Source organism: Vibrio sp. Isolate22 (genome assembly GCF_022398115.1).
In the GTDB taxonomy this organism is placed as follows: Bacteria; Pseudomonadota; Gammaproteobacteria; order Enterobacterales; family Vibrionaceae; genus Vibrio.
The window spans coordinates 1-44,913 of record NZ_JAKEUW010000043.1 but is presented as its reverse complement, the minus strand read 5'-3'; the positions used below and the strand labels follow the sequence as shown (position 1 = coordinate 44,913).

At 39.9% G+C, this 44,913-nt stretch carries 44 protein-coding genes and 1 pseudogene; 18 read left to right on the top strand and 27 right to left on the bottom strand.

All coding sequences use genetic code 11. From position 1 onward, the window contains the following. The coding region (locus L1D55_RS19750) for an ATP-binding protein (protein WP_239918564.1) at window positions 1-163 on the top strand (163 nt) is incomplete at its 5' end. A 288-nt stretch (window positions 164-451) separates the two neighbouring features. Here the strand turns inward: L1D55_RS19750 and L1D55_RS19745 are convergent. Continuing rightward, the gene (locus L1D55_RS19745) at window positions 452-1,555 is read right to left on the bottom strand and encodes a Wzz/FepE/Etk N-terminal domain-containing protein (protein WP_239918561.1); all 1,104 of its coding nucleotides are present in this window, start codon (window positions 1,553-1,555) and stop codon (window positions 452-454) included. Between the two features lie 258 nt (window positions 1,556-1,813). Between L1D55_RS19745 and wecA the strand changes: the two genes are divergently transcribed. Then, entirely contained in the window at window positions 1,814-2,878 is a 1,065-nt protein-coding gene (wecA, locus tag L1D55_RS19740) for a UDP-N-acetylglucosamine--undecaprenyl-phosphate N-acetylglucosaminephosphotransferase (RefSeq protein WP_239918560.1), read from the top strand. A 156-nt stretch (window positions 2,879-3,034) separates the two neighbouring features. Here the strand turns inward: wecA and L1D55_RS19735 are convergent, their stop codons facing one another. The 3 genes from L1D55_RS19735 to L1D55_RS19725 are packed head-to-tail and all read right to left on the bottom strand — an operon-like array spanning window position 3,035 to window position 6,968. After that, window positions 3,035-4,162: a glycosyltransferase family 4 protein gene (locus L1D55_RS19735; protein ID WP_239918559.1), complete on the bottom strand. Its 1,128-nt coding sequence runs from the start codon at window positions 4,160-4,162 to the stop codon at window positions 3,035-3,037. Between the two features lie 50 nt (window positions 4,163-4,212). After that, window positions 4,213-6,093, bottom strand: coding sequence for an asparagine synthase (glutamine-hydrolyzing) (asnB, locus tag L1D55_RS19730; protein WP_239918558.1), 1,881 nt, complete (start codon window positions 6,091-6,093; stop codon window positions 4,213-4,215). A gap of 8 nt (window positions 6,094-6,101) precedes the next feature. After that, window positions 6,102-6,968 carry a hypothetical protein gene (locus tag L1D55_RS19725; protein WP_239918557.1) on the bottom strand — a complete coding sequence of 289 codons (867 nt, stop codon included), beginning with the start codon at window positions 6,966-6,968 and terminating at the stop codon, window positions 6,102-6,104. A 393-nt stretch (window positions 6,969-7,361) separates the two neighbouring features. On the opposite strand from L1D55_RS19725, the gene L1D55_RS19720 reads away from it, so the two are divergent. After that, window positions 7,362-7,559 (top strand): hypothetical protein, encoded by a 198-nt coding sequence (locus L1D55_RS19720; protein WP_239918556.1) that lies wholly within the window; start codon window positions 7,362-7,364, stop codon window positions 7,557-7,559. 418 nt (window positions 7,560-7,977) lie between these two features. Here L1D55_RS19720 and L1D55_RS19715 read toward each other — a convergent pair whose 3' ends face one another. From L1D55_RS19715 to rfbB, 11 genes are read right to left on the bottom strand one after another with little or no spacing between them, the layout of a single operon-like run. Next, window positions 7,978-8,919 carry a glycosyltransferase gene (locus L1D55_RS19715; protein WP_239918555.1) on the bottom strand — a complete coding sequence of 314 codons (942 nt, stop codon included), beginning with the start codon at window positions 8,917-8,919 and terminating at the stop codon, window positions 7,978-7,980. Further along, on the bottom strand, window positions 8,888-10,225 hold the full coding sequence (locus L1D55_RS19710; RefSeq protein WP_239918554.1) for a hypothetical protein: 1,338 nt from the start codon (window positions 10,223-10,225) through the stop codon (window positions 8,888-8,890). The genes L1D55_RS19715 and L1D55_RS19710 overlap by 32 nt, the downstream gene beginning before the upstream one ends. Next, window positions 10,215-11,051 carry an NAD(P)-dependent oxidoreductase gene (locus tag L1D55_RS19705; RefSeq protein WP_239918553.1) on the bottom strand — a complete coding sequence of 279 codons (837 nt, stop codon included), beginning with the start codon at window positions 11,049-11,051 and terminating at the stop codon, window positions 10,215-10,217. The genes L1D55_RS19710 and L1D55_RS19705 overlap by 11 nt, the downstream gene beginning before the upstream one ends. Window positions 11,052-11,074: 23 nt before the next feature. Continuing rightward, window positions 11,075-12,388: a lipopolysaccharide biosynthesis protein RfbH gene (rfbH, locus tag L1D55_RS19700; protein ID WP_239918552.1), complete on the bottom strand. Its 1,314-nt coding sequence runs from the start codon at window positions 12,386-12,388 to the stop codon at window positions 11,075-11,077. A 1-nt stretch (window position 12,389) separates the two neighbouring features. Further along, a complete protein-coding gene (gene rfbG, locus L1D55_RS19695; RefSeq protein WP_239918551.1) occupies window positions 12,390-13,469 on the bottom strand; it encodes a CDP-glucose 4,6-dehydratase in 1,080 nt (359 codons plus the stop codon). 3 nt (window positions 13,470-13,472) lie between these two features. Then, complete coding sequence (gene rfbF, locus L1D55_RS19690) at window positions 13,473-14,246, bottom strand: glucose-1-phosphate cytidylyltransferase (RefSeq protein ID WP_239918550.1); 774 nt, start codon at window positions 14,244-14,246, stop codon at window positions 13,473-13,475. 24 nt (window positions 14,247-14,270) lie between these two features. Further along, entirely contained in the window at window positions 14,271-15,242 is a 972-nt protein-coding gene (locus L1D55_RS19685; protein ID WP_239918549.1) for an FAD-binding oxidoreductase, read from the bottom strand. Beyond that, window positions 15,239-15,796 carry a dTDP-4-dehydrorhamnose 3,5-epimerase gene (gene rfbC / locus L1D55_RS19680; protein ID WP_239918548.1) on the bottom strand — a complete coding sequence of 186 codons (558 nt, stop codon included), beginning with the start codon at window positions 15,794-15,796 and terminating at the stop codon, window positions 15,239-15,241. Before rfbC ends, L1D55_RS19685 begins: the two co-directional genes overlap by 4 nt. 4 nt (window positions 15,797-15,800) lie before the next feature. Then, window positions 15,801-16,682, bottom strand: a complete 882-nt coding sequence (gene rfbD / locus L1D55_RS19675; protein ID WP_239918547.1) for a dTDP-4-dehydrorhamnose reductase — start codon at window positions 16,680-16,682, stop codon at window positions 15,801-15,803. Next, window positions 16,682-17,566, bottom strand: a complete 885-nt coding sequence (gene rfbA / locus L1D55_RS19670) for a glucose-1-phosphate thymidylyltransferase RfbA (protein ID WP_239918546.1) — start codon at window positions 17,564-17,566, stop codon at window positions 16,682-16,684. Before rfbA ends, rfbD begins: the two co-directional genes overlap by 1 nt. Continuing rightward, window positions 17,566-18,651, bottom strand: a complete 1,086-nt coding sequence (gene rfbB, locus L1D55_RS19665) for a dTDP-glucose 4,6-dehydratase (protein WP_239918545.1) — start codon at window positions 18,649-18,651, stop codon at window positions 17,566-17,568. The genes rfbA and rfbB overlap by 1 nt, the downstream gene beginning before the upstream one ends. A gap of 276 nt (window positions 18,652-18,927) precedes the next feature. On the opposite strand from rfbB, the gene L1D55_RS19660 reads away from it, so the two are divergent. The 5 genes from L1D55_RS19660 (at window position 18,928) to L1D55_RS19640 (ending at window position 23,446) form a co-directional block, all read left to right on the top strand. Then, the gene (locus L1D55_RS19660; protein ID WP_137406325.1) at window positions 18,928-19,362 is read left to right on the top strand and encodes a rhodanese-like domain-containing protein; all 435 of its coding nucleotides are present in this window, start codon (window positions 18,928-18,930) and stop codon (window positions 19,360-19,362) included. 82 nt (window positions 19,363-19,444) lie between these two features. Next, window positions 19,445-19,912, top strand: coding sequence for a protein-export chaperone SecB (secB, locus tag L1D55_RS19655; RefSeq protein WP_004741403.1), 468 nt, complete (start codon window positions 19,445-19,447; stop codon window positions 19,910-19,912). Between the two features lie 175 nt (window positions 19,913-20,087). Next, complete coding sequence (gene gpsA / locus L1D55_RS19650) at window positions 20,088-21,134, top strand: NAD(P)H-dependent glycerol-3-phosphate dehydrogenase (protein ID WP_239918544.1); 1,047 nt, start codon at window positions 20,088-20,090, stop codon at window positions 21,132-21,134. Window positions 21,135-21,291: 157 nt separating this feature from the next. Beyond that, on the top strand, window positions 21,292-22,113 hold the full coding sequence (gene cysE, locus L1D55_RS19645; RefSeq protein ID WP_102424919.1) for a serine O-acetyltransferase: 822 nt from the start codon (window positions 21,292-21,294) through the stop codon (window positions 22,111-22,113). 181 nt (window positions 22,114-22,294) lie between these two features. Next, window positions 22,295-23,446, top strand: a complete 1,152-nt coding sequence (locus tag L1D55_RS19640) for a peptidoglycan DD-metalloendopeptidase family protein (protein WP_239918543.1) — start codon at window positions 22,295-22,297, stop codon at window positions 23,444-23,446. 310 nt (window positions 23,447-23,756) lie between these two features. On the opposite strand, the gene L1D55_RS19635 is transcribed toward L1D55_RS19640, so the two are convergent. Beyond that, window positions 23,757-24,395 (bottom strand): TetR/AcrR family transcriptional regulator, encoded by a 639-nt coding sequence (locus L1D55_RS19635; protein WP_004741409.1) that lies wholly within the window; start codon window positions 24,393-24,395, stop codon window positions 23,757-23,759. A gap of 108 nt (window positions 24,396-24,503) precedes the next feature. Continuing rightward, a complete protein-coding gene (locus tag L1D55_RS19630; RefSeq protein ID WP_239918542.1) occupies window positions 24,504-25,667 on the bottom strand; it encodes a nucleotide sugar dehydrogenase in 1,164 nt (387 codons plus the stop codon). 152 nt (window positions 25,668-25,819) lie between these two features. On the opposite strand from L1D55_RS19630, the gene rfaD reads away from it, so the two are divergent. The 5 genes from rfaD to L1D55_RS19605 all read left to right on the top strand — a co-directional run bounded on the left by rfaD (window position 25,820) and on the right by L1D55_RS19605 (window position 30,905). Further along, entirely contained in the window at window positions 25,820-26,761 is a 942-nt protein-coding gene (gene rfaD / locus L1D55_RS19625; protein WP_239918541.1) for an ADP-glyceromanno-heptose 6-epimerase, read from the top strand. 128 nt (window positions 26,762-26,889) lie between these two features. After that, window positions 26,890-27,846 (top strand): lauroyl-Kdo(2)-lipid IV(A) myristoyltransferase, encoded by a 957-nt coding sequence (lpxM, locus tag L1D55_RS19620; protein WP_239918540.1) that lies wholly within the window; start codon window positions 26,890-26,892, stop codon window positions 27,844-27,846. An 11-nt stretch (window positions 27,847-27,857) separates the two neighbouring features. Continuing rightward, a complete protein-coding gene (locus L1D55_RS19615) occupies window positions 27,858-29,057 on the top strand; it encodes an O-antigen ligase family protein (protein ID WP_239918539.1) in 1,200 nt (399 codons plus the stop codon). Further along, entirely contained in the window at window positions 29,050-29,802 is a 753-nt protein-coding gene (locus tag L1D55_RS19610) for a glycosyltransferase family 25 protein (RefSeq protein WP_239918538.1), read from the top strand. Before L1D55_RS19615 ends, L1D55_RS19610 begins: the two co-directional genes overlap by 8 nt. Beyond that, window positions 29,799-30,905, top strand: a complete 1,107-nt coding sequence (locus L1D55_RS19605; protein WP_239918537.1) for a glycosyltransferase family 52 protein — start codon at window positions 29,799-29,801, stop codon at window positions 30,903-30,905. Before L1D55_RS19610 ends, L1D55_RS19605 begins: the two co-directional genes overlap by 4 nt. Before the next feature lie 4 nt (window positions 30,906-30,909). On the opposite strand, the gene pseI is transcribed toward L1D55_RS19605, so the two are convergent. The 8 genes from pseI to L1D55_RS19565 form a co-directional block, all read right to left on the bottom strand. Beyond that, a complete protein-coding gene (gene pseI, locus L1D55_RS19600) occupies window positions 30,910-31,959 on the bottom strand; it encodes a pseudaminic acid synthase (protein WP_239918536.1) in 1,050 nt (349 codons plus the stop codon). A gap of 7 nt (window positions 31,960-31,966) precedes the next feature. Beyond that, window positions 31,967-33,466, bottom strand: a complete 1,500-nt coding sequence (gene pseG / locus L1D55_RS19595) for a UDP-2,4-diacetamido-2,4,6-trideoxy-beta-L-altropyranose hydrolase (protein ID WP_239918535.1) — start codon at window positions 33,464-33,466, stop codon at window positions 31,967-31,969. Between the two features lie 13 nt (window positions 33,467-33,479). Beyond that, a complete protein-coding gene (gene pseF, locus L1D55_RS19590; RefSeq protein ID WP_239918534.1) occupies window positions 33,480-34,175 on the bottom strand; it encodes a pseudaminic acid cytidylyltransferase in 696 nt (231 codons plus the stop codon). Further along, on the bottom strand, window positions 34,175-35,338 hold the full coding sequence (gene pseC / locus L1D55_RS19585) for a UDP-4-amino-4,6-dideoxy-N-acetyl-beta-L-altrosamine transaminase (RefSeq protein WP_239918533.1): 1,164 nt from the start codon (window positions 35,336-35,338) through the stop codon (window positions 34,175-34,177). The genes pseF and pseC overlap by 1 nt, the downstream gene beginning before the upstream one ends. Before the next feature lie 8 nt (window positions 35,339-35,346). Next, window positions 35,347-36,360 (bottom strand): UDP-N-acetylglucosamine 4,6-dehydratase (inverting), encoded by a 1,014-nt coding sequence (gene pseB, locus L1D55_RS19580; protein WP_239918532.1) that lies wholly within the window; start codon window positions 36,358-36,360, stop codon window positions 35,347-35,349. Window positions 36,361-36,441: 81 nt separating this feature from the next. After that, window positions 36,442-37,521, bottom strand: coding sequence for a glycosyltransferase family 4 protein (locus L1D55_RS19575; protein WP_239918531.1), 1,080 nt, complete (start codon window positions 37,519-37,521; stop codon window positions 36,442-36,444). 10 nt (window positions 37,522-37,531) lie between these two features. Further along, window positions 37,532-38,311 carry a glycosyltransferase family 2 protein gene (locus tag L1D55_RS19570; protein ID WP_239918530.1) on the bottom strand — a complete coding sequence of 260 codons (780 nt, stop codon included), beginning with the start codon at window positions 38,309-38,311 and terminating at the stop codon, window positions 37,532-37,534. A gap of 9 nt (window positions 38,312-38,320) precedes the next feature. Next, on the bottom strand, window positions 38,321-39,352 hold the full coding sequence (locus tag L1D55_RS19565) for a UDP-N-acetylglucosamine 2-epimerase (RefSeq protein WP_239918563.1): 1,032 nt from the start codon (window positions 39,350-39,352) through the stop codon (window positions 38,321-38,323). A gap of 132 nt (window positions 39,353-39,484) precedes the next feature. Between L1D55_RS19565 and waaA the strand changes: the two genes are divergently transcribed. Beyond that, window positions 39,485-40,750, top strand: coding sequence for a lipid IV(A) 3-deoxy-D-manno-octulosonic acid transferase (gene waaA, locus L1D55_RS19560; RefSeq protein WP_239918529.1), 1,266 nt, complete (start codon window positions 39,485-39,487; stop codon window positions 40,748-40,750). Here waaA and L1D55_RS19555 read toward each other — a convergent pair. Together L1D55_RS19555 and L1D55_RS19550 are read right to left on the bottom strand one after the other, a co-directional pair. Next, on the bottom strand, window positions 40,747-41,856 hold the full coding sequence (locus L1D55_RS19555; protein WP_239918528.1) for a hypothetical protein: 1,110 nt from the start codon (window positions 41,854-41,856) through the stop codon (window positions 40,747-40,749). The genes waaA and L1D55_RS19555 overlap by 4 nt on opposite strands. Further along, a complete protein-coding gene (locus tag L1D55_RS19550) occupies window positions 41,857-42,579 on the bottom strand; it encodes a 3-deoxy-D-manno-octulosonic acid kinase (RefSeq protein WP_239918527.1) in 723 nt (240 codons plus the stop codon). A 96-nt stretch (window positions 42,580-42,675) separates the two neighbouring features. Between L1D55_RS19550 and L1D55_RS19545 the strand changes: the two genes are divergently transcribed. From L1D55_RS19545 to L1D55_RS19535, 4 genes and pseudogenes are all read left to right on the top strand, one after another. Beyond that, window positions 42,676-43,740 carry a glycosyltransferase family 9 protein gene (locus tag L1D55_RS19545; protein WP_239918526.1) on the top strand — a complete coding sequence of 355 codons (1,065 nt, stop codon included), beginning with the start codon at window positions 42,676-42,678 and terminating at the stop codon, window positions 43,738-43,740. A gap of 1 nt (window position 43,741) precedes the next feature. Further along, window positions 43,742-44,224: a pantetheine-phosphate adenylyltransferase gene (gene coaD, locus L1D55_RS19540; protein ID WP_239918525.1), complete on the top strand. Its 483-nt coding sequence runs from the start codon at window positions 43,742-43,744 to the stop codon at window positions 44,222-44,224. 252 nt (window positions 44,225-44,476) lie between these two features. Then, a pseudogene (locus L1D55_RS27710) lies at window positions 44,477-44,653 on the top strand (glycosyltransferase); the annotation flags it as partial. Between the two features lie 84 nt (window positions 44,654-44,737). Then, window positions 44,738-44,913, top strand: a 176-nt coding sequence (locus L1D55_RS19535) for a transposase (protein WP_239918562.1), incomplete at its 3' end; no start/stop codon positions are given.

The window sequence follows — 44,913 nt, the reverse complement described above, 5'->3', positions numbered from 1 at the left end:
CACAATCGTCATCAGCCAGTTACCAGTAAAAGAGTGGTACAACATGATCGGCAACGCTACTGTCGCTGACGCTCTAATGGATCGTCTAGTTCACAATAGTCATCGAATAGAACTGGGAGGTGAATCAATGAGAAAACTGGCGCAATCCGAACACTTAGAGTAAAAATAGGGAAAGAGAAAAAGTGCTGGTTCAGGTGTTCGGAATAAACCGAAACAAGCGTTCGCAATCACCGAAATACGCAGTAAGGCTTTTTGAATGAGGTACAGAAATCGGTCTAGCATTCTATGGAACTAAGAGAAAGCCTCCTGGCTCTACAAAAATTAAGCCTCGTATTCAGCCATTCACTGTACAGCTCTCGGAGCAGGGATAGTATGTAAGGGGCATAAAAATAGCCAGTGTATACACACTGGCCATTTAGAGGTATGAGCACTGACTATAAATGATTAGAGATCACTCTTCTTTTCTTAGTGCAAATCTCATGAGCACGAATGCGACGCCAATAACTCCACCAAACAATGTTGAAAATAATATAATCAATACGCGCTTGGGCTTATCTCTGGATATTGGTTTCTTGACGTTTTCAAGAAAACGAAAAGTTTGAAAATCAATGTTGCGGTTAATTTTAAGGTTGTCGAGCATGTCTAACTTTGCATTTATTTGTTGTAAACGAGGTTCAATAACACTCAAGTTTTTAACAGTTTCCAAAGCTTGAACCTTTGCTTCTAAACCTTTCGAACCAAGATCAATAGTGAATATTTCGCTATCATTTGAAACTTTACTCGGCTTATCTACACCAGCTGATTGTGCAATCTTCAAAGCATACTTAGCTGTCTCGGTTTCAACCGCTAGCTTATTTTTAGCTTGAGTTTTAGTAACGACTTTTTGTTGAATCAATTCGTTTTTCTTGATGTTAATCACCGCCTGCAGATTGTTTAATGCATCTTGGCGAACTTTAGATTCCGTTGCTAAAATGTAGGATTTTAGCAATTCATAACTACTTTCTTTTGTAGTCGATTGGAACACTATAAAGTATGGCGACGTAGAATCCTTACTATCCTCAAGCGAAGCTTTAATTCGCTTGAACCAAGCGTTTATATAAGCTTCATCGCTTAAATCTCGTTCAGGTTCTATATTTTTAAATTCAAGGTTGTTATCCAGAAAATCACGCTTATTGTTGGTAGAATTGAAAGCATCAATAAAACGCTTGAAAAGAACATTCGGCTTAGCTAAACCATCCAAATCTCGACCGACCAAGACTGTGCCATCATCTTGGTAAACATTAAATATTGGTTGAAATTGACTGACTTGCTGTTGGTATGCTGCTAGATCTTGCAGCTGAGGTTTGGTAATTTTAGCCTGAGAAGACCACCATTCTTGAGCAATCAACACAAAACAAATACTAGCTATTGCGAATGTAAAGCTAGTTAATATGATTAAAAGCTTCCCATTCCATAAAACTTTAAACAACTCTCGAAGGTCTATCTCGCTATTCGAGTTTCCAGTCACTGGATGACTTAGTTGTGTGGACGAATGTGGCTGACTTTGCTGATTCACTGTAAATCTCTCAAACATGTAAATAAATTGATAACTGGGAGATGCTACCACACCATGTGCTAATAGTATTGTCAGAACCAACAAGTTATCGTTCGCCGTGTCTGAAAATAGCAAATTTCTTAGTTTGAAACAAACCAATGACGCAACATCAGCTTGCAAAAAACGCTTACGTAATAGCCCCTCAACCAAATATACTTTTGTACCTTTTTAGCGTATGATTCGCATCATCAAAAATTAATAAATTGGCTAGAATTCGTCATGTTGTTAGAGTTGTCTTTCGTTGGTTTTTTTTCCTGTTCTTCGCTATTTTTAATGCGTAAATTTGCTAAGAGCATAGGTTTGGTTGATAAGCCAAACGCTAGGAAACTCCACAACGGAGCAGTTCCGTTAGTTGGTGGGATATCCATATGCTTGTCTATAGGGCAGTTTATAGCTTCCAACCCAGACGTAATAGCCCATAGTTATTTATTTTTGAGTTGTATAACGACTCTAGTAATTATTGGAGCTCTAGATGACAAATTTGATCTAAGTTTTAAATTACGCTTAATAATTCAAGCGTTACTTTCCATCATCATGATGTACTTTGCAGATCTAAGATTAGAAAACATTGGGGATATCTTGGGTATCGGAGCCATAAACTTAGGTGCACTTAGCCCAGTGATAACTATCTTAGCTGTAATCGGCGCTATCAATGCATTTAACATGGTAGATGGTATCGATGGACTTTTGGGGGGGTTGTCTATAGTGACATTTGCGGGGATCGCAGTATTGCTACAAGTTGAGAGCCAGCATGGGCTTGCTTATTTGTGCGTCGTGTTTATAGCAGCAATCATACCTTACATACTGATGAACTTAGGTATTCTGGGAAGAAAACGTAAAGTATTTATGGGTGATGCTGGCAGTATGATGATTGGCTTTACCGTGATTTGGTTACTACTTGGAGCCAGCCAAGAAGAGAATGCATTTTTGATGCGCCCAATTACAGCTTTATGGTTAATTGCCATACCTTTAATGGATATGGCTGCAATCATGTTTAGGCGTATAAGACGAGGAGACTCTCCCTTCAAGCCGGATAGAGAGCATTTACACCACATATTTCAACGTCTGGGATTCACTTCGCGTCAAACTCTAGCCATAATTTGTATCGTTGCAAGTTGTTTTGCAGGATTTGGTATTTATGGCGAATTAACCAAAATAAAAGAGTCGACAATGTTTGTCCTCTTTATTATTAGCTTTATAGGGTACTCAGTGGCAATGTGCTACGTATGGAAGCTCACTAGTTGGGTGAGAAATTTACGTGGATTACCTATAAAAAAATATTAATTACAATTCAATATATTAAAATCATATCTTGATGTGTAGGGTGGATTTAATACCGATAATAGATTTTTGATTATCGATATTAAATCACTATACATTGTCAGCTAGCCAGAAAAGTTCAACAACAGTCTATAATTGTGACTAACATAAAACTTATTCCTAACTGTTAAGAGCAGACTTTACTGTATGTAAGTACTTATCGATAACGATTTTTTCATCAAACTCACGTTCAACTTTTCTTCGACTCTTAGTACCCATTAACAAACGCTCATCATGACTCAGAGAAATCATTTTATCTAACTGTTCCACTAAACTTGAAGTGCTCCTAGGTTGGCACAAATAACCATTGATACCATCATCAACTGTTTCTCTGCACCCAACATTATCTGTAGTTACAATTGGTTTACCCATTGCACATGCCTCAAGTAGTGACTTCGGAACACCTTCACGATAGAACGAAGGTAAGACCAAGCAATCAACCTTAGCAATCTCTTCCTCAACATTGTCTGAGATACCTAAATAAGTAACAACCCCCTCCTCAATCCAGGAATCCATTTCAGCTTTCGATACTGATGAAGAATTGGCTACGTCTAAAAAACCAAGTAAACGAAACTCAACTTGATTACCGTATTTCTCCCTTAATTCCCTAGCTGCCTCAACATAATGCCCAACTCCTTTGTCATAGAGCATTCTAGCTATGAGCAAAAAACGTACGGTTGAATCATTTGGGCTTGGGGACACCTTAAAACGAGATAAATCAACACCAGACCCCGGAACTCTATCAATGATACGAGTTGGAACTAGGTTATTTTGGATAAAGAGTTCCTTGTCATCATCATTTTGAAAAAAAACTTTGAATGCAGATGGTTGACTAATTTTATATAAAAATCGAGCTAACTTTGCAGTCAAATTATCCTCAATGAATATTTGCCCAAGTCCAGCAATATTATTTATTGACTTAGCACCAGATACTCGAGCAGCTAAAGTACTGTAAATATTATTCTTAGGTGTAAAATTTAGTATCACTTCAGGGTGATGTTTTTTATATAGCTGGAAAAAGCTATATAAGGTTCTCAGATCATTGAAAGGGTTTTTTCCACCTTGATCGATATCAATATGAAAATGCTCTGCTCCCATATCTTGTAACTTTACTGAATATGGGTCTTTAGGAGAAATGACACCAACTACGTAACCTTCATCTAACAAAGCCTGTACTGTATTTCTTCTAAAGTTATATATATACCAACTTGTATTTGATGTTATAAAAACTTTCTTATTACCATTCATGCTTTAGGCCTTAAATATAAAATTTATCACTAATAATATTATAAAATTTATCAACTAGTTAATTCATTAGATTGAAGATTTACATTATGGAGCCATCTATACAAAAAGAATATGTTCCATATTAATTTATAATCTTTAAATGAGCCTTTATAGTACAATTCAATACAATTATTGAGCTTGTTGAAAATATTTTCATCAAAAAAGTCCAAACCTGATAATGAATCCATATATTTTTTAAAGTCAGACTTCATTTTAGTATCTAAAAGCTCTTGGTAAGGCACAGAAAAACCTGACTTAGGCATATTGAGAATATCACTTGGTAATATACCTCTGACTAGCTTTCTTAATGCTACTTTTTGTTCACCATTAGATATGTGCTCTTCATCTTTATCCGACAAAGCAAAGTTAAAAACATTAGAATTAAGTAAAGGAGCCCTAGCTTCCATAGAACAAGCCATTGTCGTGCGATCTACTTTAACCAGAACATTTTCATGCAAGTAACTATGTCTATCATAAGTTGATAAAGTTCTCGGGCTTAAGTCTTGTACATCAGGTTTAAAAGGTTCTGGGATATCGAGTACTTTAGAGTAATCTCGCCCGGATAATATCTTAAAAAGTAGATCATTTTTATCTCGAAAAGTGATGACCTCGGACAACTTGTCTACTTTTTCAAAAAAGGCTGTTGGAAGTTCTTTTCCGTATAGGCACTTATAAAAGAGAGGCAAAAGTTTATTTCTTACAGCATCACTGCTACAAAGTAATGTTGAGACAGAGCATCTAATAAACCTAGGTACTGGCTTTAATTTTCTATAAATTTTATCCGCCAAAACGTGTCGATTATAGCCTGTGTACAACTCATCACCACCATCCCCACTAAGGCATACCGTTACTTTATCTTTCGCGTATTGGCTTAGTTTGTATAAAGCTAAATAAGAAGCGTCTGCAAAAGGCTCATCAAAGATGGTGCTTGTTTCATTAAGTGCAGAGTACAAATCATCTTTGGACAAGATCAACTTATTAATTTTCAACCCTAGAAATCGCGCAACTTCTTCTGCTACTTGTGATTCATCATAACCTTTGTTCTCAAAGCCAATGGTAAATGCTTCGATGTTTCTATCAACCTCAGAAACATAACTAGCGATTAATGATGAATCAACACCGCCAGATAAGAATATGCCAACAGGAACATCTGATTTCAAACAAGAGTTAACGCTTTCTCTGATTATATTATTAATACTACATGAATCCTCGTTGAAAATAGGAGTATTATTATAACCACTAATACTTAAAACTCTTTGCTCGTCAATCGAATAATGCAAAAATGTTCCTGGTTCAATTTTCTTATAGTTTTCAAGTATCGAATCTTTTCCTTTGGTGTAACCATAATGAAGATATGTTGACAGCGCTGAAGTATCAATATCACAAGTTCCATATAGATCAACCAAGCTATAAAGAGAAGATGAAACTGTAATATTATTATTATTTAGACAGTAATAAAGCGGCTTTTCTCCAAAGGGGTCACGGCATACAAAAACCTCCCCTTTAATGTGGTCACAAAACGCAAACGCAAACATTCCATGAGCATGGCTTAAAGTAGCCTTTACACCAAATTCAATTAAATACCTTAACAATACTTCCGTATCGGATTGCGTCGCAATCTCGTTAGGATTATGCAATCTTTCCTTAAGTAAGTCGTAATTGTATATCTCACCATTAAATATTAGTGAATACCTACCATCTAAACTGAACATTGGTTGATTAGCTGAAGCAGACAAGTCCTGTATTGAAAGTCGAGCGTGACCTAAAAAACTATCATTCAAAGGGATCGCGCTAATATTGTCCGGCCCTCGATTATATTGTAGTTTCAAGGCGTGCAAAAAACCTTCTTCGCTTATCTTATACTCCCCATAAATACCTAATATTCCGCACATAATTCTTCCTAACTTCTATATTTACCCATATTTTTTGTTATTGCGTCTTTTATTCCCTTCAAATTATAGAAAAGACGCTCTCTTTTATCACCAACAAAAATCAGATTAATGCTAATGTTAACCAACCTTCTAGAGAACATATAAATTTTGTAAGGTAAAGGGCTATCAGAGTTAATAAGTAAGTAGAGATTATTTCTTGTTTGATAATAGTTTCGGATCGGAGCCGATATAGGAAGCTTCCGACCACAGAAATTAAATGCGTTCTCACCAACCTGATGCTGCATGATGACCTTCTTGTCAACAATGACGTTATATCCTTTAGCTCTAGCACGCCAACAGATCTCAAAATCAACCATATCTAAAAACAGGTTCTCGTCGAAGCCTCCAATTTGATTTGAGATTTCAAGAGAATATAGCATCCCTGAAGTAATTAATTCCTTTGCGTTATATATATCAGTGGCTCCATCTACCTTACCAGAGTATCTTACATAATAATCTTCATGGTCATAAGTTACAGGTTTTGGACCAATACAAAACAAATTTTCCCTGTAATCAGAAAATGACTGGCTTAAACCCGTGATCAGTTGACTATCTATCTTAGAGTCTTGATCAAAATATATTGCGTGGGTAAAACCTTTTTCAATCGCAACTTTATTAAGATAATTCAGAGCGTAAGCTAAACCTAAGTTATCACTAAAAGAGTAATAATATACGGCATCATCGGCTCGCTCTAATATTTCTTTTTCATCATCAGATAGAGGTATTTCCGAGTTGTCAAATATGAAGTAAGAATACCCCGTTGAAAATTTTGAAAAATTTTCTAAAATATCGTCTAAACTAAATTTATATCTACATATAAAAACACATGTATTCATTAAAATCATTACCATTTTAATTGTTCAAAAAATTCCACTCACAATATAAATAGTGGTTTATAAATAATAAAACCATAAACTCGATAAAGCACAACTAGAGCGAAGAAAAATAAAACTAAAATATATTTATAGCTTCTACTATATGGAAAAGAGGCAAAGCAATAAATGATAAAAACAGCAGCTATATCATTCACTCTAATTGCCAACTCTGGAGAAAATGATAGAACGATGGAGCTAAATACAAGAAAAATAACTGATAAAAGCCAAGTAGTATTGACATGTACTTTCTGTTCTTTAACATATAGCCAGGAAAAAAAGCAAAAGCCGTAAGATAGAGAATGGCTCAACGAAAAGTATTCAACTTTGTACGCGTGCCAATTTTCAAGGTAACCTTTGGCTGAAGGTCGTATTATATATACTAACTCAGTAAGCATACCAGAAAAGCTTAAAAGGGCTATACATCCAGTTGCCATTAGAAGAATAACTTTACTTAAGCCATATCGTGCTTCTAACTTATATAGAATAAAGATTGGAAAAAGAACAATAAGACTCAAATGGAACAAACAAGATATTAAGAGTAAAAATAAATAAAATGTATAATTTCCCTTTGACAACTGATATATAGCAGCTAAGGCAAAAGTAAGACCGATAGCAAGCCTGATCTGAGTAAGCTCATGTAATAAAAAGAAAGATCCAACGTAAGATATAATAAATATAAGTCTTATAATTTCATTACTTGATACTTTATATACAATGTAAAACTTAGAGGACAAGCAAATTATAGCCGTAAAAAACCAAACTAATAATAAGTTAATGCCCGATTGATAGCTCATTGAAAAGTAAAGTTTAAATAACGGTTCAAATCGTGTTAAATCGATATTTTCAAAAGCCCAGGAATATTCAAAAAAGTCACGCCCAAATGGAGCTAGAAGAAATGAAGAAAATGGAATTACATATAGTAGAACTAGATATATAGAAAAGTAAAAGTACTGATTTTTCGACGAGGATTTCATAACTTAGATTCACGATTAAAAAGTATTTTTAATTTTCTTAAAAACGAATATGTCTTTCTAGGAATAAAACAAGAAAGAAATAGGATAGCTAGCGTTTTCTTATCTGTAGTTTGACGTAAAACCTCCAAGTTTCCAAAAAACTTCTTGCATCCTATCCCATTAGCTGCTCTTATCCTTAAAAGGCTAGTAATCCCAAACACGCCAGATTTGTTATTATGTTGTCTAATTGTATGTAATAGAATCTTGCCGACCTGCTCGTCATCCACGGATTTAAGCATACTCAAAAATCTAACACACCAAATATCAATCGCATGCTCATACCAATAACTATGCTTCCTGACGTCAGTATTCTGCATCGCGGAGTAAGGTAACCAAAAATGTTGTCCGCTACCTTGTTTTAGAATTTCTAAATGTGATGCCAATTGAATTAAATTACATCCATTATATTTATCAAGGTCTAACAGATTAAATATCTTGGTTGGCCAAATTGTTGTATCAATCAATGTCAAATGCCAGCCAACACCTGATAAATATTCGCGAGTGCTAATTTCGGGTGGTACAACTTTCCCTTTAACGCGAGAAAAATTATTGAATGATAAGACAAGACCATTACTTTTATTTAAAATATCTAATGCTATTTTCAGTGCTTGCTGATCAATATAGCTAGCATCGCCTATTACCCAAGTATATTCAGTTTCTGAAGACTTCATTGCTCGTAAATAATTACGATCATATCCAAGATCATCAATATGATTAATAACATCTAAATTAGAGTATTCACCCTGCATTGTTTGGAGCGAATGACTAGTCATATCTGTCGAAGCATTGTTATGTACTTGTACACGTAAACCTAATCTATTTGCTACTTTTAAATTATGCGATAAAACATCGCATAATATTCTTTCCCTATTTTTTGTGATAATTGCAATTGACAGCATGGTTTCTCTTTCTAATTTTTACTTTTCCTACAATATAGAAAAATGGGACGATAAAAAGCCAATAGACTAAAGCTATATAATAGAATGCACCTTCTATATTGTTCGACTTTATCAAACTAAATGCAATTGCAGCAATAATTATAGCTGATATTAAGGATATATAATGGAACGGCTCTACTTTATGTGCTCTGACATAAATCGCATAACAAGACATAATGTATACCCCAACTTCTATACCAAGTATAGAAGAAAATATTTCTAGAGATACTACTCTATCATTATATAAACTATAATAATTAGATGCATAATATAGTAAAGCGATAGCTACCATACCAAAAATAAATGTTGCGCCAGATAACTGAAATTTCTTTTTAAATTCATCTCTGAATTTTATTAACTCTCCCTTAGAAATTAAAATGTTAAAATAAGGAAGTTTTGACTCTAACCAGGCGTATGAAAAGGTAGAAATTGTTCTTACTACTGTTAATGTCAAGCCAAGCTGCCCCGCTAATTGCGAGCCTTGATATTTATAGACTAAAGGAACAAATATGTTAAACATGAAGTAACCTGAAAAAAAGCTGACAGCATATTTAATTTGAAGGTTTTTAAGCTCTTGACTGTTAAATTTTACAGGCCTATTTCTATCTCTGTATAGTTGAACCCAAAATTTAGTGTCTACATAATACAGCATTACACATATTAACAGCACCATCAGTATCATGATTACAGGTAAAGAAGAAAGTCCAAAGCCTAAACTCAAGAATATTGGTAGTGTTGTGATATAAAGAATATTACTAAATGCTCGAATTTTATGGACTATTGCGACTTTATCCATTCCTCGATATATATATATCAATAATACGCTAAGTAGATTAATCCCAGAAGAAATAGAATATGCAACCCACACGAAAATTATCCAAGAACTCTCATTATCGAAAAAATTATAACCAACTATAATTAATCCAATAACTGCTACAGGTATAATTATGAAATATAGTTTTAAAGCGTAAGATATAATAGCAAACAACTCTCGATTGTTTCTATTAAATATAACAAAACCATTTCTTAGGCGTACTTTAGCATATTCGTGGCTTATATATTGGCTAACTACAGTTGTAAACCCCATCTCTGCTAAACCAACTAATGCCGATAAACTTATAAATGTATACCATAACCCTTGCTGGTTGGGATCCAAAAAAAATAATACACAAATAACACTTAACGGTCCCTTAATTGACGCAATTATTTTGTCAAAGAAAACCATAATTGTGTCAATATCTAAATGTTTGATGAGTTTACTTAACATTTTTATTTTCCAGTTGACTATCAATATAAGAAACAATTTTGTCTTTAACAATTATTTCTTTGTATCGATTACAACTAGAAATTTTCATCAGTTCCACTTCTCTATATGGTATAGCACCATAATTAACATGAAAATCACCATAGTTATTGATAATGTCGACTATGGTTTTTAAGCTGTAGTTTTCATCAGACTTCAATTGATATTTGGAACACTCACTAAGTTTAGATAATTTGATAAGATTTATCACAATATCTTCCACATCAACTAAGTTTAGCTCTTGATCACCTTCCGTGGTATCAATACATTTTCCACTTTTAAATGCGTCTAATAGTTTATCTAGTATTTTTCCTCGGTTGTCATCAACTCCAAAGGTGCCATAAAATACCACCTCAATACACGACATTCCTTTGTAGGTATTATAGTAATCAAAGAAAGACTCCATCGCTTTTTTAGATGAAGAGTATAAGTCAATCGGTACGCCAGCATTATCAGCATCTCCAAATTGCCAGTAAGTTCCAGCATAAATAAACTTAGTATTTTTGCTATGACTACTTAAATACTCAAGTATATTGATAGGTGCTGTAATATTTACATTTACAATATCTTCAATACTGCTTTTGCTATAGCTCGCAGAAAGATAATATATTACATCAGGTTGAAATTCATTTATTATATATTCTGCACTATCGCTAAAATCATAATATTTCACCATCTGGTCTTGCTTTGGATATCGAGTTACACACCCAACATCATAACCTTGCTTTAACAGAGCATTAACTAGGTGCTGACCAATGAACCCTGTACCACCATAAATTAGAGCTTTCACTTATACTCTCCCTAAACTGAACTTTAGAAATTCAAACCAAAAAATTCTTCAAATTTTTCGATAACAAAGTCCAAGTGATTCTCATCTAAGCCAGGGTACACACCAATCCAAAATGTATTATTCATAATCAAGTCAGTGTTGGTTAAATCACCTACCACACGATATTCAATGTTTTCGAAGTATGGTTGACGAGTTAAGTTACCTGCAAATAATAAGCGAGTACCAATCTTATATTGATCCATAAACTTGAGCAGGTCTACACGTTCAATACCGCAACCCTCTTTAATCGTGATAGGGAAACCAAACCACGATGGATCTGAGTTTTTTGTAGCCTCTGGCAATATAATGAACTCTTCACAACTAGTTAGCCCATCTCTAAGATAAGCATAATTATCTTTACGTTTTTGAACTAAATCTTCAACACGATCCATTTGTGCTAGACCACAAGCTGCCTGCATATCGGTGATTTTTAAGTTATAACCTAGATGTGAGTATGTGTATTTATGATCATAGCCTTGAGGAAGGGAACCAAGCTGCATGTCAAAACGCTTTTTACATGTGTTATCACAACCAGGTGCACAGTAGCAATCTCGTCCCCAGTCACGGAAAGATTCAATTAACTTACGAAGTTCGTTGTCCTTCGTAAATACTGCACCACCTTCTCCCATAGTAATATGGTGAGCAGGATAAAAACTTACTGTTGAGATATCACCAAACGTACCAACCATCTTGTTATTGTAGGTTGAACCTAATGCATCACAACAGTCTTCGATTAACCAAAGGTTGTACTTGTCAGCTACGCGACGAGCCTCCGTTAAGTCGAATACATTACCAAGGGTATGAGCTACCATTATTGCTTTAGTTTTTTCTGTAACTGCAGCTTCAATCATTTCTGGCTGAATTTGATACGTAGGGATATCAACATCCACAAATACAGGTACTAAACCATTTTGAATGGTTGGGTTTACTGTTGTAGGGAAGCCAGCAGCGACAGTAATCACCTCATCGCCCGGCTTTAACTGACGTTCTCCAAGCTTTGGTGATGTTAATGCTGTTAATGCTAAAAGGTTTGCCGAAGAGCCAGATGTTGTCGTTAATACATATGGTACACCAAGGTATTCTCCTAGACGTTTTTCAAAAGCATCATTAAAACGACCAGTTGTCAGCCAACCATCTAGAGATGCTTCGACCATTAGCTGTAACTCTTTTGCTCCCAATACCTTACCAGATGGAGGAACGACGCTTTTACCTCCGATAAATTCTTGAGGGGCATATTGCAGTGCCGCGTATTGTTCAACAAGTTCAGCGATCTGACTTCTTAATTGCTCTTTGGACATTTTACTTACCTACTCTTGCTGTCATGTATTCTTTAATTTCATTTATCGTGTATTCTTTCATGTCTTCTTTATTGAGCCATGCTTTTTGCCAGTTCACGATTTTATCTAAGGTTGTGCTTAAATCCCACACAGGTTGCCAATTCAATCGCATTTTCGCTTTTGAACAGTCTAATTTTAAATAGTGCGCTTCATGGGGGTGATTTTCTTCACTCAAGTACCACTCAGCACCTTCTCCCCATAGTTGTGTTAATCGCTCAACAATCCACTCAACAGGTTTTGCATCTTCTTCCTTTGGACCGAAATTCCACCCTTCAGCAAATTCTGGTCCTTGCTCATACAAGTGTTCTGCAATTGTAATGTAACCAGAAAGAGGTTCTAACACGTGTTGCCATGGTCTAATTGCATGAGGGCTGCGAATCTCCACTTTTTTACTATCAGAAAATGCATTCAGCATGTCAGGTATCAATCGATCCTCTGCCCAATCACCGCCACCAATAACATTACCAGCGCGAACCGATGCTAATGCGCAACCGTGCTGTTCATAGTCGTCCTTGTTAAAAAAAGATTGACGGTATGAAGACGCTACCAATTCAGCACAACCTTTACTATTACTATATGGATCATATCCACCCATTGGCTCATTTTCACGATAACCCCATACCCATTCACGGTTTTCATAGCACTTATCGGAAGTAATATTTATAACCGCTTTTACTCCTCCAACCTGCTTAACAGCTTCAAGAAGATAAACTGTACCCATCACATTCGTTGAATAAGTTTCAATAGGCTCGTCATATGATAGACGAACCAATGGTTGGGCTGCCATGTGAAATACGATCTCAGGCTTAAAGTCATGAATAACCTGACGCAAGTGAGTAAAATCACGAATATCGCCTTCTTCCGTAGACATTCCCGACCAAACCTGAGCTTCTTCAAATAAACTAGGTGTAGTCGGTGCAGGTAAAGAGTAACCTTTTACGATGGCTCCCATTTGTTGAAGCCATAACGATAACCAGCCACCTTTAAATCCGGTATGCCCTGTGATAAATACTTTTTTTCCTTGCCAAAATTGAGGGGTCATAATTTACTTCCAAACTTTCCAAGGGGCATTTCCTTCCTGCCACAATTCTTCTAGATATACTTTATCACGCAAGGTATCCATCGGCTGCCAAAAACCATGGTGTTCATATGCCATTAGCTGATTATCCTCTGCTAGTTTTTTCAATGGATATTGCTCCCACGTACAGCTGTCACCATCAATTAACTTCAACACTTCAGGAGATAAAACAAAGAAGCCACCATTGATCATCGCACCGTCACCTTTAGGCTTTTCTTTAAAACTGCTAACTTGACCTTCAGTAATATCTAATGCACCAAATCGCCCTGGGGGGAAGGTTGCTGTTAGTGTGGCATTTTTGCCATGTGCCTTGTGAAACTCAATAGTTTTTGTAATATCGATATCACCAACACCATCACCATATGTAAAGCAAAATGCTTCTTCATCTTTGAGATACTCAGCAACACGACCTAAACGGCCTCCTGTCATTGAATTATCCCCAGTATCAACTAAAGTAACAGTCCAAGGTTCAGCACGCTTTCTGTGTACTTTCATTTCGTTATTTTTCATATCAAAGGTCACATCTGACATGTGTAAGAAATAGTTAGCAAAATACTCTTTAATTACATAACCTTTATAACCACAACAAATAATAAAGTCATTCACACCATGGGCTGAATATTGCTTCATAATATGCCATAAAATTGGCTTACCACCGATTTCAACCATAGGTTTAGGTTTTACCGATGTTTCTTCGCTTAAGCGAGTTCCTAAACCACCAGCTAAGATGACTGCTTTCATTATATACTCCAACTAACTTTAAACTTATTTTGCAGGTGTGAATGCATCAGAAAAAAATGAATTTTCCGGAAGACCATGTTGTAATAATAGAGATTTTGCTTCCTCTATCATACGAATAGAACCACAAGCATAAACTTCGATATTATCAAACGAATCAAAATCTTTAATCACTTTATTTTGAACATACCCCAATTCGCCCCCATCAGGGGCCGTAGTTTCACGCGATAACACAGGCGTAAAAGAAATATGTTCATTTCTCTGAGCTAGCTCTATCAATTCATTACAATAAAGTTCTTTTTCATACTGCATACCCCAATAAATATGCACATCACGTTTATCTTTTTTTGCAACTAGCTCTTCCACTATGGCTTTTATTGGTGCAATACCAGTCCCCGTAGCCAACAACACCAATGTTTTATTATTGTCTTTTACGAAAAAAGTGCCCTTGGGTCCTTCCATTCGCATCAATTGATTTTCTTTAAGACCATTAAACAATAACTCGGACATTTTACCATTTGCAACTTGTCTAATATGAAGTTCAAGTTCTTTTAAATCCGATTTTGCATTGGCAATTGAATAACTTCTCTTCACACCGTTATAATTTAAGTCTATATACTGACCTGGCAAATAATTAAATTTAACAGTCGGAGGGAATCGAAACTTAATTAAAATAATATCTTCGGTAACTAACTCAACACTCGCCACTTTACAAGGGATTGTTTGTTGTTTGATATTAACAAGCTCTGGATAATAGTTAGCTTTCAAAGCAATATCTGACTTCGCTCTAGATTGGCAAGTCAATATATAACCTGAAGTTACGACATCCCCCTTTTCATTTTCAACCAAGCCATCAATAACTTCGGCAGAGCACACTCCACAGTCTCCAGTTTTGCAACTGTGTTCTATCGGCAGTGAGGCAGATAAAGCATCATCTAATAGGTTTCCCTCACTCTGATACTTAACACCTGCTGGCTGAATCTCAATAGTGTACTTCATAAACAACTACCTAGCTTAACTGCTTCAACGAGAGAAAAAGCATTGCTATCTTTTAGCGAAAGCATGGGGTTATTTTGTAATGGCCACTCAATAGCAATGCTTTCATCGTCCCATCTGATAGAAAGTTCGGCTTTGGGATTATAGTAGTCCGTGCATTTATATACAAATTCGGCTTCATCACTTGTTACATAGAAACCATGAGCAAATCCTTCAGGCACCCATAACTGTCGTTTGTTTTCTGCAGATAAATACTCCCCTACCCATCGGCCAAACGTCGGTGAGCCCTTACGAATGTCAACGGCTACGTCAAACACTTCACCTGACACCACTCGAACCAACTTGCCTTGGGTATTTTCTGTTTGATAATGCAAACCTCGTAAAATACCTTTTTTCGACTTGGAGTGGTTATCTTGCACAAATTGTGTCGGCTTGCCCGTCACTAACTCCTCAAATTGCTTTTGATTCCAGGTTTCCATAAAGAAACCACGCTCATCACCAAACACACTTGGCTCTATAATTTTTACATCAGGAATGCGTGTATCGATTACTTTCATTTTATTACCCGGTGTACGCTTGAATATTGTTTAAAGCTGCCTTCCAATCACTAGCTTCAATGGAAAAGCTTGCCATAATTTTATCGTTGCTTAAGCGAGAGTTGCTTGGACGCTTGGCCGGTGTTGGATATTGGTCTGTAGTAATACTTGTTAGGGTCGGCTTGCTCTCAAGAACCTTTTTTTTAACAGCAACATCAAAAATCGCGTCAGCGAAATCAAACCAGCTGACATGAGGCAACCCCGAATAGTGATAAACACCATATTCAACCTCACTTCCTTGAGTAATACGTTTCGCGATTTGAATCAATGTACTTGCAATATCACCAGCAAATGTAGGTCCACCAAACTGGTCACCGACAATATTCAACGCGTCTCGAGTCTGACCTAAGCGCAGCATAGTTTTCACAAAATTATTACCGCTCTCGCCAAAAACCCACGCGGTACGAAGAATAATGTGCTTTTCACATGACTGTGCAACAGCAATTTCCCCAGCCAGTTTACTTTCACCGTAAACACCTTGGGGGTTTGTCGTATCTGTCTCGATATAGTCACCTACTTTATTACCTTCAAAGACATAGTCTGTAGAGATGTGCAAAATTACCGCATCAATGGTTTGCGCGGCTTGTGCTAGATACTTGGGACCATCACGATTTATCGCATAAGAGAGGTCAACTTCTTCTTCCGCTTTATCAACTGCAGTATGTGCAGCTGCGTTAATAATTATGGCCGGCTGAAATTCAGAAACAACTGCGTTAACACTATCTTGGTTCGTGATATCTAGATGTTCTCTATCCAGTGCCAATATTGTCGTATTTTCATCTTGATTTAGCTGTTCGGTTAGACAGGTACCTACCTGGCCATGACAACCTGTAATTAATACACGCATTAAACCATTGCCTTCTTCTTTTCATTGACTAAACGAGTCAGATACTGGCCGTACTCATTTTTCATCATTGGCTTAGCCAAGGTCAGTACTTGTTCATCACTCAGCCAACCATTACGCCATGCTATTTCTTCTAAACAAGCGACTTTTAAACCTTGAACATGTTCGATTGTTTGTACAAAGGAAGAGGCCTCATGAAGACTCTCATGTGTACCTGTATCTAACCAAGCAAAACCACGACCAAGTAACTCTACGCTCAGCGAGCCATCATTAAGGTACATCTCATTAAGCGTTGTAATTTCTAATTCTCCACGGTGAGATGGCTTAACTTGCTTGGCCATTTCCACCACACGATTATCGTAGAAATACAAACCAGTCACTGCATAGTTAGATTTTGGAATTTCCGGTTTCTCTTCGATAGATATCGCTTTCATATCTTCATCAAACTCAACGACACCGAAGCGCTCTGGGTCTTTAACTTGATAGCCAAACACGGTGGCGCCGCACTCTCTTGAAGCTGCATTCTGTAAAGTTTGTGAAAATGATTGACCATAGAAGATGTTGTCGCCCAGAACTAAACACACACTGTCATCACCAATAAACTCCTCACCGATGATGAACGCTTGAGCTAAACCATCAGGACTTGGTTGGACTGCATATTCAAGGTTAATACCGAAATCAGAGCCGTCACCAAGGAGACGCTGGAAGCCCGCATTGTCTTCCGGCGTCGTGATAATCAAAATATCTTTAATACCAGCGAGCATTAATGTTGAAACTGGATAAAACACCATTGGTTTGTCGTAGATAGGCAGTAATTGTTTCGACACTCCACGCGTAAGTGGATATAAACGAGTGCCTGAACCACCAGCCAATACAATACCTTTCATTATTTATCTCCTGCCATGACACCTAGACGTTCACGTTGATAGCTACCATCTTGCACGTTTTGACACCACTTGGAGTTATCTAGGTACCATTGAACTGTCTTACGAAGACCTGTCTCGAACGTCTCCTCTGGCGTCCAACCTAATTCACGTTGCATCTTAGATGAGTCGATAGCATAGCGACGATCATGACCAGGACGGTCTTGAACATAGGTGATTTGCTCTGCGTATTTAGTCTCTTTTGGTACTAGCGCGTCAAGGATGTCACAAATCGTATTCACAACGTCAATGTTTTTCTTTTCGTTATGACCACCGATATTATAAGTATCGCCTACTTTACCTTCGGTCACGACTTTATAGAGAGCTCTTGCATGATCTTCAACGAACAGCCAGTCACGAATTTGATCACCTTTACCGTAAATAGGAAGGTCTTTTCCTTCTAGAGCGTTAAGAATAACCAGTGGAATCAATTTTTCAGGAAAATGGTAAGGGCCATAGTTATTTGAGCAATTAGTAACAATAGTTGGCAGGCCATAAGTACGAAGCCACGCACGCACCAAATGGTCACTTGATGCTTTTGAAGCCGAGTAAGGACTAGATGGCTCATAAGATGTCGTCTCCAGGAACATTGGGAGCTCAGTTCCTTCAGGGACCTCATCTGGGTGAGGAAGGTCACCATAAACTTCGTCTGTAGAGATATGGTGGAAGCGAAACTCTGCTTTCGCTTGATCTTCAAGTTTATTCCAGTACTCGCGCGTCGCTTCCAATAACGTATATGTTCCAACTACGTTCGTTTCAATGAATGCAGCGGGGCCAGTGATAGAGCGGTCAACATGCGACTCTGCGGCTAAGTGCATTACTGCATCCGGTTTATGCTCTGCAAAAACACGATCAAGTGCTGAACGATTACAGATATCCACTCGCTCAAACACGTAACGTTCACTAGATTCAACTTCAACTAACGACTCTAAATTACCAGCGTAAGTGAGCTTATCAACGTTGATTACGCTGTCAGATGTATTGCTTATAATATAGCGAATAACGGCAGAGCCAATAAAACCTGCTCCACCAGTAACTAATATCTTCACACAAACTCCTAAAAAATCATAAACTTAGAAAGGATGGTGGTTTATTCCAAGTACGCTACCGCCCTTTGGCCACAAAGCGAAAACCACACTACGCATCTAAAGTTAAAAATGTAAATGTAGCCATTATCTATGTAACTGGAAATATAATCAAAAAAATCCTTAAACTTTGTTCTTTGTATTGTTCAAAAATAGAGTTCTCTATGTACACTAAACTCCAAATCTCGCTATACTCCTACCCTATAATTTTCTGCCCAATAACGAATAAGAGTTCAATACATGCAAGAGTTAGTTCCATTTGTTCAAGAGAATATGATTTTAGCCATCGTATGGGTTGGCTTGGTTGTTGCCATCATTGCGAACGTAATCAAAACATCAAATGCAGCCTACAAAGAGATCACGGCTGCGCAAACCACACAACTGATTAACCGTGAAAACGGTGTTGTGGTTGATATTCGTACTAAAGATGAGTTCAAAAAGGGCCATATTACTGACGCACTTCACATTTTACCGTCAGACATCAAATCAAATAACCTAGGCAGCCTTGAAAGCCGTAAAGCAGACCCAATCATCGTAGTATGCAAAACAGGTCAAACCGCTCAAGAAAGCGCTAACTTGTTAGTTAAAGCAGGCTTCGAAAACGTAAGCGTGCTGAAAAGTGGCCTAGTGGCTTGGAGCGAAGCTAACCTACCTTTAGTAAAAGGCAAAAAGTAAGCTGACCTAACCAACAAACTTTCGGGCTTTGTTCGACAAATATAGTGAATAAAGCCTAATTTAAATTTTTAAGGACAAGAAAATGGCTGAAGCAGCACAACAAGACGCACAACAGAACTTCGCAATCCAACGTATCTTCCTAAAAGACGTATCTTTCGAAGCGCCAAACTCTCCAGACATGTTTCAAAAAGAGTGGAATCCAGATGTAAAACTGGACCTAGACACTCAAAGCCGCGAACTTGGTCAAGGTGTTTACGAAGTAATCCTACGCCTAACGGTTACTGTGAAGAACGCAGACGACACTGCATTCCTTTGTGAAGTTCAGCAAGGTGGTATCTTCTCTGCAAGCGAAATGGAAGCGGGCCAACTAGCACATTGCCTAGGCGCATTCTGCCCGAACATCCTATTCCCATACGCTCGTGAAACAATCTCTAGCCTAGTGGTTAAAGGTACGTTCCCACAACTGAACCTAGCACCTGTAAACTTCGATGCTTTGTTCATGAACTACCTACAGAACCAAGCTCAACAAGCTGAAGGCGAGCAGGCTTAAGTCTCAAAGTAGAACTTAACCCTAACGTTTCAAACGCTAGTTAACTCTTAAATGCACATCGTAACTTCTGCGATGTGCATTTTTTCTTTACACTGTACTAAGATAGAAAGCCTTCTGACTATTAGGAAGCTTTTCCAGAATTCTTCTATTTCCCTCATTATTTTTAGGTGGAAGCATGACAGACACAACTCGCCCGACTAACACGGCAGACGCTTACGGCAAAGAAATCGCCATGACGGTCATTGGCGCTGGTTCTTACGGAACTTCTTTAGCAATATCTCTAGCGCGTAACGGTGCAAACGTTGTTCTTTGGGGACATGACCCTATCCACATGGCGCACCTTGAATCTGAACGAGCAAATAATGAGTTTCTTCCTAATATCGATTTTCCAGAAAGCCTGATCATCGAGTCAGACCTAGAGAAAGCAGTGACAGCCAGTCGTGATCTCCTGGTCGTCGTTCCTAGCCACGTGTTTGGCATCGTCTTAAATAGCCTAAAGCCTCATTTGTCAGCAAATTCTCGAATCTGCTGGGCAACGAAAGGTCTAGAACCAGAAACAGGCCGACTACTTAAAGATGTCGCACACGATGTGCTTGGTGAGCATTACTCTCTAGCGGTTCTATCTGGCCCTACTTTCGCCAAAGAACTTGCGATGGGTATGCCGACCGCTATTTCAGTCGCTTCACCAGATGAGACTTTCTTAGAAGAGCTGCAAGAAAAAATTCACTGTGGCAAAACTTTCCGCGTATACGCAAACTCGGATTTCATTGGTATGCAGCTTGGTGGTGCAGTTAAAAACGTTATCGCGATTGGCGCTGGCATGTCGGATGGTATTGGCTTCGGTGCCAATGCACGTACAGCGTTGATTACCCGTGGCTTAGCTGAGATGAGTCGATTGGGTGCAGCTCTTGGTGCACAACCAGAGACCTTTATGGGTATGGCGGGACTTGGTGACCTAGTACTGACATGTACCGACAACCAATCGCGTAACCGACGCTTCGGTTTAGCGTTAGGTTCCGGTAAAGATGTTGATACCGCACAAGAAGAAATTGGCCAAGTGGTCGAAGGTTATCGCAACACTAAAGAAGTTTGGTTACTATCAGAACGTATGGGCGTTGAGATGCCGATTGTTGAACAAATTTACCAAGTGCTGTATCAAGGAAAGGACGCACACTTAGCTGCGCAAGATCTGCTTGCTCGCGATAAGAAGTCAGAAAGATAATAAGAGCAGATGCGGAATTCGAGTAAACGAGAAGCGAAAAGAGTAAGAGCAACTGGGCGCTTAGTGAGGGCAGCTTTCGTTACTCGCTTCTGTTCTTATAGCTCTTAGAAACTCTCATCTCGTCACTCGCATCAGCCCCTTAAAAATGGATGGAAAAATGAAACACTGTGAACAACAAAAAGTTTGGCAATGCATTGTAAAAGAAGCTCGACAGCAGTCTGAGCAAGAACCTATGCTTGCGAGTTTTTACCATGCCACGATTATCAACCATGAAAGCCTAGGGGCTGCACTCAGCTACATTCTTGCTAACAAGTTAAAGACGGCTTCGATGCCGGCAATGGCTGTACGTGAAGTGGTTGAGCAAGCGTTTGAAGAAGATGACTCAATCATTGATGCGGCCGCTTGTGATATCTGCGCGACAGTTACTCGAGACCCGGCTGTAGAAATGTACTCTATGCCATTGCTTTACCTTAAAGGCTATCACGCACTGCAAGGTTATCGCGTCGCTAACTGGTTATGGAAGCAAGGGCGTATTGCACTTGCCACTTACCTGCAGAACCAAATTTCAGTCGCATGCCAAGTGGATATCCACCCTGCAGCACGTATCGGCAAAGCTATCATGCTCGACCACGCGACTGGTATTGTTATCGGTGAAACGGCGGTAGTCGAAAACGACGTATCCATCCTTCAAGATGTTACTCTCGGCGGTACCGGTAAAGAAGGCGGTGACCGTCACCCTAAAATCCGTGAAGGCGTGATGATTGGTGCTGGTGCGAAAATACTCGGCAACATTGAAGTAGGTGAAGGCGCTAAGATTGGTTCTTGTTCTGTGGTACTACAAGCTGTACCACCACATACTACGGTCGCGGGTGTTCCCGCTAAGATTGTTGGTAAGCCAAAGACAGATAAGCCTTCTCTTGATATGGACCAAGGGTTCAATGGTCGCTCACAAAGCTTTATCCATGGTGATGGGATATAAGAAACAGCAGTAACGGGATTCGAGTATCGAGATACGAAGAGATTAAAAGCAGATACGGGGTTCGAATAACCGAGATGCAAAGAAATTAAAAGCAAATGCGGTGTTCGAGTAATCGAGCCAAAGCAAGTATGGATTCGATTCAGCGAAATTCGAAAAATTAAGAGCAGATGAATACAACTAAATGACGATAATGATGAAACATATTCGAGCTATCAGCCGAACTCTTCTTATATCAGCCAGCCTCAGTACTGCGCTTTTATCAATATCGTCATTTGCCGCATCTCAAGGTGAATTAAAAGGCGTATCAAGCGAGATATCTCGCCAACAAAAGGCCCTCTCCTCACAGCAAAAGAAACTCGATAGCCTACAAGCAAGTCTCAAGAAACAAGAGCTGTCTATCGCTGCACTGGAGAAAGCGATCCAAGACAGTAAAAAGCAGCTTAATACGGCGAATGCAAATATTGCTAGCTTAGATGCTAAGATCAAAGCACTTACCACTCAGAAAAAAGTTCATACCGATAAGTTGGAACAACTGATCCAAACTTACTACATGACAAGTCGTGCTAAAGCCTCATCCCACATTCTCAACACGGGTGTCGAAGAAGATCGCATCAGCCATTACTACCAACATCTTGCTAAAGCCCGTTCTGCAACAATCAAAACAATTGAACAAACACAACTTGAGTTAGAAGAAAGCCATAAGCAGCGCCAACTTGAACAAGAGCAAATTGTGACTCTGTTAAAACAACAGACAACAAAGCGCGATAAATTAGCCCAGACTCAAACGCAGCGTAAGAAAACCGTTGGCAGTATAAAGAAAAACATCTCAGGTGATAAAAATTACTTAGCCGAGCTACAGCGTAATGAGACTCGCCTCAAAGCGGAGATCGCCAAAGCAGAGAAAGCCGCTCGAGAAAGACGTAACGCGGTGCCTATGGATGGCTTAGCAAAACGTAAAGGAAAACTACCTTGGCCAATCAAAGGAAAAGTTCTGCATAACTACGGTTCACGCCAAACCGGACAAGTTAATTGGAAAGGGATGGTAATCAATGCCAAATATGGTCAGCAGGTTAAATCTGTTTACTCAGGCACCGTTGTATTTGCTGAGTACCTGCGAGGTTATGGCTTAGTAGTCCTTCTTGATCACGGTAAAGGTGACATGACGCTTTATGGCTTTAACCAAGCACTACTCAAGAAGGAAGGCGATAAAGTGAAAGCCGGTGAAGCGATTGCCCTTGCGGGTGATACTGGTGGTCAAACCCGCCCATCCCTATATTTTGAAATCCGCAGGAACAGCCAAGCTCAAAACCCAAAGAGTTGGTTGGTTAGGTAAAAGCAGATACGGGATTCGAGTAACCGAGATACGAAGAGCTCAAGAGAAGTCGCGGGATTCGAGTAATCGAAATTAGAAATACAAATTAACTCGTTGAAAAGATCTGTATTCGTCTATCTTAGACTTCGTCATTCCAGAATTGAGGTACGAAATATCTGGAATCTCGCTGTGACACTACTAGCCTCATAGGCAACAGATAGATTCCCTATCACGCTCGTTCCTCGCTGTAGGGAATGACGTTGCTATACACATACCACGACTAGAGCCTTCCCTATTCTTGGAATCTCGAATCTAGCTTACTCGCATCATTCTATTTAGAGTTCAACGCCCTTACGCCATCTTCCAATAATGTCAGCTGTTCAAAACCTTGCGCGGTTGCAATTGGTTTAACGGTAGCGATCATCTGCAACATACCTTGATGGACCACCTGTTCCGTTATTTGCGCTTTTGGGGACATTGCAGATTGATAAGCCAACCAGCCCGATGCGATCAAGTGAAGGGAAGTCACCATCGACTTCATCTCTGAATCTGTCGCTTTCAGCAAATTCAAGTCAACGAAAGCCCTCATAATATCGACAAGGTTAGTTTGCAACCTCTCTTGAACAGCCATGTAATCGAGATGAAGTTGCTCGTCACGAGACAAAATTTCAGGAAGGTTTGCGTAGAAGAATCGGTACTTCCACATCAAAGTGAATATAGAATCTAAGTAGTGCTTCAATAGCGTCAGACTTTCTTTCTGACCTTGGATTGGAGTGAACCTTTCAAGCAATTCAGTAGAATAGAGAGTAAAGATATCACGGACAATTTCTTGCTTGTTACGAAAGTGGTAATAGAGGTTACCAGGGCTGATCTCGATGTGGTCAGCGATATGATTAGTCGTAATACTACGCTCACCGTGCTCGTTAAAAAGCTCTAAAGCAGCGTAAACAATCTTGTCACGTGTTTTCATTATTTATTAGTATCCCTATCCGTTTAGTGGTTCAGTATATCGCCACTAAACAGATAGATCGAGCTGTTAACATCTGGTCTAATTAGCGCTAGCTAAAATAGAACCAAATCAATCACTACCAAACAGATCTCGAGTGTAAACCTTGTCTGCCACGTCTGCGATCTCTTCTACCATTCGATTAGAAACAATCACATCGGATACCGCTTTGAACTCAGCAAGATCAGAATAGACTTTCGAGTTAAAAAAATGCTCTTCTTTCAATACCGGTTCAAACACAACAACTTCGATACCTTTAGCTTTCAAGCGCTTCATGATCCCTTGAATTGAAGAAGCACGGAAGTTGTCCGAACCTGCCTTCATGATCAAGCGATAAATGCCGACCACTTTAGGAGAACGCTTGATGATTGAGTCCGCAATAAAATCTTTACGGGTACGGTTAGCGTCAACAATAGCACCAACAATGTTATTTGGTACATCTTGGTAGTTGGCTAATAGTTGTTTGGTATCTTTCGGAAGACAATAGCCACCATAACCAAACGAAGGATTGTTGTAGTGATTGCCAATTCGAGGATCTAAGCCCACACCCTCAATGATCTGACGAGAGTCCAAATCATGAGCTTCAGCGTAAGAATCAAGCTCGTTGAAATATGCAACACGCATTGCTAGGTAAGTATTAGAAAAAAGTTTTACCGCTTCAGCTTCGGTTGAGTTGGTGAACAAAACATCGATGTTATCTTTCTCCGCGCCTTCGACAAGAAGATCGGCAAACACTTTAGCGCGTTCCGAACACTCACCAACAATAATACGAGACGGGTGCAAATTATCGTATAGGGCTTTGCCTTCGCGCAAAAATTCTGGTGAGAACATGACATTTTCACAACTAAGATCTTGCCTTATCTGAGCTGTGTAACCAACTGGAACAGTTGACTTAATAACCATAACCGCATCTGGGTTAATGCTCATTACATCTTTAATAACCGACTCAACAGACGCTGTATTGAAGTAGTTACTTGTAGGATCATAATCAGTAGGTGTTGCAATGATCACGAATTCGGCATCTTTGTAAGCTGATTTGTCGGTTGTTGCTTTGAAGTTCAGCTCCTTCGTTGATAAGAAGTGTTCAATTTCACTATCGACAATAGGTGATTGCTTGTTATTAAGCATTGTTACTTTTTCTTCAACAATGTCGATAGCGACAACTTCATGGTTTTGAGCCAATAACATTGCGTTTGATAAGCCAACATATCCTGTCCCAGCGACTGCGATTTTCATAATAATACCTATAGTTTTGAGCTGGTTACTCGATTTAATATATAATTTAACTGACAGTATCATACTCCAGTTGGGGAATTATTCCACTAGCCCGCCTTATCCATTCCTTGCTATACTCGTGATAGTTTTGTATTCAAAAGAGTTAGAGAATTATGATTATCGTAACCGGTGGTGCTGGCATGATTGGCAGCAATATTGTTAAGGCGCTCAACGAAGCGGGCCACAACGATATTCTAGTCGTCGACAACTTAAAAGACGGTAAGAAGTTTAAGAACCTTGTCGATCTAGACATCACAGATTACATGGATCGTGATGACTTTCTAACTCAAGTAATGGCTGGCGATGACTTCGGCCATATTGAAGCGATTTTCCACGAGGGTGCATGTTCTGCGACCACTGAGTGGGATGGCAAGTACATGATGCTTAACAACTATGAGTACTCAAAAGAACTGCTTCATTACTGTGTTGAACGTGAAATTCCGTTTTTATATGCTTCTTCTGCTGCGACATACGGTGAAACTGACACTTTCATTGAAGAGCGCGAATACGAAGGTGCATTGAACGTATACGGTTACTCAAAACAACAGTTTGATAACTATGTTCGTCGTTTAACAGCCGATGCAGCAGCGCACAACGAAACACTTTCACAAATCGTAGGCTTCAGATACTTCAATGTTTATGGCCCACGTGAACAACACAAAGGCAGCATGGCATCCGTTGCCTTCCACCTGAACAACCAAATGAACGCCGATGAGAACCCAAAACTGTTTGCAGGCAGCGAAACCTTTAAGCGTGATTTTGTTTATGTTGGTGATGTAGCAGCCGTTAACCTCTGGTTCTTAGAAAATGGCGTTTCTGGCATTTTTAACCTAGGTACCGGCAATGCAGAGTCATTTGAGGAAGTAGCAAAAGCCGTAATCAAGTATCACGGCAAAGGAGAAATTGAAACCATCCCATTCCCAGAGCACTTAAAAGGCGCTTATCAAGAGTTCACCCAAGCTGACTTAACTAAACTACGCAGTACAGGTTGTGATATTCAGTTTAAATCTGTCGCTGACGGTGTTGCTGAATATATGAAGCTTGTTAACGCATAATCAGCTACAAATATTGCTTTGATGGTGGGCTCTCTCACTAGACCTACCATTCTACAAAAGAACGAATATAATCATTTCCTGAGGAACGAGCTCATAATTCGCTCCCCTAATAAAACTGTAGTGTATTGATGACCACACAACGCAATGACTTTGACCCAAAAGCATACAATCCTGAATTTAAATGGGGCTTTCTCGCGCCTAAATACTGGGGTACCTGGATTGCCGTAGTGCTGTCTTCGTTAGTGAGCTTTTTGCCTAATAGTATTCGTTTAGCTATGGCTAAATTTATGGCTAAACAAGCCGTGAAAATCAAAAATAAAGCTAACCGCCGAGCTCGTGTAAACCTTGAGATGTGTTTTCCTGAGCGATCAATCGAAGAGCGCGAAGAGATCCTTTATAAGTCATACGTTACATCCATCTCATTTTTGATAGGCTTTGCATCTCTAACCCTCAAAAATAAGGATTGGTTAGAAAGCAATACGTCAATTAATGGTCTTAGCAACCTAACTGATATTACAAATAGTGGCGAGAATGTTATCTTGCTAGTGCCACATACATGGGCTATCGACATCCCTGCAGTATTACTCGCATCGCGTAATCTTCCAGTGTCTGCCATGGCTAAAGCTCAGAAAAACAAGCTCAGTGACTGGTTGATGCATCGTCAGCGCGTACAATACGGCGGGCGAGTTTATGACCGTAGCGGCGGTATAAAACCTTTCATCAAGTCTGTAAGAGATGGCTACTTAGGTTATTACCTTCCAGATGAGGATCTTGGTCGTGAGCACAGTGTCTTTGTGGACTTCTTTGCTACTCAAAAAGCAACCATCTCAGGTCTGGGTCGATTATCTAAACTGAGCAAGGCTAAAATTGTTCCACTATTCGCTCAATACGATAGCAACACTGGTAAATATACTCTGGACTTCTACCCTGCGTTACCCTTCCCTACAGGAAGTGAAGAACAGGATGCGCGTATGATGAACCAATGCATAGAAGATTACGTGAGCAAAAAACCTGAGCAATATATGTGGATCTTAAGACTGCTTAAGACTCGTCCAGACAATGATACCAACCCTTATACTAACTAGTGTTGAACGACATGAATATTATTACCAAAAAGCAGATTTATACAGCATTCTTACTATTACCTTACTTTTTTGCTTTCACAGGTATGCTGGTATTGGACAGCGGTGACAAGAAGCTTATTCCATTAATTTTAGTTAGTATTATAATCAGTCTTTTTTCATTAAAAATAAAAGTAGTAAAAAACAACTTAAGCTCTCCATTTATCTGGCTAATATTAATGACATGTATTTACGCTATGTTTAGCTATTACTATCACGGTTCCAGTTCAAGAGAGATAAGAGCCCTCATTGGTTCAACCTTATTCCTTTTAATATTCCCTTATAAGTTACTATCAAAAAAAATCATCCGAACGCTTATTTTTTTGGGTAGTATCACGCTTTGTATCAATAGTATTTACTTCAACGTATATATTGGGATTGAACGTGATGCTGGCTATATCAACCCTATACCTTATGCGACAATAGTGGCTCTATTAGCCACTATTGCTTTCTCTCTACTTATTGAAAATTCAAATATAAAAGAAAAAAGGCTACCTTTTATTAGCTTGATACTGTGTATTCCCCCTCTAATACTAAGTGAAGCTCGAGGAGTTTGGTTCGCCTTCTCAGTAACCATTTTCACAGTTTATATATTTAGATTAATAAAAAGACCTCAAAGTAAAACACAAGTCGTATCAATACTACTCACATCTACATTAATCCTATCTTTTGGTGGCTATCTATTTAAAGATAAATTAAGTCATAGATATTACAATACTATAGAAGAAATAAAAAAGATAAACGAAGGGAACTATGAGACGTCTATTGGATTTAGAATACAAATGTGGGAGTTAGCTCCTGGTCTAATTCAAAGAAAACCAATATTAGGTCATGGGCAACACCACGAAAAGATATTAAAAGAAAGATTAGAGGAACAATCAATATCAAATTCGTTATATTATTTTGCTTCGAGTCATTATCATAACCAATTTATAGATAAGGCTGTAAAGTCAGGTTTTGTAGGATTGATATTAATTATTGCATTACTGTTATACCCTCTTAAAAAAATTACTTTTATGGAGGAGTATGAAAAATATATCACTATCAGCTTTGTAACCCTTTTATTCACTTCAGGGTTAACTGACGTTCCTTTTAACCACCCTCAACCCTTAGTTATATATTTATTATTCTTGGTCCCTATTTGTTCAAGATGCAAGAGAGTTACCGATGACTAAAATCTTTGTCATAAACTTAGAATCTTCCACAGAGAGAAAAGAGAACATTTGTCATCAATTAAGCGAATTATCTCTTCCTTTTGAACTGTTCTCTGCTATCGATGGAAGGGTATCCCCTCCTCACAGACTACTTAGTCTTTACAATGATTCCTTAAGTCAAACATACAGAGCAAAAACACTCAGCCCTGGGCAATTGGGATGCTATGCTAGTCATTATTTATTGTGGCAGAAGTGTGTTGAACTCAATCAACCAATCATAATTATCGAAGATGATGCTCTTCTATTCAAAGAAGCATTTGTCAATTTTATACAAGATACATCCGAGCTACCGAGCAATATAGAATGCATTCGGTTATTTAAAAACAAACGCCGACAGTTTAGTTCTTATTCAATCTTTCAATGCAGTTCAACTGAAATACATAAGTTCACTAAAGGGCATATGAGTGCTACAGGCTACTTTCTAACACCATCAGGTGCCAAAAAGTTACTTGTTAACTCAGGGGAGTGGTATATGGCGGTTGATATTTATATGGATAGATTTTGGAAACATAACGTCGAATGCTACGGTACTGAGGTTCCTTGTTTAACGAACGACCCTAAATTTGATTCTGATATCGGATATGAAAAGCGTACCAGGACCAGAAGTTTATTCAAAAAATGTAAGCGTGAATGGTTTAACTTAAATGAAACTATTCAACGTCATCTACATAATTTAAAATTCAAACTGAGCAGAGAGAAGCAATGAAGTCGGCACATAAAGATATTTACATCTGCTCTACGGTAAGGCATTTATTACTTAGCTTGTATAAAGCACAAGATGAAGCTAATCAGTCGACTATTATTTACTTTTATGACTTCCAAGGGGTTGATCCAAAAGGAATTGATGTTACTCAGTTACCTGACCATATAGATCTAGTTTTGATGAACAGAGAAGAGCTAGTCAACTGTATAAAAGATACTGGTTTGATAGGGCGTTCTATATTATTTTCTTCCATGCGTGGTTGGAGAGTCCCTAGTTTCGTAAAAACTATCTTGATAGATATAATAAAGAAAAACAATAACAGCTTAGACCTAAGCGGTCATATAAATAAACTTTTCTTATTCAATGATAATAACAAAATGTCGAGACTATTTAGATTGCTGACACAGTCATACTCTCTAATTGAAGATGGGATGGGAAATTACGTAGAACATAAAATAGATAGTAAATCTAAAAAGCTTTTACGATTTTTATTGAACCAAACACCTAGCTATCATGTTTTCGGTGAAAGGAAAAAATGTGATAGTATCTATGTTATCCATCCAGAAAAACTCCCGGATTCAGTAAGGCACAAAGGGGAGAGATTGATTTTATCAAGAGATAAAAAGAATATATCATATATTCATCGATGCTTTAAATTTGATAGCACCCAGAGCCTAGATAAAGATAAATTAATCATCGCCACGCAACCAATATTCAATAAATTGAAAGGAAGACTTGCTAGTAATGATTTCTTTTACGATATTTATGACCTAATAATATCCAAAAGTAGAGAGAATGGATTAGAACCAATATTAAAACTTCACCCGAAAGAAGAAATAGACGACTACTCAACTCTCAAAGAAAAAGGTGTAACTTTCTTATCAAACAAACTACCAATGGAACTCTACTTACTTTCGAGTATCGATAAAGTAAATATAGTTTCCATTAATTCTTCAGCAGGAATGGGGATGGAGGATTATTGTAATATCTATAAATTAATTCCAGACAACGATATCCACAATTTCGTAAAAATATTAGTTAGTTTAGAAAAAAATAAAGACAGCCTCGAAGAGTTAATATCTTTAAGGCTATCAAATATTAATTAGCCTTCTAAGTTAATAAACTCCAGGATAAGGGAGTTCCTGAGTTTATTTTATTATTTGCCGTTCTTCCTATAACTTCCTCATAAAACTTTGGCGCCAAACCAAACCCAGGACGGATACTACGGACATTTTCCGAAGTTATAGGCTCACCTTTAGCAATATCTTTTACGACATATAAAGAGCGACGAAACTTCACATTGCCTTTTTCTGCTTCAGTTCTTTCATAGTTGACTTTACCTAATGCCTGCCAAGCAGTTTTCGTATCTTGGCATAGTGCTTTAAGCTCTGATGGCTCTAGAGAGAAGCTGTCATCAGCGCCACCACCGTTTCGATCCATCGTCACATGTTTCTCTACTAAGCAAGCGCCCAAAGCAATAGATGTTACTGCTGTTGCGTTGTCAATCGTATGATCAGAAAGGCCAGACAACACATCAAAGCGCTGAGCAATATCAGCAATCGTTCTTAAATTGTATTGCTGAGCCGGTGCCGGATACCCACTCACACAGTGCAACACTACTAACTCGTGGCACCCGTTATCTTTCGCGGTTTTAATGGCTTCAGCAATCTCTTCTTCATTCGCCATACCGGTTGAGATAATTATTGGCTTACCCGTCTGAGCAACTCGTTTAATCAGCGGTAAGTCAATTACTTCAAACGATGCGATCTTATAGGCAGGAGCATCGAGTTCCTCCAATAAATCCACAGCTGTAAAGTCGAAAGGCGAGCTGAATATCGTTATACCTAACTCTTTTGCTTTTTCAAACAAGGGCCTATGCCATTCCCAAGGCATATGAGCTCCTTTATAAAGCTCGTACAAGGTTTGACCACCCCATAGACCACCATGGATCTGAAACTCCTCAGAATCACAGTCTATTGTAATGGTTTCATGAGTGTAGGTTTGAAGCTTGATCGCATCCGCCCCAGACTTCTTCGCCTCTTCCATAATCTGGAAGGCGCGATTGATATCACCATTATGATTAGCAGACAACTCAGCAATGATATACGGTGGAAAATCTGGGCCAATTTTACGGCCGTCAATGGTTATAAATGATTTCATTTTTGCCTCAATCAATAGGGTGTCGAAGGTAAGTTTCATCATCGACTTGTTGGTAACCGGCTTTTTGGAAGAGTCGCTGAGAAGCACCGTTTGCTTTTAAAACCGTGGCATGTAAAGTGACGTCAGGGTGTATCGCATCAACCATCGAAAGAGCTTGTGATGCAACGCCTCGGCCGTAACTCCCTGGCTCCACAAAGATCGACACAAGATAATGTCCGATCTTTATTCTATCTAAACGCACGACACCCAAGTGACGATGCTCCAAGCGATCTGTCACCATATAAAAATAATCAGACGTTTCGGTCAGTTTTTTTGACATCCAAGCTTGATGTTCAGCCCAAGTTGGAGGGGCTGAATTTAGCGCATATTTTCTCGTGCTCGGGTGGCACTGCCACTCATAGACAAGTTGGATGTCTTCTTGAGACGCCAACACTAACGACAAAGGCGCCTTATCCGTGAGTATGTCATTTATGGCGAGCGCGACTCTGCGAACACCACGGCCATCACACAACGCTAAATTAGCGAGTGTCATCTCATGCCAACGCTCAATCAATGCGATATAAGCACTCACGATTCTAGTAGAGATATCTTCAACGTCCACCTTGATGGCAGCCTCACAATCAACCAACTGCTCACTGATCAGCTTTTGATTGTCTGCCAGAGGAACAATCAGGTTTGGTAACCCCAAACAGGCTCGCTCCCAACTGGTTGTGCCTGGAGCACCAATCGCAACATCATGCGCCAACATTAAACTCGCCATGTCGGAGACAAAGTCCAGATGAGTCACAGACGGGTGATCCACACACCACTGTGTGACCTCTTCATAGTGAGGGGCGCGTGGAGACAGCAAAACGGTAAAATGAGCATGAACGTGAGGTACTAAAGACTCCAGTACCTTGAGAGTTGCATTGGGAGAATCAACCCCACCCATCGATATCAATACCTTTGGGGACTCCGGCACAAGCTCTCGAGACAATGCCAGCTCACGCTTCTCAGAAAAAGCAGGCTGAAGCATGGCATATTCGCTTCCTGCCAATACCACAGAAGCACTGCCATGATAATCTGACTCGGCACGCCCTAAGGTTTGATCAAGCACGATATCCGCACAGTGACGGCGAGCAAGATCATCAATGGCCAATAAGCGACAGTTCATCGCCTGCTTAACTGAGTGCTGCCATTGTTCATCGATAGCATAATGGTCTGTCACGACCAAATCCGCAGAGCCCACAGCGGCAATGAAATCGCTTGAGTCTTGAACTGTACTTTTTTGAAGCCAAGCCACATAATCGGCATCGTGTTGGGAAGCAACCACTTGTTGAGGAGGCGGCAGTATAATAACACCGAACCCTCTTTGCTGAATGAACAACCGCATGTCCCCCTCTAAAGGTGTGCATGCAAAAGTGACATCATACGCTTTTTGCTTCAGTTGGTCGGCAAGCACCAAGCATCGCATGACATGACCACTTCCAATCAATAAGGAAGCGTCGACTCGAAAAACGACTTTCATAGCAATTTTAACTCTATTTCTCAGCCAATTTCAAAGCAGAGTACAGCGCCTCTGCCAGCTCCCAATCCTCTTTCGTATCAATATCTTGAACACGGCATCGAGGCAATCGCACAGCTTTAGAGTGAGGCGAGAAGATAGAAAGCTTGTTTAAGAAGGCATTAGTCTGCCCCCAGTAAAACTGACCCGCGTCATGATAAGCCTCTTCAAGATCTTGTGACCGTACTTGCTCATTCTCCGGAGAGAACATGGAAACAGCACCTTGCTCATCAAGCTTAATTGCACGCTGAATCGGAAATGGAAAAGACGTTGCACTGAAAGCAAACTGAACCCCAGAATCTTGAAGCAATCGATAGCCTTCCTGAAGATCTTTAGGCAGTACAAAAGGCGCGGTAGCATACAAACAGCACACCGTCTCTACGTTCCACCCTTCATCTTCACACCAACGAATAGCATGAGCCATCACGTCCATGGTGGTCGCATGGTCATCGGAGATATCCGCAGGACGCAGAAATGGCACTTGCGCGCCGTACTCTTTTGCAACATTAGCGATTTCAACGTCGTCAGTAGAAACAAGGACCTTATCAAAACACCCCGATGCGATTGCAGCCTCAATTGAGTACGCAATCATGGGCTTACCATGAAATGCCTTGATGTTCTTACGTGGGATCCGCTTGCTGCCACCACGAGCTGGGATAATGGCTATTTTCATTAACGTCCCTGCAGAATATCAGTCAAAGTCTCAACTACCGTATCTTGCTGCTCTTCACTCATACCATGGAACATAGGAAGAGAAATTGCTTCACTGTAGTAACGTTCAGATTCAGGGAAATCACCATCAGCAAACCCCATATCTTGATAATAAGGTTGAGTATGCACAGGAATATAATGCAAATTGACCCCGATTCCACGCTCACGCAACGCATCAAACACCTGATTATGCGTCAACTCAATCTCATCCAAACGCAAACGAATCACGAAAAGGTGAAGTCCAGAATATGTATCAGGTAACTGATAAGGTAACACTAAAGATAAGTCAGCTAGCTTTTCGTTATATCTACTAGCAAGTTTATGGCGAGCCGTCACAAACTCATCAAGACGTTGCATTTGGCTCACACCCAACGCCGCTTGAAGCTCCGTCATACGGTAGTTAAAGCCAAGGTCGACTTGCTGATAATACCAACCGCCATGAGACTCCCCACGCATAAGCTCAGAGTCACGAGTCACACCATGACTGCGTAACAGCGCCATCTTATCAGCCAGCTCTTTACTATTTGTAAGAGCAGCACCACCTTCAGCAGTCGTCACAATTTTTACTGGGTGAAAACTAAACACCGTAATATCTGAGTATTCGCAATTCCCTATCGGTTGATCTTTGTAACGACCACCAATCGCATGTGACGCATCTTCAATGACCTTAAAGCCATACTCTTTTGCTAGTTTACCAATGGAAGCCATATCACACGGTTGACCGCATAAGTGTACCGGGACAACAACTTTAGGAAGCTTGTTTGCGACTTTAGCTTCAATCAGCTTCTCTTCAAGACGCTTTGGACACATATTGTACGTATCTGGATCAATGTCGACAAAGTCAACTTTTGCACCACAATACAAACCACAGTTTGCTGATGCCACAAAAGTGACCGGAGATGTCCACAACCAGTCACCTTGCCCCAAACCTATAGCGAGACAGGCAATGTGCAATGCCGAAGTGGCACTGTTCACTGCCAAAGCATAACTCGCGTCAGTATGTTCGGTCAGCGCACTCTCGAACGCAGGAACCTGAGGCCCCTGCGTCAAAAAATCCGATTTTAAAACGTTTAATACACTGTCAATATCTTGCTGATTGATATCTTGTTTACCGTAAGGAATCACTTTTCATCTCACACTGTAAAATTTGGGTCAACGTGCTCTTTAATGAGTTCACGTAAACCTTCAATCGTTTCCCACTCAGTATTGGTCCCAGAGTTGTATTTAAACCCGAAAGGCACCTTCTCAGCTTTGTGGTGTTCCATATATTCAGTTTCTGTATAAGTAAAAGAAACTGAAGGCAGAATCGCATAATAACGACCTAAATCAATCGTATTGAGAGAGTCTGTATCTGTGATCATCTCTTCGTGCAGTTTCTCACCAGGGCGGATACCGACCACTTTTGTCGGTACACCAGGTGCAACAGCTTCGGCAATATCAAGGATCTTATAAGATGGGATTTTAGGGATAAAAATCTCCCCTCCTAAGTGGTTTTCAAGAGCATACATCACCATATTTACACCATCTTGAAGAGAGATATTAAAGCGAGTCATCTCTTCATGGGTAATCGGTAAAACGCCTTCTTCTTTCTTTTGCATGAAGAATGGAATAACAGAGCCACGAGAGCCCATCACATTACCGTAACGAGCTACACTAAAACGAATATCTTTTGAACCTTTAATATTGTTCGCAGCAGCAAACAGCTTATCTGAAGCCAGTTTTGTTGCCCCGTACAGATTGATCGGTGCGCAGGCTTTATCGGTAGAAAGTGCCACGACATCTTTGACGCCACACTTTAATGCAGCATTAATTACATTTTCTGCACCATCGACATTTGTTCGGATACATTCTGTCGGGTTATATTCCGCAGTATCTACTTGCTTGATCGCTGCCGCATGAATAATGACATCAACACCTTCACATGCCTGTATCATGCGCTCACGATCGCGAACATCACCAATAAAAAAACGTAATTGAGGGAAATCTTTATGGGGATATTGTTGCTTGATCTCAAATTGCTTCAATTCATCACGCGAAAAAATGATGATTTTCTTTACGTCTTGGTATCGCTCAAGAATGGTTTTGATGAATTGTTTACCAAATGACCCTGTGCCACCGGTAATTAGTACTGATTTGTTATTTAGCATACTCAACTACTCTAATGTATTTCTTTAAATTCTATGCCTTCTGACTTAGAACCTTAAATTCAAAATTAATATCTAGCTATTTTAGCTGACTAGCAACCTCTCAAAAAATTCCAGGTGCTTTTTCACTGTTACTCGTGAACTAAAGCTTTCATCTAGGCGCTTCTTAGCCGCTTCACTCATGGCTGTGCACTTGGCCTTGTCTTGTGCAAGCTTGTCCATAGCCTCGCCCAACGCTTTAGCGTCTCCCGTAGGTACGATACAACCCGTCTCGCCATCGACAACGAGTTCAGGAGCACCGCCGGTGGTCGTCACTACTGAAGTTGTGCCATTTGCCATTGCTTCGACAATGGTGCGCGGTAGCCCTTCTCCGCTGATCGATGGTTGAACTTGAAAGTCGGCCATGCACATGATCGAAGGAATGTCAGTTCGATGACCAATGTAATGAATTCGCTCACTCATCGGGCTCGCTTTCATTTCATCAAAGTGAGGCTCATAGCCGCTACCCGCTAAAATCAGGTGGAAGTTGGGCGCCGTAATATATTTGGTCGCTTCAAGCAAAACAGATATACCTTTACTTGGCCTTACGTGCGCTGCAGTAATCGAAACAACATCCTCTTCACTCAAGCCAAATTCAGAGCGCTCAGTTGGTGGTACCTTGTACCAATCCAATTCATGCCCTTTGTATATGGTGACAACGTTATCTTTGTTCTTCCAAACACGCTTCACTACATCCTGTCGTACTGCTTCAGACACACACACAATACCATCTACACGAGGATGGAGCTGAGTTAGATAAGCACTTGGGTCATGTCGATATAGTCCGCCAGTAGTACCTCGATAAACAACCAACTTAACGTCAAAACCAATACACGCAAAAGCTGCATTGGGGATTGTCTTAGAGTTAAAAGCATAGCAGATGTCGTAATTATGCGTTTTTAACTCATGACGGATCTTTTTAATGGTATCAAAACAAATTTTACGTTTAGGGTAGCTATCAACAACTCGAATGCCGTGCTCTTCTAGCTTAGATACGTGCTCAGATTCTCCCTGAGTCATGATCGTCACTTGGTGCCCTTGACGAGCTAGCTCGATAAAAATCGCAGCTTCTGGACGCAAACTGTTCCATGCATGTAAGTAAGATGCACAAACTAAAATCTTCATCTATCGGTTCCTATTTCGCTTGGTCTTCTGAGCGGTTTTCAAGAATCCACAAACCAACGTATTTATTGAAGTTCACTTGAGCGTAAGTCATCGCCATAATGAAGCCGACGCTGCCATCCATAAAACCACGGCGGATAATATAGACTAAGAAGAACGTCCACATAGCCCTTAACAGAGCGAGGAACAAGCCATATGATTTCTTGCCTTTACGGTGGTATTTTTGAGAGCCAAGCCAAGCATATTGCGCCGCTTTATCTAAGCCGTGCCCATAATCTCGGTGGGTATAGTGGAGCAAGTAGCCTTTCAGGGTCCCCGTCGTTCCCTGTTCCGGTACAACAGTTTCATGCACTTCATCCAACGTATATCGAGAACCTTCTCTTTTGAAGAGCCTCAACACAGCACGTGCACTGCGGCCATGCTTAAGCGTTGTTCCATAGAGCGTCACCCCCCAAGGAAGTTTGTAAGCAGTGTGTTTGATTTGATCTTGTTTTAATAATTCAACAAGAGCCTTGCTCATTTCAGGGTCTAAAGCTTCATCCGCATCGATTGATAACACCCAATCACATGTCGCTTTATCTAGCGCTCGTTGCTTTTGCTTACCAAAGCCCGGCCAATCGGTGATGGTCACGTTGTCTGTATATTTTTGGCATATCTCAACGGTTGCGTCCGTTGACCCGCTGTCTAATACAATTAGTTCATCGGCAATATCAACCACAGATTTTAGGCAAGTTTCAATTCGGTCTTCTTCATTCTTGGTAATAACAATGACAGACAGGGTATGTTTTCTCATTATTCAGCCCTAGAATTTCCAATAGTTTAAAGATTTACGGATTTTAAAGTTACGAATCCAATTTTTTGGTTTTTTATCCTGCCAACCACTTTCTAGCACATCAGTAATAGCATTCAGAACCCTAGCTGAGGATTGCCCGTCCAAATATGGTGTTATTGATGGACCATAATTAGCAATAGCTTTGTCTCTTGCTTCATTCGGTAGCATCGCTTGTTGAATTGCTGATTCTAACTGCTCTGCTTGGGTAATATTGATGAAGCTCGCTTGAGGATCACGGTTATTTACCGTAACAACCGGCTTATTGAGCAACAAAAACTCCTGAAAGATTGATGAGTTGTCACACACCATCACATCCGCACGGTGCTGCATTTCAACCACTCGATCATTGTCGAAGAACAAAAGGTTATCGCCTTCCAACGCCTGGTATTTTTCTCGTGTCTCTTGCTTCATTTTAGGATGCAATGTCACTAGCCACTGCCACTGGCTCAGTTTGCTTAGGCGCTTCAGTTCTTCATAAACCAATTCAGCACAGGATAAACTTGGCGAAAAAGTGGAAGCGAATAGAATTTGAGGTCTTTCAAAATGCTTGTCACTGGTTTGATAATTTAACAAGCTATCTAGCTTCAACCAGCCGGTCTCTTTGACTTGAAAGTAGCCGCGCTGTTTAGCTAATGGTACTAATGAGTTGGTTCTTTCATGGCCTTCTGTGCAATACAAGTCAAATAGACCACGCTCAGGATATAAGTTCCCTCGTTTACTCTCATTCAAACCGTGAAACACTTGTACCTTCAAACCTGGGATAAAAGCAGGAACGCGATCACCGGGTACTAAAACAGCAGAAGGGTTATAGGCGACAGCTTCTGTCAAAGAGACGTGCTGCTCTTGCTCTAATAAAAGATGTTCAGAAGCATCCTCACCAACAAGCAACCACTTTACGTCATGGCCAAGTTGCTTCGCGTAGTTATAAAATGGACGAAGGATAGCAAATGAGTAGTTTTGCTCGACATAGAGCAAAAAGCGATAGGATTGATCGGTTTGAATAAGCGATGAGATAGAGTTCACCATTTCCGTTTGAAAGTGTCACTAAGCATTTAATTATAACGCTCTTTACTTTCGAGATTGAAGAAAATACTCTTCTGATTACTGATTTTACCCTCTGGTGTCACTGTTCTTATGCTTATACGACTTATATACACTCTTATATTGTCATTGGCCTCTCCACTGCTCCTCTATGGGCTTTATAAGAGCAAACCCGGCAAACCAAGTTTCGGTAAGCGCTGGAAAGAACATTTCGGTATTACACCGAAGATTCAAGGTAGAAACCCAATCTGGATTCATGCGGTGTCGGTAGGTGAATCTATTGCTGCGATACCTATTATCAAGCAATTGAAGCAGCGAGACCCAAATCAAGCCATCATCGTTACCACGACAACCAGCACAGGTGCAGAGCAAATAGACAAACTTGGTAGTTTGGTCGAGCATCGCTACATGCCGATTGATTTTTCTTGGTGTGTGCGAGGCTTCCTTAAATCAGTAAAACCAAAGCAAATGTTGATTATGGAAACAGAGCTTTGGCCAAACACACTGCATTGCGTCGCGAAAGTTGGGATTCCTATATCAGTACTCAACGCTCGCCTTTCTGAACGTTCATGCCAACGCTACGCCAAATTCCAACCCGTGTTTAACCTTCTATCTAATAACCTTTCTCAGGTACTCTGCCAATACCCTAGTGATGCGGAACGTTTTGTAAGGCTGGGGCTAAATAAGTCATCTGTGCATGTGACGGGCTCAATCAAGTTTGATATTGAAGTCTCTACTGACCAAGTTGAAAAAGGTAAATCATTGAGGAAGCAGATAGGTTTGAATCGCGATGTCTGGATTGCTGCTAGCACTCATCAAGGTGAAGACGACATTGTTTTAGATGCTCATAAGCAACTTCTTAAAGACCATCCAAATGCGTTGCTGATGATCGTGCCTCGCCACCCAGAGCGATTTAACCAAGTAGCAGAGCTCGCTAAGCAGCACGGCTTCAATACTATAACTCGAACGAGTCAGCAAGCATTAACATCTGATGTTGAAGTCTATATCGCTGATACCATGGGCGAAATGTTGGTACTACTCGGCGGTGCTGATGTCTGTTTTATGGGCGGAAGCCTTGTTGGAGATAAAGTTGGAGGGCATAACTTGCTAGAGCCAGCAGCCTTGAAGTTGCCTCTGCTAAATGGCCCTAGCTACTTTAATTTTAGCGAGATCACCGACAAACTACTTGAAGCTCAAGCTGTCACTATTTGTCAAAACAGCAATGAGATTACTGGCCAGCTCAAAGAACTATTCGCTCACCCTGATTCTTGTAAAAACAAGGGCTTAGCGGCTTATCAAGTAGTTAAAAAGAACCGAGGAGCATTGTTCAATACGCTAATGAAGATAGAAAGCTATTAGCGGTATATGTCACTCAATATTTGATATTTTTGTAAAAAGCGATCTTTCATTATTTTCTGGTTTAAGTCGTCGATTTTAGCTTTTTTTTCAAAGTTTAACGGAATCTCAGTCAACGCATTGTAGCTACAAACAGTTATCCCTTCAGCCTCTGTCATCTCAATAAAGTTAGGCGAACCAACTTTTACATGTACCCTCCCATTACCACCAGATACATAACTTCTTGCCGTGCTCATGCTTCCCCTTCCTTGTAAAAGAATATCCGAGCAAGACATAATCAAAGTGTTGTAGTTAATATTATTGGTCGGCGTTACATAACTTATGTCAACTACACACTTCACCTTAAGCAACGCCAAGAATGCATCAACAATAATTCTAGAAAAAGCCCTCTTCGGTTTAACAAAAACCAATAATTTATATTGATTCAAAACCCCAGCTACTCCCAAGTGATAAATAATAGATAGAGTCTCAAGAGTAGAGAAAGAGTCAGCCTTAGCACCTATCAGTATTTTTTTTTCAGCTCGAGTTTCATCTACGTATGTCGATTGGATATGCTCAAATGCATCCCACAACTCACTAGGCATCGATTTAAATGCATCTCTAGCATCATAAAAATTTAGGTTGTTTCTTTTCAATACTTTTTCAAGTGAAGAACGAAAATAAGGTTCAGGTGCGATAAAGTTAAGGGCTTTACTTAACACAAATAAGCAATCTTGATTGACTTGATTATTCCTAGTTGGAACTAAACTGCCGTGTTTTTCCAGAGTCTTAAGCCATCGCGCCACTTCATCGTCTGTGAGATGGATGTACAGCTTGCTAACAAATTTATCTGAGAATTCCATAATACTCTTCAAAAAAGGTGCATTATTCGGCCCTAAGCTCATGGAAGTTATAGTTTTACAGCTAACAAGAGCGGCTAGATCAACCGTTCGGTAGTTTAATAACTTAACATTTGTTCCGCTTAAACAAACGTCCTCACTGTGTTCAAATAGAGATATAAGAATAATATCTTCTTCGTTAATCGAGCATTTTCGAACAAGCGTATCAATGTAGAGTTTCGTAAACACGTGGTTTTCAAAACCAACGATGATATTTTTATTTAAAAACATTTACATAGCCCCCAACACATAACCATTACTCAAAGACATCCAATCCGACTCTTGCCATTGAATCTGGCGCTTGTTTACTTCTTTTAGAAATGAGCGCTTTAAGCGATTCAAGTTACCTTCTTTCCAGTCATCACCCGCTTGCTGACCACACTTGTCAAAATCAATAATCCACACCTTTTGAGAATCATCAAGCAGGATATTATGAATGTTGAGATCAGTGTGATTAACGCCAGCATCATGCATTTTACGTATTTCTTGACCAATTTTTTGATAAATGTCCGCACCTATCGGATTAGCTACCAAGACATCAACCAGATCTTTCGCATTGGGAATTCGTTCCGACATCAGATCTGCACGATAAAATAGGCCGCTTTTCGTCGCTCGAGCCGCTATTGGCCTAGGTACATTCACGCCAGCGTTAGCCAATACATTAAGAACATTAAGCTCCATCGCGCATCGCGTACTTTCCCAATCAGAAAATCGATATTGGTCTTCAACGAGTTTGCCAAATAGCCCACCACGGCGATAGTGACGCAACGCGGCTTGGATTCCATCAAGTTGAATAAACCAAGTGGTACCACGACCCTGCGCGCTCCCAGAAATAGCCTCACGTTGCTGCCAGTATTCTGCCTCAAAGATCTGAACCATCTCACCCACTGGCACTTGCGCCAGACGTACAGGGTCATACCAAATTGTTTGATTCTTAGTGCTAATCGTTTCCATCTATGAGGCCTTTGGGTCGCTTTTCATCATTGCTATTTTACAACTAATGCGAGTATCTGCATAATTCTGATGTTATTCACTTTTTTCGGGCACTTTATGTCACTGTTCTCAACTGCACCTCAATCTCTTTGCATACTTCGCCTATCCGCGATTGGCGATGTTTGTCATGCTATTTCTGTGGTTCAAGCCATCCAGAAGCAGTGGCCTGAAACGAAAATCACCTGGATAACCGGAAAAATAGAAGCCATGCTGATCGGCGACCTGCCAGGTATTGAAGTCGTTGTTTTCGATAAGAAACAAGGCTTCAAAGGAATGCGTGAACTATGGCGCCAATTGTCAGATCGAAATTTTGATGCGCTGCTACACATGCAAGCCGCACTCAGAGCCAGCGTACTTTCCTGGGGAATAAAGGCGAAGTGTAAGGTAGGGTTTGGCAAAAACCGTACTCGTGAAATGCAATCACTCTTTACTAATCGCCATCTGCCTATTTCAGATAAGTTTCATGTGTTAGATAACTTTGCCGAGTTTGCTCGCTACATTGGTGTACCCTTCGATAAACCCCTGTGGGATATTCCTTTAACACCGGAAGACGAACAACTAGCCATCGACACCATGGCTGGAAAACAAACATTGGTTATATCTCCTGCAGCAAGCAAAGATTCACGTAACTGGTTAACTGATCGATATGCCGCTATTGCCGATTATGCAGTAGAAAAAGGGATGCAAGTGGTACTGTGTGGCTCTCCAGCGCCAAGAGAGGTAAACCTTGGTAAAGACATCGAAGCGCTATGCCGATCTCCTGTCATCAACTTAATTGGCAAGACTAACCTAAAGCAACTCACCGCTGTACTCAAGCATGCGACCGTGGTAATCGCACCAGATACCGGCCCAGCACATCTGGCAACGACACAATCAACACCTGTTATCGGGTTATACGCACACAGTGATCCTCGAAGAACAGGGCCCTATAATGACCTTAATATTGTGGTCAGTGTTTATCAACAGCACGTAGAGGCGCAACAAGGAAAACCGGTTAAAGACCTTCCGTGGGGAACCCGAGCAAAAGGTGATGATTTAATGAAAGACATCACGCTCGACATGGTAAAACAGACTCTCGACAAAGCCTTAAACTCTATTAAAACACCAAGCAAGGACAGCTAATATGACCACACACGTTATCTACCCAGGTACTTTCGATCCGGTAACCAATGGTCACCTCGATATTATCGTCCGTGCTGCTAGCATGTTTGATCATATCACGGTGGGAGTAGCCGCCAGCCCAAGCAAAAAGACCATGTTTAAGCTAGATGAACGAGTCGAGCTGTTGCGTGATGCTGTGTCTCACTTACCTAATGTATCTGTTGAAGGCTTTTCTGGTTTGCTTGTCGACTTTGCCAAACAGCAGAAAGCTAACGTATTGGTACGTGGCTTAAGAACAACGATGGATTTTGAGTACGAATTTGGTCTCACTAGTATGTACCGCAAGCTTCTCCCCGGTCTTGAAAGCGTGTTCCTAACCCCTTCGGAAGAGTATGCCTTCCTATCTTCGACTATTGTTCGTGAAGTCGCGATACATGGTGGGGACATTAGTCAGTTTGTGCCACAAAAAGTTGCAGATGAAATCAAACTGAAAACAATGAAATAACCCTGTATTCAAAAACAAAAATAGAGCTCATTGAGCGCTATTTTTAACTCGGATGAATCAATTACTACAGAGAGTAATAGATTTTATAGTAAGGAACTTCAAACACATCTTTAGTAACAAATTAACCCCATTAGTTCTAGGATTGTTGACATCAATCACAACCCTCACTTACAGGAAAGTGACTAACTATCGCAACAAAACAGGTAGGTGCTAACATATTCCCCTAACAACAAACACATCAATACAACATTATTGAAATCATACTGTATTACCTTAAAAAATAATCATTGTAGACAAAAGTCGACAACTACTGCACTTAAGGATGTTCAGGTTGACTTTGAATTTTTTATTGGGGTGGATGCTCGATTCGATGAACACCCTTTACTCGAAAGAATCGAGAGCAATAAATTTCAATACAATATGGGAAGAGCACAGGCTTTGTTGCGTAATTCAATGGAACTAAATCCAGAACCTACGATCTGATCAGCTACCTCCACTCTCTCTCGTAGTCCTATGCCTAAGCCTCGTTACAAAACAACCAACTGGAAGCAATACAACCAATCACTCATTAACCGTGGTTCTCTGACCTTTTGGATTGATGAAGAAGCAATAAGCGGGTGGGCGCAAAGCAAACAGAATAAGCGCGGGAGGCCGCGTCGGTTCAGTGATTTAGCTATCACGAATCACGA

Bases quoted from the DNA above. Each gene is read 5' to 3' on its own strand.
- wecA (WP_239918560.1), top strand. From the start codon at position 1,814: ATGTTGTTAGAGTTGTCTTTCGTTGGTTTTTTTTCCTGTTCTTCGCTA.
- L1D55_RS19735 (WP_239918559.1), bottom strand. From the start codon at position 4,162: ATGAATGGTAATAAGAAAGTTTTTATAACATCAAATACAAGTTGGTAT.
- asnB (WP_239918558.1), bottom strand. From the start codon at position 6,093: ATGTGCGGAATATTAGGTATTTATGGGGAGTATAAGATAAGCGAAGAA.
- L1D55_RS19725 (WP_239918557.1), bottom strand. From the start codon at position 6,968: ATGAATACATGTGTTTTTATATGTAGATATAAATTTAGTTTAGACGAT.
- L1D55_RS19715 (WP_239918555.1), bottom strand. From the start codon at position 8,919: ATGCTGTCAATTGCAATTATCACAAAAAATAGGGAAAGAATATTATGC.
- L1D55_RS19710 (WP_239918554.1), bottom strand. From the start codon at position 10,225: ATGTTAAGTAAACTCATCAAACATTTAGATATTGACACAATTATGGTT.
- rfbH (WP_239918552.1), bottom strand. From the start codon at position 12,388: ATGTCCAAAGAGCAATTAAGAAGTCAGATCGCTGAACTTGTTGAACAA.
- rfbG (WP_239918551.1), bottom strand. From the start codon at position 13,469: ATGACCCCTCAATTTTGGCAAGGAAAAAAAGTATTTATCACAGGGCAT.
- rfbF (WP_239918550.1), bottom strand. From the start codon at position 14,246: ATGAAAGCAGTCATCTTAGCTGGTGGTTTAGGAACTCGCTTAAGCGAA.
- L1D55_RS19685 (WP_239918549.1), bottom strand. From the start codon at position 15,242: ATGAAGTACACTATTGAGATTCAGCCAGCAGGTGTTAAGTATCAGAGT.
- rfbC (WP_239918548.1), bottom strand. From the start codon at position 15,796: ATGAAAGTAATCGATACACGCATTCCTGATGTAAAAATTATAGAGCCA.
- rfbD (WP_239918547.1), bottom strand. From the start codon at position 16,682: ATGCGTGTATTAATTACAGGTTGTCATGGCCAGGTAGGTACCTGTCTA.
- rfbA (WP_239918546.1), bottom strand. From the start codon at position 17,566: ATGAAAGGTATTGTATTGGCTGGTGGTTCAGGCACTCGTTTATATCCA.
- L1D55_RS19660 (WP_137406325.1), top strand. From the start codon at position 18,928: ATGCAAGAGTTAGTTCCATTTGTTCAAGAGAATATGATTTTAGCCATC.
- secB (WP_004741403.1), top strand. From the start codon at position 19,445: ATGGCTGAAGCAGCACAACAAGACGCACAACAGAACTTCGCAATCCAA.
- gpsA (WP_239918544.1), top strand. From the start codon at position 20,088: ATGACAGACACAACTCGCCCGACTAACACGGCAGACGCTTACGGCAAA.
- cysE (WP_102424919.1), top strand. From the start codon at position 21,292: ATGAAACACTGTGAACAACAAAAAGTTTGGCAATGCATTGTAAAAGAA.
- L1D55_RS19640 (WP_239918543.1), top strand. From the start codon at position 22,295: ATGACGATAATGATGAAACATATTCGAGCTATCAGCCGAACTCTTCTT.
- L1D55_RS19635 (WP_004741409.1), bottom strand. From the start codon at position 24,395: ATGAAAACACGTGACAAGATTGTTTACGCTGCTTTAGAGCTTTTTAAC.
- L1D55_RS19630 (WP_239918542.1), bottom strand. From the start codon at position 25,667: ATGAAAATCGCAGTCGCTGGGACAGGATATGTTGGCTTATCAAACGCA.
- rfaD (WP_239918541.1), top strand. From the start codon at position 25,820: ATGATTATCGTAACCGGTGGTGCTGGCATGATTGGCAGCAATATTGTT.
- lpxM (WP_239918540.1), top strand. From the start codon at position 26,890: ATGACCACACAACGCAATGACTTTGACCCAAAAGCATACAATCCTGAA.
- L1D55_RS19615 (WP_239918539.1), top strand. From the start codon at position 27,858: ATGAATATTATTACCAAAAAGCAGATTTATACAGCATTCTTACTATTA.
- L1D55_RS19610 (WP_239918538.1), top strand. From the start codon at position 29,050: ATGACTAAAATCTTTGTCATAAACTTAGAATCTTCCACAGAGAGAAAA.
- L1D55_RS19605 (WP_239918537.1), top strand. From the start codon at position 29,799: ATGAAGTCGGCACATAAAGATATTTACATCTGCTCTACGGTAAGGCAT.
- pseI (WP_239918536.1), bottom strand. From the start codon at position 31,959: ATGAAATCATTTATAACCATTGACGGCCGTAAAATTGGCCCAGATTTT.
- pseG (WP_239918535.1), bottom strand. From the start codon at position 33,466: ATGAAAGTCGTTTTTCGAGTCGACGCTTCCTTATTGATTGGAAGTGGT.
- pseF (WP_239918534.1), bottom strand. From the start codon at position 34,175: ATGAAAATAGCCATTATCCCAGCTCGTGGTGGCAGCAAGCGGATCCCA.
- pseB (WP_239918532.1), bottom strand. From the start codon at position 36,360: ATGCTAAATAACAAATCAGTACTAATTACCGGTGGCACAGGGTCATTT.
- L1D55_RS19575 (WP_239918531.1), bottom strand. From the start codon at position 37,521: ATGAAGATTTTAGTTTGTGCATCTTACTTACATGCATGGAACAGTTTG.
- L1D55_RS19570 (WP_239918530.1), bottom strand. From the start codon at position 38,311: ATGAGAAAACATACCCTGTCTGTCATTGTTATTACCAAGAATGAAGAA.
- waaA (WP_239918529.1), top strand. From the start codon at position 39,485: ATGCTTATACGACTTATATACACTCTTATATTGTCATTGGCCTCTCCA.
- L1D55_RS19555 (WP_239918528.1), bottom strand. From the start codon at position 41,856: ATGTTTTTAAATAAAAATATCATCGTTGGTTTTGAAAACCACGTGTTT.
- L1D55_RS19550 (WP_239918527.1), bottom strand. From the start codon at position 42,579: ATGGAAACGATTAGCACTAAGAATCAAACAATTTGGTATGACCCTGTA.
- L1D55_RS19545 (WP_239918526.1), top strand. From the start codon at position 42,676: ATGTCACTGTTCTCAACTGCACCTCAATCTCTTTGCATACTTCGCCTA.
- coaD (WP_239918525.1), top strand. From the start codon at position 43,742: ATGACCACACACGTTATCTACCCAGGTACTTTCGATCCGGTAACCAAT.